Source organism: Kitasatospora sp. NPDC127060, assembly GCF_042724935.1.
Taxonomy (GTDB): domain Bacteria; phylum Actinomycetota; class Actinomycetes; order Streptomycetales; family Streptomycetaceae; genus Kitasatospora.
On record NZ_JBHXEG010000015.1, the window covers coordinates 1 to 55,594 of the forward strand.

Below are 55,594 nucleotides of genomic sequence, written 5' to 3' on the forward strand. Positions count from 1 at the left end.
CCACCGCGTGGTGGCGGGCCGACGCCCGTGCCGTCCGGCCTCCCGGTTGACCGGGCTCAGGGCCCGGCGGCCAGCCAGGCGGCCACGGCGGCGGCGATGACCAGGGCGGCGTTGAGGCCGAGCCGGCGGTCGCCACCGGTCAGGTGGACGGCGACCGCCCCACCCTGCAGCAGCACGAGGCCGATCGCCGCGGCCGGCGCCAACGCGGGCGCGATGCCGGTCAGCAGCGGCAGGAGCAGGCCCGCCGCGCCGAGCACCTCCACCACGCCCAGCGTCCTGACGGCGGCCGGCGGGACGCGGTCCACCCAGGCCATCATCGGCCGGAGCCGATCCGGGCTGCGGACGGTCTTCAGCGTGCCCGCGTAGCCGTAGAAGAGCGCCAGCGGTCCCGCGACGATCCAGTAGGCGAGACTCATTCGGCACCCGGGGCGGCGGTGGTCGCGGGCTCGGTCGCGTAGCGGCTCATCGCCTCGGTGTTCGCACGGGGCGTCAGCGGCCGGCCGGCGGCGAGCACCTCCGCGAGGTCACGGAAGTACTGCACGTACAGGTCGGGGGTGAACGTGCTGAGCAGGACGGCGGGTTGGTCGGTCCGGTTGGCGAAGGTGTGCGGGGCGCCGGGCGGGACGATCACGAGCGTGCCCGCTGCGGCGTCGTGGTCCTGCTCCCCGACGGTGAAGCGCACGGTGCCGGAGAGGACGTAGAAGCCCTCGTCGTGCTGGGCGTGGCGGTGCTGCGGCGGCCCTTCGGTGTGCGGGCCGAGCACGGACTCGGCGATCGCGAGGCGGTGCCCGGTGTGGCTGCCGTCCTCCAGGACGCGCATCCGCGTGGCGCCCAGCACGATCGTCTCGCCCTCGCCGGGGCGTACCAGGACGACGGCGGGGGTTGTGCCGGTTCCGGTGCCGCTCTCGGTGCCGGTTCCGGTGCCGCTCTCGGTGCCGTGTGCCATGTCTTCTGCGAGGTCTTCGGTCATGCCCACCACTCCACCGCCGGCGCCCACCGGGTGTCCAAGACCGGTCCCGCAGCGCCGATACCGGATGGGTATCGTGGCAGTGTGGAGCTACAGACCCTGCGCTATTTCGTCGCCGTCGCCGAGGAACTCCACTTCGGCCGGGCGGCCCACCGCCTGCACATGACCCAGCCGCCGCTGAGCCGGGCGATCAAGCGGCTGGAGACCGAGGTCGGGGCCCTGCTCTTCACCCGCTCCCCCGCCGGTGTCGCGCTCACCCCCGTGGGCGCGGTGCTGCTGGACGAGGCCCGGGGGCTGCTCGACCACGCCGACCGGCTCCGGGCCCGGGTGAGCGCGGCGGCCGGCGCCGCGACCGTCACCGTCGGCATCCTGGGCGACGGCACCGACCCGGGGATCTCCGACCTGGCCGCCGCCTTCCGCCGGCGGCACCCCGGCATCGACATCCGCGTCCGCGACACCGATCTGACCGACCCGACCTGCGGGCTGCGCGCCGGACTGGTCGACGTCGCCCTGACCCGGGCGCCGTTCGACGAGACCGCCCTGACGGTTCGTACGCTCCGGGCCGACCCGGTCGGCGTGGTCCTGCGCGCCGACGATCCGCTGGCCGGCCGCGACCGGCTGCGGCTGGCCGAGATGGACGACCGCCGCTGGTTCCGGTTCCCGCCGGGCACCGACCCCGGCTGGCAGTCCTACTGGCACGGCGGCATCCCGCGCGAGGGCCCGGTGGTGCGGGCCGTCCAGGAATGCCTGCAGGCTGTGCTCTGGAACGGCACCGTCGGCATGATGCCGCTCGGGCACGACCTGCCCGCGCCACTCGCCGTGGTGCCGCTGGCCGACATGGCACCGAGCCGGATGGTGGCGGCGTGGAACGAGGGCGACGGCAACCCGCTGATCCGCTCCCTGGTCGAGCTCGCGACGGCCGTCTACCGCCGCCGAGCAGCGTCGGCCACGGGTTGAACGCAGTTCCGTGACAAGGGAGTCGGGCGAGATCCCGGCCGGGCCCGCCCGCCTTCGCCCCGCCCCGGACCCCGAGGCTCCGATCCGAGCGGGAACACCGTGACACCGTTGCCCCCGACCGGCCGCTCCCAGGAGACTGGACGCCCGTACCGCACGGAGGAGTCGTGATGCAGGTAGCCGTGATCACCTTCGACGGGTTCAACGAACTCGACAGCTTCATCGCCTCGGCATTGATCAACCGCTGCCGCAGGGACGGCCTGGAGGCGTTCATCACCACACCGGCGCCGGTGGTCACCTCCATGAACGGCGTCGAAGTGACCGGGCAGCGCCCGATGGAGTTCGTGGCCGAGGCCGACGTCGTGCTGATCGGCAGCGGCGTGCGCACCCGCGATGTGGTCGCCGACGGCCGGACGCTCTCGCTGCTGCCGCTCGACCCCGCACGGCAGTTGATCGGCTCCCAGTGCTCCGGCGCCCTCGTCCTGGCCCACCTCGGACTGCTGGGCACCATGCCCGTCTGCACGGACCGGACGACCCGCCCCTTCGTCGAGGCCCGCGGACTCACCGTGCTGGACGCGCCGTTCCACGCCGAGGGGAACATCGCCACCGCCGGCGGCTGCCTGGCCTCCCAGTACCTCGCCACCTGGGTGATCACCCGGACCCTCGGGGCGGACGCCGCCCGCGCCGTCCTCGACTACGTGGCCCCGGTGGGCCAGAACCAGGAGACCGTCGACCGCGGCCTCCGGACCGTCGGCGCCACCCACGCCGTCCGCACGGGCGGGCCCGCCCTGCCCTGACCCTGACCCGGCCCTGAACCGGCCCAGACCCCGGCTGCGGAGCTGGTCGCGGAGCCGGTCGCGGGCCGGGGTAGGCGTCGCCCGGCGTGGCGTGAGAGGCTCGCGGCATGGAACAGCGCGTACTCGGCCGCACCGGCCGTCCCGTCTCGGTCGTCGGACTCGGCACCTGGCAGCTCGGCGCGGATTGGGGGGACGTCCGGGAGGAGGACGCCCTTGCTGTGCTGGACGCCTCCGTGGAGGCGGGTGTCACGCTCTTCGATACCGCCGACGTCTACGGCGACGGCCGCAGCGAGCGGCTGATCGGCCGCTACCGGAAGGAGCGCCCGGACGCGGAGGTGTTCGTCGCCACCAAGTTCGGCCGCCGGGTCGAGCAGCGGCCCGAGCACTACCGGCTCGCCAACTTCCGCGCCTGGGCGGACCGTTCACGGGCGAACCTGGGCGTTGAGCGGCTGGACCTGGTCCAGCTGCACTGCCCGCCGACGCCCGTCTACTCCTCCGACGAGGTGTTCGACGCCCTGGACACCCTGGTCGCGGAGGAGCGGATCGCCGCCTACGGGGTGAGCGTGGAGACGTGCGCGGAGGCGCTGACCGCGATCGCGCGCCCGGGCGTCGCGAGCGTGCAGATCATCCTGAACGCGTTCCGGCTCAAGCCGTTGGAGCGGGTGCTGCCCGCCGCCGAGGCGGCCGGGGTCGGGATCCTGGCGCGGGTGCCGCTCGCCTCGGGGCTGCTGTCGGGCCGTTACGGCCAGCAGACCGTCTTCGCCCCGGACGACCACCGCACCTACAACCGCCACGGCGAGGCCTTCGACCAGGGCGAGACCTTCTCCGGGGTGGACTTCGCGACGGGCGTCGAGGCGGCGGCGGAGTTCGCCGCGCTCGCGCCCGAGGGCGCGACGGCCGCCCAGACGGCGCTTCGCTGGATCATCCAGCAGCCGGGCGTGACGACGGTGATCCCCGGGGCCCGCAACGTCGAGCAGGCCCGGGCGAACGCGGCCGCCGCCGCGCTGGCGCCGCTGCCGCCGGCCACCCTCGACGCCGTCCGGGAGCTGTACGACCGCCGGATCCGGCCGCAGGTGCACGACCGCTGGTAGCCCGGGCCCGCCGCGCGGGCGAACGAACGGAGCAGGGGCGGCCCGAACACGGGCCGCCCCTTTTCCGTCACCGCTCCGCTCTCCCGGTCGGGCCGGACGGGCGGACGGGCGGACGGGCGGACGGGCGGACGGGCGGACGGGCGGACGATTTGCTCGCCCGCGGTGGGGCGTTACTGCCAGACGCGGTAGACCGCGTCGCGTGCCTGGCCGAGGTACTGCTGGTAGGTGCCGAGCTTCCAGGCCGCCCAGGAGGCCCACCCCCGGCCGGTGCCGTCGGTGTCGATCCTGAAGGCCTTGCGGGCCGACCAGCCCATGTCCTGCCAGTTCTCGGCGGTGACGACCTCGGCGTCGTGGTAGTGGACCTCGGGGTACCACCGCTCGTTGATCTGCCACGCGCCGAGGTCCTTGGTGCCCGGGTCGGGGTCGGTGGGCTGGTTGGTGTGGACGGCCAGCCGGTCGCAGCCGGACTCGGCCATGGCGATCGCGACGGCGTAGATCGCGTCGTCGTTGCGGCCCTCGCCGGACTTGTCCTTGGCGAAGCCGGCGAGTTGGGCCTCCCGGGCGCAGGCGTCGATGCCGCTCTGGTCCCCGGCGGCATGGGCGGTGAAGGTGGTCGAAGTGAGCGTGAGGGCCAGGGCGACGGCCGAACCGGTCAGCAGTGCGCGGGTTTTGCGGAGCACGAGTGTTCTCCCTTCGGCGCCGGCCCGGGTCGGGCCGGGTTCACGGAGGGACGCTAGGCGGCACGGGAAGACAGACGGTCAACGCGGGCGACGCGCGGTGCGGTCCCGGTACGCCAGAGGGGCCGGCGGGTCCGGCGGGTCCGGCGGGTGGGTGCCCCACGAAGGCCTTGCCCTCGACACTCCGGCTCCATATGCTCGGATCCGAGTGATCGATACCTAGTAGTCCACGCGTCGACCCACGGAGCCCCATGGCCACCCGTCAGCACCCCGCCACCGCCCAGCAGTCCCCGAAACGCCCCGCCAACGCCCTCGCCCTCGCCCTCCTCGGGCTGCTGCTGGAGCAGCCGATGCACCCCCACGCCATGGCCGGCGCACTGCGCGAGCGCGGCATGGAGCGCGCGTTCAAGCTCACCACCGGCTCGCTCTACGACACCGTCCGCGCGCTCGCCCGGGACGGCTGGATCGAGGCGGACGGCACCGAGCAGGTCGGCAACCGCCCGGCCCGCACCGTCTACCGCCACACCCCCGCCGGACGGGCCGGGTTCACCGACTGGCTCGACGAGCTGATCCGGCGGCCCTCCCCCGAGTACCCGCGGTTCCTCTCCGCCGTCGGCTACCTCGGCGCGCTGGGCCGCGACCGGGCGGCGGAGGCGCTGCGCGAGCGGGCCGCCGCCCTGCGGGAGAGCATCGCGCGGGACGCCGAGGGCTACCGCGCGGCCCGCGAGGAGCACGGCGCGCCGCGCCTGTTCGTCATCGAGGCCGAGTACGCCGCCGCCATGGCGCAGTCCGAGCTGGCCTGGGTGGAGCGCACCGCCGAGGAGATCGAGCGCGGGACGCTGACCTGGCCGGACCAGGAGTCCCGGGGCGGCCGGACGGGGGCGGACGATGAGTGACCACGCCACGGAGCCCGAGACCGTCGACGTCCTGGTGGTCGGCGCCGGGCCCGCCGGACTGGCCCTCGCCGGGGAGCTCGGGCGCGCCGGGGTACGGGCGCTGGTCCTGGAGCGGGAGCCCCAACCTCCCGGCCACTGCCGCGGGTTCAACCTCAACGCCCGGAGCCTGGAGCTGCTCGACCGCCGGGGCCTGGCCGACCGCTTCCTCGCCGAGGGACCGACCGTACCGACGACCGTGTTCGTCGGAGCCTCCCGGCTCGACCTCGCCGCCATGCGCGCGAAGCACCGCTACGTCCTGGGCATCCCCCAGACCCGGGTCGAGGAACTGCTCGCCGAGCGGGCCGTCGAATCGGGTGCCCGCCTGGTCCGCAGCCGACGCCTCACCGGGCTGCGGCAGGACGGTGCCGGTGTGACGGTCGAGGTCGACGGCGCGGACGGCCCGTCGACCGTGCGCTGCCGGTGGCTGGTCGGCTGCGACGGGGGCCGCAGCACCGTGCGCAGGGCGGCCGGGATCGGCTTCCCCGGGACGCCCGCCCGGAACTTCAGCCTGCTCGGCGACGTCGTGCTCGCCGACCCTTCGGCCGTCCCGTTCGGCCCCAACACCGGTCCCGGCGGCCGCTCGGTGTTCGCGATCCCGCGCCCCGGCTACGTCCGCCTCCTCACTGCCGACCCGGCGCCGCCCGCGGACCCGCACGAGCCGGTGTCGCTCGACTCCTTCCAGCGCGCGGTCGACGCCGCGCTGGGCCGCCGGGCCGAGATCGCCCAGGCCCAGTGGCTGACCCGGTTCGGCGACGCGGCCCGGCTCGCCGAGCGGTTCCGGGCCGGCCGGGTCCTGCTCGCCGGGGACGCCGCGCACATCCACCCCCCGGCCGGCGCCATCGGCGTCAACGCGGCCCTCGACGACGCCGTCAACCTCGGCTGGAAACTCGCCCTGGTGGCGCGCGGGCAGGCCCCGGACACGCTGCTCGACACCTACCACGACGAACGCCACGCGGCCGGCACCCGGCTGCTCCGCAACACCCGCGCCCAGGCCGTACTCGCCCGGGCGGACGGGAACGACGACGACGACCGGCTGGCGCCAGTCCGCGAACTCCTCGCCGAGCTCGCCGAATCCGCCGACACGGCAGGGCCGCTGGCCGAGGCGATCACCGGTGTCGCCACCCGCTACCCCGCCTCCGGCGACCCCGGACACCCCTGGGCAGGGCGGTTGGTGCCGGACCTCCCCCTCGGCCCGACCGGCCGGGACCGCCTCACCGCACTGCTGACCCGCACGCCCGGCGGCGCCCTGCTGCTCGACGGCACCACCCCGCACTCCGCCGCCCTCGCCACCGCCGCCCACCCCTGGGCGGACCGGGTCACCACCGCCCACACCCGCCCGGACACCCCGCACCGCGCCGACGCGATCCTGGTCCGCCCGGACGGGCACGCGGCCTGGATCGGCACGCCGACCACACCCGCCGACGTGGCGGCCGAGGAGCTACGGGCAAGCCTCACCCACTGGTTCGGGCCACCGGCGGCAACCGGCTGACGCGCGGCGCCGACTGCCGTCAACTACCGCCCCAGAGCGGAGGAACGGGCCGAGACGGCGGGCCGGAAGGATGGGGAAGTCCACCTGACAGCTGCGGTCGGCTCACGATCACCGGCCGGTGGCCACGGACCGGACATCCTCACGCCGACCATCCGCTGCCCGCCGGTCGGCGAGGGCCGCCCGGAGGGCCGCCCGGTCGTCAGCGGCCGGGGGGGCACCTGACCGAGCTGTCGCTCCACAGCAGGGAATCGGGCGGCCCCCGGTTCATCGGATCAGTCCCCCGGTACCTCCTGGGCCGGGGCGGGCCGCCGCACGCCACCGCAACGCCCCATGAGGTCCGGCTCGCTCGAACCGCGCGCCACCGCCGAGCTCTGCGGCGCCTACCGCCCGGGGAACTGGGCTACCCCTGGCGTAATCGGCCCGAGCTGGCGCTGCACACCCACGGCATCGCCCTCGGCCTCGGCCTGGACTGGCAACTGCCCGAGGTCACCAGCTACTACGTGCTCTCCTGGCTCTTCCCCGACGTCCCGGAGGAGCCGGACACCCACCCGGCGGACGTCCTGCCCCGGTGCACCGGGCACGGAGAGCTGAACGGCCGTCCGCGCACGTCCTCGTGGCACTGGCGGCCGGTCGGGCGCGAGTGGCAGGACTAGTCCAGGACTGGGGCGCGTATTCGGTTGTGATCAATTTGCGGGTTCCGTCCTCGCGGTTGCGCCTGATCCGGTAGGTAGACCGTGATGCGTGACCCGCATGCAATTGACGGACAGCGCGTGGGAGTTCATCGAGTCGCACCTGCCGATCGGCGCGTACGGCCCCTGCCCCGAACGGCTGCGCCAGCAGTTCGAGGGCGTCCTCACCCGAGCCGCGACCGGGCGCGTCTACGCCTCCGACCGGACGACGCCGCCGAGTTCGGCCCTGCGAAGCCTGCGGGCCGACTCGGGGGTCGCCCAGCCCCGCAGGGTGGCGTTGATCGTCGCACGGAACGCGGCCTGTCCCGTGGGGGCGTCGAGCGCCCCGGCCAGTTCGAGGGTCACGAGCCCGTGCAGGGCCACCCAGAGGGAGAGGGCGATGGTCGTCGCCCCGCCGTCGAGGACGGACTCGGCGACGCCCCGGTCGAGGCGGAGGCGGTGTCGGCACCTCGCAGGTCCGCCAGTGGGAGACCGCCGTGCTCGACGCCGACCCGGCGATCCAGCGCACCCAGTACATGCCGGGGGTCGGGCACCACCTGTGGAACGGGCTCGACGGCAACGACGAGTGGGTGGCGGCCGTCATCACCGCGTTCCTCCAGGACGCGCCGGCGCCGCTGCCGAACTACCCGACGCGGGAGGAGATCCCCGCTTTCCTGCGCGACCACAAGTGAGGTCTTACTCGGCGGCGCCGAGGGCGAGAACCGGCTTCCGGCCGATGCCGGAGGCCGGGCGGCTTGTGGCTCCACGGCGCGCATTTGGTCGTGATCAAGCGGCTCCAGTGAGGTCCTTGATCCAGATCATCGCGCCAAGGCACCGGACTCCCCGGGCGTCTCACGCCACTGGCTGCCGGTTTTGAAGTGCCAGATCACGCCCTCGAACTGCTGGCGCAGCCGTTCGGGATACGGGCCGTACTCGCCGACCGGCAGGTACGGCTCGATGAACTCCCACTCCGCATCAGATAGTTGCGCTCGCGTCACGAAACACGGTCTACCGGACCAGGTTGTGCCGAGAGGGCAACTTCCCAGAATGATCACCACCGAATACGTGCCCTAGTCCCCTCGAGTCGGTCCCTGGCCCGCCAGGATGTCGGCGAAAACGATCACGGTCGCGCTCTCGCCGTACTTCGCCGACTTCTCCTGCCGGAAATCGCCGCTCCGCACGAGGATCTGGCGGATGTGGATCTGGGTGCCGATGGGGAAGGTCATCTCCTCCTCGGACTGGTTGTTCCTGCCGAGCGCCCTTCCCCGGTGGTCCTCCGGGAGGCCGAACTCCCAGACGATCTCCTTGCCGGCCACGTACGTGTGGGTCAACGGATCGCCGTACGTGGTCGACAGGATGGCCGGCCACTCGATCGTCTGGTCGACCGGGACGTAGCCACCGTCCGGGTGGTTCTCCTGCTGCTTGAGGATGCCGCCGAACGACTCGAACATGTGCTTGCTGTCGCCCCGCATCACGTTGCCTTCCTCGTTCGCGCGGGGCGTCGCGAAGTCGTCCCACACGCCGTTGATCCGGGCGAAGATGTCGAAGGTGTCCGCGAGGTGCTTCTCGTCCCACGCCTCCGTGCTCTGCTCGTCCGCGTACCCCCGTGCCACCGCGATACTGCGCCACACGTCGAGCACCTCCCTCTCCTTCGACTTGTAGGAGAAGCCGGGGGCGGCGATCTCGCCCGGGGCGAAGCCGACCTGCCCGAGGGCCGCGAGGAGCGGGTTGATCCGGCGGTAGTCGGCGCTGAGGTAGTTCTCGCCGAGGTCGAGGTCCTTCTGCTTCTGCTTGGCCGCGAGGACCGCCGGGTCCAACTCCGCGGCGCGAGCCGCTTCGTACTCCGCGCGGGACGCCTCCTGCCCCTCGACCGTCCCCCACGACTTGTCCTTGAGGGACGCCCGGGGCTTCTTGCCGTCCGCGCCCGCGGAGATCAGATAGGACCCGAAGGAGAAACCGAGGATCGAATGCCCCTCGATGTCCTTCTCGTCCGTGTGCTTGACGACCTGGGTCCCCTTCGGGAGGCCGGCCGCGAGGGTGCGCTGCACGGGCTCCTTTGCCGCACCGGCCGTCCCGGTCTCGGGGCCGTCCGACCGCTGCGGGCCGGAGGTCGCCCGGGGGGCCGGACGGCTCATCACCGCGCGGGCGTTGGCCTCGGCCTCGCGCTCGAAGCGGTCGGAGGGGTCGGAGACCTTCAGCCCGTTGCCGTGGTCGGTACCGCTGACCGGTCCCTGGCGCTGCTGGATGACGTGGGTGAGCTCGTGGGCGAGGGTGTGCGCGTCGCCCCCGCCCGCGGCGATGACGACGTGGTTGCCGGAGGTGTAGGCACGTGCGCCGACCTCGGCGGCGGAGGCGTTCGCGGCACTGCCGGTGTGGAGGCGTACGTCGGAGAAGTCGGCGCCGAGGCGGGACTCCATGTCCGTACGGGTGGCCTGGTCCAGGGGCCGGCCGGGGCTGCGCAGGACGTCGTGGACGGAGGAGCGCTGGACGGCGGCAGCCGCAGCACGCGGGACGGCGGGGTCCCTGACGCCCCCGTGGCCGCAGCCGTCCCCGTGCCGGTGCTCCTCCTCGTCCAGTCCGTGCCCTGCCCTGCGAAGCATCTGGACGACCGCCGCGTTGCCCACGGTGCCCTGCAGGGCGAGGAGTCCGGGCCGTGGGCGCCCGGCCGTGGCGGGCGCGTGCCTCGCCTCCCGGCCGGCCTTGGCCCCGGTGGCTTTCTCGTTCTCCCGCTCACGCATCGGGCTCCGCCCCTCCTGGGATCGTCGGCAACGTTCCATTCAACCCAACGGCCGGGGCGCGGCGGAAGGTACTTGAGGGCAGAGCGCGGGTGCCCTGCGACGGTCTCCTGTGGCACTTCCGTGCAGGTGGCCGATGACAGGGTGTGGACGAACCGTTCCGGCGCGGTCGGCTGGAACCACCGCGCCGAGGCATCGCCACCCGCTACGAGAAGACCGCCGCCATCCACCTGGCCGGACTCCACATCGCAGGCACCTTCCTCAGGTCCGCCTGGTGATCCGAACGAAAACGCCTTGGTCCCGTCCGGCCCGCTCAGCCCCTCCCGGCCGCTGCCGCCTGTGCCCGGAGGGCGTCGACGGCGAGGCGGGCGGTGGTTCCGATGGCGGCGTCGGCAGCGGGCAGGGTGATGGTGGTGGCGGCGGCCCGGGTGAAGACGGCGACGGCGTAGCGGCCGCCATCGGGGTACTCGACGACGCCGACCTCGTGGCGCAGCGTGGGGAGGGTGCCGGTCTTGCCGTGGACGCGGACGTCGTCGAAGGGGAAGCCGGAGGCCAGGCGGTGCGGCCAGACCTGGAGGCCGAGGAGGCGTCGCAGGGCGGCGCCGTGCTCGCCGGGGCAGGCGTCGCCGTGCCAGAGGGCGGCGAGCAGGGTGGTCATGTCGCGGGGGGTGCTGTGGTTGGTGAAGGCGGGGTCGAGAACCCTGAGGCGGGCGACCACGGCCGGGTCCACCGGGGAGTCCGGGCCGGTGTCCTCGGCGAGGGCGGCGATGAGGTCGCGGAGCTTGTGGACGGCGAGGGTGCGGCTCAGGCCGAGGTCGGCCATGGTCCGGTTGACGGTGTCGAGACCGATCTCGTCCCACAGGACGTCGGCGGCGGTGTTGTCGCTGACGGCCACGGTGAGGTAGGCGAGGTCGCGCAGGGAGAGGCGGGCGGCGTCGAGCATGGCGGCGAGGCCGGTCCTTCCGGGGGTGCGGCCGGTGGCGGGGACGTCGACCTGCCGGGTCAGGTCGATCCGTCCGGCGGCGGCCTCGCGGTACAGCGTCACGAGCAGGCAGACCTTGTGGACGCTGGCGGTGCTGGCGGCGGTGTCGGCGCCGAGGCCGATCTCGGCGCCGGTGTCGAGGTCGCGCGCGTGCAGCTGGCCGGTGACGCCCGCGTCGGCGAAGGCCGCGGCGATGCGGGTGCGCGCGGCCCGGCTCTGCGGGGTCCGGGCAGCAGCCGTGCGGTCGTTGGCCGTACGGTCGGCAGCCGTGCGGTCGGCTCTCGTGCGGTCGCTGGTCACAGCGGGAACTCCATTGCGGGCCGGGGGTAGAGCGGGCGGTTGGGCGGCTGGGGCAGCAGGCCGCCCGGTCCGGTCAGCGCCGCGTGGGCGGCCTCCGCGAACAGCCTGACGGCGGGCCCGCCCCGCCCGGCCGGCCAGGCCGTGGAGGTCCGCCAGGCCAGCGGGGTGCCGGTGAGCGGACGCCAGACTGTACCCGGCGGTGGCGCGGTGCGCGGCACCAGGGCGACGGCGCTGCCGGTGAGCACGAGCGCGCCCGCGACGTCCGGTCCCGGCGGGTCGACGACGGCCTCGGGGGTGCAGCCGTGCCTGGTCAGCGTGGTGAGCACCTCGTCGTACAGGGCCGGGGCGTTGGCGCGCGGCGGGAGGACCAGGCGCAGGCCGGTCAGTTCGGCCACCGCTAGCTCCGGGCTGTCGGCGTACGGGCTGCGGGCGGCGAGCAGGACGCCGAGCGGCTGGTGCAAGACGGGGCCGAAGGCCAGTCCGTCGGCCGGGCAGGGGTGGCGGACGACGGCGACGTCGACGGTGTGCTGGGCGAGTTCGCGCACCACGGCCGCGACCGGCAACTCCCGCAGTTCGAGCCGGGTGCCCGGGGAGGCGGTCTCGAAGCCGGTGAGCAGCGCGGCCAGGGCGGCCGGCCCGAGCTCGGGCGGGACGGCCGCGCGCAGGGTGCCGGCCCGTCCGGTGCGCAGGTCGGCGGCGGTGGCGAGGAGCCGGGCGGCGCTGTCCAGCGTCTCCTCCGCCTCGGCGAGCAGCACCCGGCCCGCCGGGGTGAGGTCGACCCCGCGCGGGCCGCGGTCGAACAGGGTCACCCCGAGTTCGCGTTCGAGGCGCTGGATCCGCTGGGAGAGCGAGGGCTGGGCGATCCTCAGGCGCTCGGCGGCGCGGCCGAAGTGCCGCTCCTCGGCGACGGCGCGGAAGTGGCGGAGGTGCCCCAGCAGGTCCATGGCCAGCAATCATAGGCGTTTTCTTATCGCCCACTTCACGATTCAGGTCTTGGACTGGGAAGGCGGCGGCCTGTTTAGCTGAGCGCGACGGCGCGACCACGCCGGCACGAACACGACGGCAACGAACAAGACCGCACCGCGTACGACCGCACCGCACACGACGGCACCGACCACCTGGGAGACCACCGATGACGCCCGACCTGCACCGACCCCGCACCGCGCTGCCCGCCGTGGCTCTGCTGGTGGCCGCACTGATCGGCGGGTGCGGCCAAGCGGGGAGCGCCTCGACGGCGCCGGCGACCGCGGCGACCGCGACCGACTCGGCGGACACCTCGGCGGCCACCTCGGCGGACGCCTCCTTCGCGGCACTGGAGCAGCAGTTCGGTGCCCGGCTCGGCGTGTTCGCCGTGGACACCGGTAGCGGCCGGGAGGTCAGCCACCGGGCCGACGAGCGGTTCGCGTTCGCGTCCACGATCAAGTCGCTCGCCGCCGGCCACCTGCTGCGCAAGGCGTCCGACGCGGACCTGGACAAGGTCGTCCCCTATCGCCAGGAGGACGTGCTGGCGTGGGCACCGATCACCTCCCAGCACGTGGCCACCGGCATGACGCTGCGGGACCTGGCCGCCGCCTCCATCCAGTACAGCGACAACACCGCGGCCAACCTGGTCACCGCCCAACTCGGCGGCCCGGCGGCCGTCCAGCAGTCCCTGCGCGACCTGGGCGACTCGACCACCAGCGTCGACCGCACCGAACCCACCCTCAACGAGGCCACCCCGGGCGACACCCGCGACACCAGCACACCGCACGCCCTGGCCGCCGACCTGCGTCGCTACGTGCTCGGCGACGTCCTCGCGGAGAACCGGCGCGGGCTGCTGACGGACTGGCTGGTCGGCAACACGACCGGCGGCCCGTACATCCGCGCGGGTGTGCCCGCCGACTGGAGGATCGGCGACAAGACCGGCAACGCGGGCTACGGCACCCGCAACGACGTCGCCGTGGCGTGGCCCGGCGGCGGGCGCAGCCCGATCGTGATCGTCCTCCTGTCCGACCGCGGCAAGGCGGACGCCAAGTCCGACGACGCCCTGCTCGCCCAGGCCACGAAGACCGTCGTCAAGACCCTCGGCTGAGCCTCCCCGACCGATCAACCGACCGACCGATGACCCGATCAACCGACCGACCGCCGCCCGCCACACGCCGATCGCCGATCGACCAGGAGCCCCGACCGCGATGATCCGCCCCACCCGCCGGTCCGCCACGGACGCCGACTTCACCCGGCGCCGCCTCGCCCAGCTCGCCCTCCTCGGTCTCACCGCCGGAGCCGCGCCGACCGCCCTGGCCGGCCCGGCCTCGGCCGCCGTCCCCGCTTCGGCGAGGACACCGTCCGCCTCCCGCGCCCACTACGACCGCGCCCGCCGCCTCGCCGGTGACGACCCCGTGCTGGGGGCCCTGGTGACGGCGCTGACACCCGGTTCCGACCTACCCCGGCTGCCCGCGCCCGCGCCCGTCAAGCTGTTCGACAACCTCGTGCTGCTGAGCGTGGGCTGGGTCTCGGCGATGGCGGTGCTGACCGACGACGGCATCGTGCTGATCGACGCGCTCACCTCTCCCGCCGATGCCGAGGGCGTCATCGTCCCCGGACTGCGGGCGGTCGGCGCCGACCCGGCGGCGATCCGGCACGTCGTCGTGACCCACGGCCACGCGGACCACTTCGGCGGCGCGCGGACCCTCGCCGACCGCTACGGCGCCCGCGTGCACATGTCCCCGGCCGACTGGGACCTCCTCGCCCGCACCCGCCCCGCCGACGCCCCCGTCCGCGACCTCGACATCGCGGACGGCACGCAGCTCACGCTCGGCGGCACCACGATCGAACTGCACCACACCCCGGGCCACACCCCCGGCACCGTGTCGCCGGTCATCCCGGTCCGGGCGGGCCGCCGACACCACAGCGCGATGCTCTGGGGCGGCCTCAACCCGCCCTCGACGGTGGCGGAACTCCGCACCTTCCTCGCGTCCGTCCACTCCTTCCGGGCCGTCATGCGCCGGGCGAACGTGGAGGTCGAACTCTCCAACCACCCGAACGACCACGGCCTCGAACGAGCCGAACAGCTCCGGCACCAACCGCCGGGCACCGCGAACCCCTTCCTCCTCGGCGGCCCTCGCACCCAGCGGTACATGGCGGTCATGGACGCGATGCTGCGCGGCCGCATCACCGACGCGGAGGCGGCGGAGGCAGCGACGGAAACGGCGGCGGAGGCGGTGGAGGCGGTGGAGGCGGCGGAGGCAGCGGCCAAGGAAGCCGGGACGTCCAAATGCGATTGACGCCGGGTCTACCTGCTGACAAAGTGCTCCCGCCACACGATCGAACATGATCGAAGAGGGGGGAAACCGCATGTCAACCACCGTCAGCGGGCGCCTGGCCGCCACGCTCGGTGCCGCCGCCGTCGTCCTGATGACCATCGGCGCGCCCACGGCCACGGCCGAGAACGGGCAGTCGGCCGTGACCGACCCCAAGGCCGCCCCGAGCCCGCGCTCGCTCGCCGCCGGGGCGTCCACCGACGCCTGCGACGACACCACGACGCCGGGCTGGATCACCACCACCGAGCCCGCGCTCACCGCGCGCACCACCGCGCCCGGGGCGCGCTTCAAGGTGTGGAACGCCGCTGGCGTCAAGGTCTTCGACCAGACCGCGCAGACGGCTGCCGACGGCACCGTCCAGGTCCGGCCCACGGGCCTCGCCGAGGGCGCCGGCTACTCCTGGCAGGTCTGGCCCGACTACGGCCCGGGCGGCGGGAAGCCGACCGCGGCCTGCCACTTCGGGATCGACGCCACAGCCCCGCGGTTCACCGTCGAGTCCGCCGACTTCCCGGCGTCCGCCGGCGGGGCGACCCCGTCGAAGTACGCCGGCCAGACCGGAACCTTCACCCTCAAGGGCACCGACCAGGGCTCGGGCGTGGCCTGCTACCGGTACGTCCTGAACGGCACGCTGAGCGCCGGCGCACCGTGTCAGGGCTCGGGCACCGTGACGGCCGGCGCCGACGGCACCGCGACCTTCCAGCTGAAGCCGACCCAGTGGGGCACCAACGTCCTCACCGTGCAGGCCGTCGACAACGCGGGCAACACCACCCCGCCGGTCGCCTACACCTTCTACGCGCCCTCGAACCCGAACCCGCCGTCCACCCCGGGCGACGTCAACGGCGACGGCGTGCCGGACATCCTGCTGCCCGACGCCGCCGGCAACCTCCAGATCATCAGCGCGGACGCCACCAGCACCGTGCCGACGTCGACGGTCGCCGCCGTCCGCGCGCCGGGCGGCGCGGGGTGGAACGGCGTACAGCTGCTGCACCGCGGCTGGGACCAGGCGCACGCGCCGGTGGACGACCTGATGGCCCACCGGCCGGGCGGTGCGGGCATGTCCCTCTACCGCAACTTCGACATGGGCGCCTTCGCCCGTGGCGTGATCTCGTTCGGGCGGGACGTGGACCCGTTCAACCCGCCGCCGGTCCCGGCGGGCTTCACCCCCGACTGGTCGAAGGCCACTCAGCTGGTGCCCGTGGGCGCGCTCGGAGCGGACCAGCGGACCTCGATCCTCACGGTGGAGGACGGCGACCTCTGGCTCTCCACCGACCCGGCTCCGCTGTACGACTACAACACCTTCGTGCGGATCTCCACCACGGGCGCCTGGGCCGGCTACGACCTGATCGCCCCGGGCAAGGCGGCCGACGGCTCGCTCGCGCTCTGGTCCCGCAACCAGGCCACCGGCGAGCTGCGGACCTACCCGATCGTCAAGGGCGCCGACGGCAAGTACGACTTCACCGCGCTGGCCGACCCTGCGGCGGGCACGGTGATCGGCACCTTCCCGGTCGCCGAGTACCCCACGCTCGGCAGCGTGGGCGACGGCAACGGGGACGGGCGGCCCGACCTGTACGCCGTCACCGCCGACCGGCACCTGCTGACCTTCAACGGCGTCACCGACCCGAAGGACCTGGGCGTCCTGCGCTGATCCCGATGACCGAGGGCCCGTCCGACCGGACGGGCCCTCGGTCTTGCCGTCCTCGCCGTCCTCGCCGTCCCTGTCGCCCCTGTCGCCCCTGTCGCCCCTGTCGCCCCTGTCGCCCCCGGGAACGGGGCCGCCGAACGGTCGGTTCCGGGACCTCGCACACCGACCGTCACGGTGTCACCCGGGGTCACGGGCGCCGGGCTCAGGTGCGCGACCGGGCCCGGGACGATCCCGTCAGGCGGACGGCGGGGTGAGGACGGTGCGGTCGAACGCGCCGCCGTGGGCTGCGGCGTGGGCGACGGCTTCGTTGACGGCGTCGAGGCCGAAGGTCCGGACCCGCTCGGGGCGGAGGTCCAGGGTGCCGGCGGCGACCAGCCGGATGATGCCGACGTTCGCCGTGCGCGGGTACATCCACTGCCCGCGCACGGTGACCGAGTTGCGCATGATCCACGGGTACGGGAGGGCGAGGTCGTCCCCGCCGAGCATGCCGACGCCGCCCATCAGGACGACCCGGCCGCACTCGCGGACGGTCATGGCCGCCGCGCGGGTGGCCGAACTGGGTGCGCTCGGCGGGAGCAGGTCGATGACCAGATCGATCGGGCCGTCGGCCGCGGCCGTCATGGCGGCACGGTCGGCGCGCTCCTCGCCGGTCAGCACGACCGGGCGCACCCGCGGCCCGAACCGGTCGGTGAGGAGGTCGAGGACGGCCCGGTTGCGGCCCGGGGCGACGACGCGGCCGGTCCCCATGGCGAGTGCGACGGCGACCGCGCTGCTGCCGAGGTTGCCGGTGGCCCCGCTGACCAACAGCGTCTCGCCGGCGGCGAGTTCGCCCGCCAGCAGTCCGCCGTGGGAGATGGCGTGCACGGCGAGGGCGGCCCAGCGGGCCGGGTCGTCGGCGGCCGCGGCGGGCAGCGGGTGGACGTTCTCGGTCGGGACCCTCATCAGCTCGGCGAACGATCCGTCGTGCAGGTGCCGGGCGAGCCGCGCGCCGCCCTCGCCGCGTGAACTCCAGCCCTGGAGCGTGATGTCGGGCGTCAGGGCGTCGTCCCGCGCGCGCACCGTCGAATCGCACCACACCAGGTCGCCGGGGCGCAGCCGGGTGGCGTCCGGGCCGACGTGGACGACCCGCCCCACGCCGCCGATCCCGGGGACGACGGGCGGGACCAGGGGGTACTTCCGGGCCCCGCTGAACACCTCGCCCGCGTACGGGGCCACCGCGGCGGCGAGGACCTCGACCAGCACCTCGCCGCCGCCGGCCTCGGGATCGGGCACCTCCCGCACCGTGAGCGGGGCGCCGAACCGCGTCAGAACTGCTGCGCGCACGTGAATGACCTCCAGGTCCGTCGGAATCGTCAGGCATCCCTCGGGAATCGTCGGGATCGCCGGGATCCGGCGGGATCCACCGAGACCCCTCGGGATCGAGGCTAGGAACGCTGAGCGCATGCGGGAAGCGACGATCCCTCATCCCTGGTATGCGTAGGACGCATGGACATCTCCAGCACGGGACTGCGGGTCCTGCGACAGATCGCCGAGTCCGGCAGCTTCACCGCGGCGGCCGGCCGGCTCGGCTACACCCAGTCGGCGATCTCGCGACAGGCCGCCTCCCTCGAACGAAGCGTCGGCACCGCCCTGTTCGAACGGCGCACGGACGGGGTGCGGCTCACCCCCGCGGGCCTGACCCTGCTGCGGCACGCCCACGCGATCCTCGACTCCTTCGCGGCGGCCGAACGCGACCTCACCGGCGCCCGTCCCCGGACGCCACCGGTACGTCTCGGGGTGTTCCTGAGCGCCGGCGCGGCGATCCTGCCCGCCGCGCTCGCCCACCTCGCGGTGGCCGACCCCCGGATCACGGTGACCACCAGCGAGGGCACCACCCCCACCCTGATCCGGAGGCTGCGGGCGGGCTCGCTCGACCTCGCCGTGCTCACCTCCCGGCCGCCCCATCGGCCCCTGGACGGCGAGTCGCCGCGCCTGCACGTCGACACCGTCGCGGACACCGAGCTGGTCATCGCGGCGCCGGTGACCGGACGGTTCGCCGGCCGCACGACGGTGCACGTCGACGAACTCGCCGACGCCGCGTGGATCGCCACCCCGTCATCGGCCGCCGAGCCGCTGCTCGGTGTCTGGCCCGGCCTGCCCGCCCGGCCGCGCATCGCCCACGCGGCCCGGGACTGGCTGACCAAACTCCACCTGGTCGCCGGCGGGTTCGGCGTCACGACCGTCCCGTCCCGGCTGTCGCCGCTGCTGCCGCCCGGGGTGAGCCTGCTGCACGTCGAAGGCGCGCCGCCGGAGATCCGCCGGGTCCTGGTGGCGCGCCTTCCCGGCCGTACCACCCAGGCGGTCGAGGCCGTCACCCGGGCACTCACCTCGGCCGCGTGACCGGCGTTGCCGCACCTGTGCCCCCTGCTCCCCCGACCGCCGGCCACGCCGGCGGCACCGCCCGCGGCCGGGCACTCGTCGGCTCCCGGTGCCCGGGTGCTAGAAATCCCCCGTGGACGATCACCCAGAACCCCCGACCAGGCGCGTCTTCGTGGCCCTGGCTCCGCCCGACGACGCCAAGGACGAACTGGCCCACGCCCTGGGGCCCGCGTACGAGGAGTACCCGAGGCTGCGCTGGAACCGGATCGAGGACTGGCACATCACCCTCGCCTTCCTCGGCGAACAGCCCTCCACGGTGGTGCCGCTGCTTCAGGCGGCGCTGGCCGGTCCGGTCGCATCGCGCCCCGCCCTGCAGCTGAGCCTGCGCGGCGGCGGCCACTTCGACGAGCGGCTGCTGTGGAGCGGCATCGACGGGGACCTGGACGGACTGCAACTGCTCGCCGCCGACGTCCGGGGCCTGGTCAGGTCCTGCGGGATCCAGTTCAGGGACCGGCCGTTGCACCCCCACCTGACGCTGGCACGCTCCCGCCGCGACGACCCCGTCAGCGTGCCGCGGGCCGCGGCCGGGCTCACCGGGTTCACCGGCCGGCCCTGGCGGACCGAGCGCCTGCACCTCGTCGCCAGCAACATCGGCCGTGGCCCCGGGCCGATCCGCTACCGCGACATCGCCTCCTGGCCGCTCGGCGCCGCCCTCACCGAGCCGTAGCCCGCCCGCCCGAACGCCCGCCCGCCCGAACGCCCCACCGACACACGGCCGTTACCCTGGGCCGGACGCGAAAGGGGCGGGCATGGCACAGGTCAGCGTGTGGCGGCTCATGGCGATGTTCCGGGATCTGAACAGGCCGTTCGCCCCGGACCGCCGGAACCCCCAGTACCGGCAGGCCGACCGGACGGACGTGGCCAAGGCCCGGCTGGAGGGCGCGTTCCAGCTGCTGGACCTCCCCGGGCGTCGGCGCGCCTGGCTGCTGCCCCTGGTGCGCGAGCAGTGGCTGAGGGCGGTCGAGGACGATCCGCACGTGGCGCTGCCACCCCTCGCCGAGGCGGCGGCCGACGGACTGGACTTCGCGACCGACGAGTTCGTCCACCAGGCGCTGGAGCGCTGGATCCGCGCCGGCCGGCCGTACCGGCTGGAGCGGCAGGTCTACGACCGGCTGGGCGAGACCCTGGCCACGACCGGCCGGTCCCTGGTCGAGCGGCTGACCGAGGTGTACCGCACCGTCGAGCCCGTCGGCGAGGAGAGCAACCACCGGATCCGGCGGATGCTGATGGACTACCACCCGGAGCAGCCGCCGATGGAACTGCTGGTGGCCATCGGCCCGTTGCGCTCCGCGGCGGACTGGTGGTGCGACCTCGGGTACGACGCCATCATGGTGGGAGACCTGGAGCGGGCCGGACGGCACTTCGCCCGGGCCAATGAGCTCGGCTGCCCGCACGTGCGCGAGCGGGTCGCCTACCTCGCGGTGCTGCGGGTGGCGGAGCACGCCCACCGGGCCCGGGTGCGCGAGGCACTGATGACCGTCCGCGAAGTGCACCCGTCCCTGAACCCGGAGCAGTTGTTCTACCTGGGCTGCCGGGCCATCCTCGCCGGCCTGGAACCGGACCTGCCGGACGGGCGGCCCTTCGCGGGGCTTCCCGTGGACCGACCGGACCTCCTCCAGCTCTGGCTGGCCCAGCTCGCCCTGCGCGCCGGAGCCCGCACCGAGGCCCGCGGCAGGCTGCGCGCGTGCGTGCGCCAGGCCAGGAAGCTGACCGCACTCGCGTCCCGGCCACCGGCCGTCGGACGGGTGGGCGACCCCTCGCCCGCCGACGTCCGCGTCCTGGCCGGGGCCCAACAGACCCGCCTGAAGGGCGAACCCGCACCCCACCGCCCCGGCCACGCCTCCGCCGATCCGGACGAGCGCTTCCTGCCGTCCGTACTCCGCCTGGACCCGGGCTGGCTGCACACGGCACCGCCGAACCCGTGACGCACCCCGCGAACCCGTAGCGCAACCCGCGGCCCAGCCCGCGGTACCCCGGGCGGGCCGGTCAGCAGCGAGACCACGGGCCGATCGGTCGACGGGTCCGGCCGTCGACTGCGATCATGAGCCGCATGCTGTCGCTGACCATGAACGACGCCGCGGCCGAGACGCTGGGGCTGCTCGCCGGTCGGGCCACCCTGATGCCGCCCGGCGGTCTCACCCCCGGCCTGCGGAGTCGGCTTGCGAGCGGGATCACCCGCCGAGGAGAGGTACTGACCTGGGCGGACTCGACGGGCGACGCCGACAACGCTCCCTCGTTCTTCGGCGATCTCACGGGTTGGGAGTGCGCCGACAGCTCCTTCCACCTGGAGGACTGCGTTCCCGTCGATGTTCGGATCGTCGACGACGCTCCGCAGCTCTCGGAGGACGATCAGCGGGTCCTCCTCCTCCACGGGATCGCATTCGCCCTGGAGCTCCGCCGGCTCGTCACGGAGCCGGGCCACCCGGGCCCGGTGCGGTGCATCGTCGGAGCCAATGCGACCAGCGCGACGTTCAGGTTCCACCGGATCCGTGCAGGCGAGTCGTGGCACAACCCGGATCTCGACGGCTACCGCATGGACAAGATGGTCGTGATCGACCTCGACCCGGCCGACGGCTGACTTCCCTTCACCTGTCTCCGGGGCGTTCGATCACTGCTGCGCGGGACGCCTCGAGATCGACCTCGCCGGGCCGGCGACCGTCCATGTGCGGGTGGATGAGCGCGGCGTGGGAGAGCGGGGTGGGAGAGCGGGGTGGTTGGGTCGGTGACGTTCCCCGTTGGTGGTGTGGTCCAGGAGCGTGATGTCGTCCGTGTTCCTGGGCAGCTCGACCAGGTCGGCGGCTCGGCGCTCGGGGATCCGGCGGTAGCCGGACGGCCGTGGGGGCGCGGGAGGGGCCCGGATAGGCTGTAACGGCACGTCAGAGGGCCGGGAGCGGCCGGGGAGGGTCCTGGAGCATGGGGAAGAAGAGCGAGCTGGACGACCTGCGGGCTCGGCTGGCGACCCTGGAGGCGGAGGTCGACCGCCTGCGCGGCGAGGCTGCGGCGGTGGCGGCGGGTACGGCGTCGGCGGTGGCCGCCGGGCAGCCCCAGTCGATGACCCGCATCGCGGACGCCGTCGGGGTGATGGTCTCCGGACGGGCGGAGACCATGACACTGTCCGGGCGGGAGGAGACCGTGATGGTCTCCGGACGGGTGGAGAGCGTGACGCTCTCCGGTCGGGCGGAGGAGGCGACCCAGGTCCTGCGGGCGCGCGCCGGGGCCCCGGAGGGCCGGAGCGCGGAGGCCGCGGAGAGTCGGAGCGTCCCGGTCCCCGTCCCGGAGCACGGCCAGTTCCTGGAGAGCCTCCTGTCGGGTCGGCCGGCCCTCCAGCAGTAGCCGGGCCCGCGCCGGGTCAGCGGGCCGCCGTGAGCGGGGCCGCCTCGGCCGTGCTCCCGGCGGCCCTGCGCGTCGATCGGCAACAGGCGTCGGTCGGCAACCCGCGTCGCCCTCCAGCGCTGCCGTCCGCGGGGGCGGTCCACCGACACCGTCGACGGACCGCCCTCGCGAGCATGACCGACCGGTCAGACGCGGATCTCGTTGGTGCAGTCGGTCCACCACGGGCTCGCGGGGGGAGTCCAGCCGAGCCACTTGGTGCCGCAGATCTTGATGCTGCTGACCTGGACGAACTTGTCCGCGACGGCCTTGCCCCGGTCCGCCTTCAGGCTCTTCTTGTCCCCGTTGCCGGAGCCCTCCGTGATCTCGACGCTGCCCGTGAAATAGGTCCCGCCGCCGGTGTAGATCCAGACCCAGCCACCCGAGCAGTTGTCGACCTGGACCTGAATGTTGTCGAGCTTGTAGTACTTTGTGCAGCCAGCCGTGGCAGAGGTGCTCGCCGTGGCCGGGGAGGCCGACACGGAGGTCAATGCGGCTCCGGCGAGGCCGAGGACGCCCGCCGTCTTCGCCAGTCGGCCCGTCAGCTTCTTCAAAGTGACAACTCCCATGGTGTGATGCCGACATGTCTGCTTGCCGGATGCCTCCACTGTGCGGTCGCGGTCACCCGTGTCGCATCGGTCATTTGACTGCTCGGCACTCCGACAGAGCTCTGCCGCTTGACCCTTTGGGTGACGGCAGTCGGCTGGACTGCCGTCACCCGGCGAGGGACGGTCAGGAGGGCTGCTTCCGGAGGGTGACCAGCCCGGTGGAGGCGGGCGGGTCCGCAGGTGTTCCGGTCTGCCGCACGTCGGTGATCTCCGGCACGGCGAGGTTTCCCTTCGAGGCGACGGTGCACAGCACGTCGCCCTTCACGACCGGGCGGCGCTCGGTCACCGCCACGGCCGGATCGGGACGCCCGGCGGCGATGCGGTGGGTCACACCTCCGCGAATTACTCCATGTTTCCCCTGGTTTGACGTCACATTGACCAGGGGGCCGGAGTGGTCCCCGCTTGATCGGCACGGCGGGCACTCCTATGCTGATGGCGATTTAAATCGTCGCGCCACCGGGGGGTATGCGCACATGCTGAACATGTTCGGCCTGGACCACGTGTCCGAGTCCGTCTACCGGACGATGCTCTGCAGTCCGGAGGGGAGCCTGCAAGAGCTCTGCAGCCGGCTGAGCCTGTCCGGGGAGGCGGTCCGCGAGGCCCTCGACCGGCTCGCGGATCTGCAACTCCTGCGCCCGTCGATGGAGTTGTGCGGCGGTCTGCGACCGGTCAGCCCCGAGGTCGGCCTGGATCTCCTGCTGCGGCGCCAGGAGGAGGAACTGCTGCGCCGCCGGCAGCAGCTCGAACTGAGCAAGGCCGCCGCCGCCCGGGCGATCGCCGAGTACGGCGGCCTGCGGCCGGAAGCCCCGGCCGGGTCCGCCACTGAGCGGCTGACCGGGCTGGACGCCATCCAGTCCAAGTTGGAGATCCTCGCCCGCGAGGTGTCCCAGGAGTGCCTGTCGGTGATGCCCGGCGGCGCCCAGTCGCCGGCCAGCCTCGCCGCCTCCAAGCCGCTGGACGACGCCGCCCTGCGCCGGGGAGTCGCGCTGCTGACGCTCTATCAGGACAGCGCGCGCCACGACTCCGCGACCCTCGGCTACGCCCGCTGGATGACCGGAGCCGGCGGCCTGGTGCGCACCCGTCCGACCCTGCCGCCGCGGATGCTGATCTTCGACCGCAGGATCGCCGTCCTGCCGATCGACCCGGCCGACACCCGGCTCGGCGCGCTGTGCATCCGCGAGCCCGGGATCGTCGCCTCACTGGTGGCGCTGTTCGAACAGACCTGGCACGCGGCCGTGCCGCTCGGCGCCGACCGGTCCAGGGACACCGGCACCGGCCTCAACGCCTCCGAGCAGGAACTGCTGAAGCTGCTCGCGGCCGGCCTCACCGACGAGGTCGCGGGCCGCCGGCTGGGCATCTCGGCCCGCAGCGTGCGCCGCCAGATGGCCGCGCTGATGGACCGCCTGGACGCCTCCAGCCGCTTCGAGGCCGGCCTCAAGGCGGCGCGCCGCGGCTGGCTCGACTGACCGTACGGGCGGAACGGTTCGCGTCCCGCCGGGCGGCGGGAGCGGGAGGCGCCGGCCGGGGCCCGGGCGGGGTGGCGGCACCGCCGAGAACCGGCCGGTACGCCCGGCGGATAATGGCCGGGCCACCGGCCGAACGCGCCCGCGGCACCGATCGAGCGAGAGGCAGTGGACGGATGACCCTGGAGGAAGGCCGGCGCGTCAGGCTGACGGAGGACCTCGGCCTTGGCGACGCCGTCGCCGGGGAGCCCAGGGCCGTGGTCGGGTTCCTGTCGCTGGGCGCCGGGACCGAGGGCACCGTCGAGCGGGTGGACGGCGAACTCCCGGAGAGCGAGGCGGTCCGCGAGTACCAGCGGCTCAAGGCGCTCTTCGAGGACTACGGGCACACCATGCCGACCGCGAGCCGGGAGCGGCTGGAGAGCCGGCTCGCGGCGCTGGAACCGGAGTGGGCCGCCCACCGGGAGCGGGGCCGGCAGGTGACGGTCCGGGTCCGCCTGGACAACGGCTTCGTCCTCGACGGACTGCACCAGGACGTCGTCGCCGCCCTCTGACGGCGGGCGCCGCGCCTCCGCCGACATGCGGCGTTGAGCGGGCGTTCACGGCGCCCGGGCACCGGGGGCCGGCCACGGAGACCAAGCACCCCGAGCAGCTGAGGCGCGGCTGACCTGCGGCGGCCGGCCCCGGCCGCCGCGGTGTCGTGCCGACCCGGTGTCAGCCCGGCGGGAGGTCGCCGCCCCGGGCCCGCTCGGCGAGGAGTTCGGCGAGGAGTTCGGCGAAGGCCACGGTGAGCGGGTCGGGGCGGGTGCGGGTGTACGCGGTGAGAGTGCGCCGGATCGGCGGGTCGGGGCGGAGCAGGATCCCGTCGAAGCGCGGCGGGATGATGTCGGCGGGCACCAGGGCCGGGCCGAGTCCTGCCGCGGCGAGCAGCGGTGCTGCGGAGGTCTGTTCCGCGCGGACGGCCGCCCGGGGGCGGAACCCGGCCCGGGCACAGGCCTGGTCGAGCAGGTCGGCGAGGCCGTTGTCGGGGGCGTAGTGGACCCATGCGCGGTCGGCGAGCTCACCGAGGGCGACCGAGCCGGTGGGGCGGCCGACTCGCAGATCGTCGCCGGCCGCTTCGCCCGCCAGCGGGTCGTCCGCCAGCGCGCCGTCCGCCAGCGGGTCGTCCGCAGGCAGGACGACCGTGAACTCCTCGACTCCCAGCTCCCGGATCGGCCCCTCCCACCCCTCCGGCGCGGGCCCGATGGCGAGATCGGCCCGGCCGGCGGCCATGGCCTCCTGGAGTCGGTCGGCGTGCGGGTACTCGCGCAACCGGATCCGCACGCCGGGGTGCAGACGGCGCCAGGCCCGCAGCACGGGCGGCAGGATGCCGAGGCTGATCGAGTAGACCGCGGCGACCTCCAGCTCCCCAGCGTCCAGGCCGGCCGCGCGCCGGGCCACCGCCTGCAGCCGGTCGGCCTCGGCCAGCGCGGCGCGGGCGTGCGGAAGCACCGCCCGGCCCGTCGGGGTGAGCCGCACCGAGCGCGGCAGGCGTTCCAGCAGCGGGCCGCCGAGCGCCGCCTCCAGGGCCCGGACCTGGTGGGAGAGCGCGGGTTGGGTGACGTGCAGCTGCTCGGCGGCGCGGGTGAACGAGCCGGTGTCGACCACGGTGACCAGGTACTCGAGCTGGCGGAGCGTCGGCGTTGCCATGAAGGGATTCTATGGCTGCGCTAGAAAACAAGCCTTGGACTCATCGCAGGGGGTCGGGAGAAGGTCGTGGTGTGGCCGCCGCCGCGGAGCAGCGGGCGGCCGGATCCCCTGATGACTCGAAGGAGTACTCCCATGTCCATTGGCATCTCCCTGCAGGGACGGCGACTGATCGTGGTGGGCGCGGGTTCGCGCACCGGACGGGCGGTGGCCACCGCCGCCTCCGCGGCCGGTGCCACGGTCGTACTGGCCGGTCCGGACCCGCGCAAGCTGGAGTGGACGGCCGGTGAGCTGGCCGGGCCGTCGGAGGTGGTCGCGGTCGACCTCGCCGACGAGGGCTCGATCGCCGACCTGGCCCGGCGGGCCGGTCGGTTCGACCACCTGGTCTCGACCGCCGCGATGCCGGCCAACGGCCCGCTGCAGGAGCTCGACCTCGCCGCTGTGCGGCTGGCGTTCGCGGCCAAGGTGATCGGCCCGCTGCTGCTGGCCAAGCACCTGTCCGGCCAGGTGTCCGAGCACGGCTCGTTCACCTTCTTCTCCGGCGTGGCCGCCTGGCGCCCGGCGCCCGCCCGTACGGTGATGGCCACCACCAACGGTGCGCTGGCCTTCCTGGTGAAGGCGCTGGCCGTGGAGATCGCCCCGGTCCGGGTCAACGCGGTCTCGCCCGGCATCGTCGACACCGGCTCCTGGGACGGCCTGGGCGGCGACAAGGAGGCGTTCCTGCGCGGCGTGGCCGAACGCAACCCGGCACGGCGCGTGGGCAGCCCGGAGGACCTGGTCAAGGCCGTGTTCTACGCCATCGACAACCCGTACGTCACCGGCACCGTGCTGCACGTCGACGGCGGCGGCCGGCTCGCCTGACCGCCCGCCCCACCCCCTGTCCGTACGTCCCGAGGAGCGACCCCCATGCCCTGGCACACCCTGACCCGTACCGCCGCCGTCGTCGCGACGGTGGTGAGCCTGGCGGCCGGCACCGCCGCGGCCGCCCCGTCCCCTTCGCACCAGGAGGGACGGCACCGGCCCGCACACGGCTGGCCGCAGAACCTGATCGACCGCTCGCCCGACCTGGTCCAGCCGAAGGCGCTCACCGTGGACCGCTCGATCGGCACCCGACGAGCGGCCCAGGAAGTCCGTCTGGCGCAGCAGTTGTACACCTTCTGGAACACCGGGCAGCAGCGCTACCTGGACGCGGCGGTCGACCCGCGGTTCAAGGACGACACGCTGCCGCCCGGCCGCCCCCAGGGCCCGGCCGGCCTGCTGTTCGCCTCCCGGAATTTCCGCGCGGCGGTCCCGGATCTGAGTTGCGAGCTGTCCGACGTACTGGTGACCGGGGATGAGATCACCGCCCGGCTGGTCTTCCGCGGCCACTTCACCGGCACCTTCGAAGGCGTCCGGGGGCAGGGCCGGCGCATCGAATTCAACGCCATCGACATCCAGCACGTCGGCACCGACCGAATCGTCGAGGACTGGCACATCGAGGACAACGAGGCGCTGCTGACCCAGCTCGGCGTCCACGGCTGAGGCCCGGGGCCCGGTCGGAACCTGGCCCGATCGGGCCCTGGCCGAGTCCGCGCCGAGCTGGGACCATGGCCCGATGCGGATACTGATCATGGGCGGCACCCGGTTCGTCGGCCTCCACTTCGCCCGGGCGGCACTCGCCGCCGGCCACGACGTCACCGTGCTGCACCGGGGCCGGTCCGGCGCCCACCTACTGCCCGAGGCCACCCACCTGATCGCCGACCGCGATGCGGACCTGTCCGTGCTGCGCGGCCGCGCCTGGGACGCCACGGTGGACGTCAGCGCCTACTTCCCGCGCCAGGTACGGCAGTTGGCCGCCGCCCTGGACCCCGGCGCCGCCGGGCGGTACCTGCTGGTCTCCTCCATGGCCGTCTACGACACCCCCTCCGCCCCCGGGTTCACCGAGGACTCCCCGCTGCTGCCCGCGGACGGCCCGGAGGCCGAGGAGATCACCGTCGCCTCCTACGGCGTGCTCAAGGTCCAGTGCGAGCGGGCGGCGCGGGAGTGCTTCGGCCCGGACGTGCTGCTGGTGCGTCCCACGTACGTGATCGGCCCCGAGGACTACACCCACCGCTTCGACCACTGGGTGCAGCGGCTCGCCCGGGGCGGCGAGGTGCTGGCGCCGGGCCGTCCGGACGCCCCGCTCCAGGTCGTCGACGCCCGCGACCTCGCCGACTGGATGCTCGCCCTGCTGGCGCCCGGTGCCTCCGGCGCCTTCCACGCCGCGACGCCCCCGCCCTTCACGATGGGCGATCTGCTCGACGCCGTCGCCTCCGCCGTCGCCCCGCCCGGCACCACGCTCACCTGGGTGGACGACGACTTCCTCCGGGCGTCCGGCGTCCAGGACGGCGCGCTGCCGCTGTGGCACGCCGACCCGCAGCGCCGGGCCACCAACACCGCCGACCCCGCCGCCGCCCTCGCCACCGGGCTGCGCCTGCGCCCGGTGAGGGACACCGCCCGCGACATCCGGCCGTTCGAGCCGTTGCCGCGGGCCCTGACGCCGGACCAGGAGTCCGCCCTGCTCGCCGCGTGGCACCAGGGCTGACCCCGGGGGTCAGTCGGTGAGCCCCAGCCGCAGGTGCTCGATGTGGTAGACGGCCTGGTCGAGCAGGGCGGCCACGTGGTTGTCGTAGAGCGCGTACACGACCGAGCGGCCCTCCCGCCGACCGACGACCAGGCCGAGGTTGCGCAGCAGCCGGAGCTGGTGGGAGCAGGCGGACTGCTCCAGGCCGACCTCGGCGGCGAGTTCGGTGGCCGCGCAGGGGCCCTCCCGCAGCCGGGAGAGGATCAGCAGGCGGGACGGGGTGGCCAGGGCCTGCAGGGTGGTGGCCACCCGGGCTGCGCTGGCTTCGTCCAGGCGGGTGTGCGGGACGGCGGTGGCGGGGGCGGCTCCATGACCCATGCGGGCAATAGTACAACTCACACATGAAGGAGCGTTCATATGTTCATGTATGGTGAGTGAGTCACCGGCCCCACCCTGCCCCGAAGGGTCCCGTTCGCATGCCCACCACCCTGACCGAGCGCCCCGCGCACTCCCCCGCGCAGCGCCCCGACGCCACCCCGCGCCGCCGAACCCGGGTGTTCGCCCTGCCCGAGGCCCGCTGGGCCGCCGCCGCGACCGTGCTCTTCCTGGTCGCGCTACCGCTCCAGCTCACCGGCGCCCCGGCCTGGGCCTGGGCCCCGCTGTACGCCCTCGCGTACGCCACCGGCGGCTGGGAGCCCGCCTGGGCCGGATTGCAGGCGCTGCGCGAGAAGACCCTCGACGTCGACCTGCTGATGATCGTCGCCGCCCTCGGCGCCGCCGCCGTCGGCCAGGTGATGGACGGCGCGCTGCTGATCGTCATCTTCGCCACCTCCGGCGCCCTGGAGGCCCTGGCCACCGCCCGTACCGCCGACTCCGTACGCGGACTGCTCGACCTCGCCCCGGCCACCGCCACCCGGCTGCTCCCCGACGGCACCGAGGAGAGCGTGTCGACCGAACACCTGGCCGTCGGCGACACCGTCCTGGTGCGGCCCGGCGAACGGATCGGCGCCGACGGACGGGTGCTGGACGGCGCGAGCGAGGTCGACCAGGCCACCATCACCGGCGAGCCGCTGCCCGTCACCAAGGAGTCCGGCGACGAGGTCTTCGCCGGCACCCTCAACGGCACCGGCGCGCTGCGGGTGCGGGTCGAGCGGGACGCCGCCGACTCGGTGATCGCCCGGATCGTCGCCCTGGTCGAGGAGGCCTCCGAGACCAAGGCCCCGACCCAACTGTTCATCGAGAAGGTCGAACAGCGCTACTCGATCGGCATGGTGGCCGCCACCCTGGCCGTCTTCGCGGTGCCGCTCGCCCTCGGCGCGGCCTTCACCGGCTCGCTGCTGCGCGCCATGACCTTCATGATCGTGGCCTCGCCGTGCGCCGTGGTGCTCGCCACCATGCCCCCGCTGCTGTCCGCCATCGCCAACGCCGGCCGGCACGGGGTGCTGGTGAAGTCCGCGGTGGTGATGGAGCGGCTCGGGCAGGCCGACGCCGTCGCCCTGGACAAGACCGGCACCCTGACCGAGGGCACTCCCCGGGTCACCGACATCCGCCCCCTGCCCGGCTCCGGCCCGGGTGAGGAGGAACTGCTCGCACTGGCGGCCGCGGCCGAGCACCCCAGTGAGCACCCGCTCGCCCGCGCCGTCGTCGACGCCGCCCGCGCCCGCGGCCTGGTGCTCGCCGGCGCCGAGGGCTTCTCCTCGGCCCCCGGCATCGGGGTCACCGCGACCGTCGACGGTCGCACCGTCGCGGTCGGCACCCCGGCCAGGCTGCTGGACCACGCCCACCGGGAAGTCTCCGCCGTCGCCGCCGAGTTGGAGGACGGCGGCCGCACCGCCGTCCTGGTCGTGGTGGACGGCGCCCCGGTCGGCCTGCTCGGCATCGCCGACCGGCTGCGCCCGGACGCCGCCGCCACCGTCACCGCGCTGACCGCCCTGACCGGCTCCGCACCGGTGCTGCTCACCGGCGACAACCCACGCGCCGCCGCCCGGCTGGCCGCCGAGGTCGGCATCACCGACGTCCGCGCCGGGCTGCTCCCCCAGGACAAGGTCAGCGCGGTCAAGGAACGGGAGGCCGCCGGGCGCAAGGTCCTGGTGGTCGGCGACGGCGTCAACGACGCGCCCGCCCTGGCCGCCGCCCACACCGGCATCGCGATGGGCCGGACCGGCTCCGACCTCGCCCTGGAGACCGCCGACGCAGTGATCGTGCGGGACGAACTCGCCACCGTCCCCGCCGTGGTGGCGCTCTCCCGGCGGGCCCGCTCCCTCGTGGTGCAGAACCTGGTGATCGCCTCGGCGTTCATCTCCGTGCTGGTGGTCTGGGACCTGGTCGCCACCCTCCCGCTGCCGCTGGGTGTCCTCGGCCACGAGGGCTCCACCGTCGTCGTCGGCCTCAACGGACTGCGGCTGCTGCGCGAGTCCGCCTGGACGAAGGCCCGGGCCGAAGGCTGAGCCGTCTCCGCCGGAAGGCCGCCGCTCCCGGACCGGGAGCGGCGGCCAGCTGCGCGTCAGGAGTCTCAAGGGGGTGTGACAATCCGCCCGGTGTCGGCGCTGAACAGTCACGACAGGTGCACCACCCCGATCCACCGGGGATCGGCGCACGCCGTCGTGGCAGCACGCGCACCGACAACACCTGGACCCGACACCGTGACCGTCAAGTCGTACGACCCATGGCTCACCGCCGAGCAACAGCCCCACCTCTCGGAGGCACCGCGGCACCCTCCCGGTCCCGCGCAGGGCGAACCGGTCGCCGAGGCCGCGACCGAGCACTTCGCCGTTCCCGCGTACGTCGCCGAGCACTTCGCCGCTCCGATCCACCCCGGCGGGCCCCTGCTCCCCGCCGACCCCCTCCCCGGAGCCGACGAAGCGGATCCGCCCACCGCCGAACTGTCGCCGGTCGCCCCCGCCACGGACCCCCAGCCGGAACCCGCGCCCCCGCCGGTGTTCGTGGACTCCTCCGGCCGCAGGCAGCGCCGGATCCGACGGCTCGGCGCGGTCCTGGCCGTCCCGGCCGGCGGGTACCTGGCCCTGCTGGCCAGCGCCCTGCTCGGCGGCCCCACGGTGAACGCGCCCTTCCTTCCCCTGCCCCAGCCGCCCGCGCCCAGCGCACCCGCTCCGGAGGCCACGCCGGCCGAGGCGCCGTCCGCCGCCCCGCAGGCCGAAGCGCCACCCGCGGCCGCGGGGACGCAGGCGCCCGCCCACCGGGGCAGCGCCACCGCGGTCGGTCTCCAGCGCCCGACGACCGCCGCCACGGCGGCCCCGGCCGGGTCCGTCCCCGTACCCACGGCCGGCAGCTCGCCTGCTCCGGCCACCACCCCGGCACCTCCGGGCACCACACCGACCGGCCCGGCCACCCCCACCCCCGGGCACGGCCGCCCGACCACCGCACCCGGCAAGGGGCCCGGCAAGCCCTGACGCCGACGCCCCTCGAACCGTCCCCGCCCCAGAAAGCAGCACCATGAGCGCCGCCCGCCGCCGACGAACCCCAGCCCCCGACCGCACCCGCCGAGGCCGACGCGGCGTCGTCCGTCAGCGACCGCTACGCACCCACTGGCTCCTGCTGACCGCCCTGCTGCTCACGCTCACCGGTGCCCTGGCGCTCCAGGGTTACGCCCAGCACAGCTTCGACGACCGCCCCGACCAGGCGGCCAAGCCGGCCGCCGCGGACGCGATACCGCCGGCCATCCTCAACGGCGGCCCGGTGATCGACGCCGCCGCCCCGCAGCCGCGCAGCGCCTCCCCCGCGCCCGGCACCATCGCCCTCACCTTCGACGACGGCCCCGACCCGACCTGGACGCCGAAGATCCTGGACGCCCTGCACCGGGCGGGCGTGCACGCGACCTTCTTCGTGGTCGGCACCCAGGCTGCCGCCCACCCCGACCTGATCCGCCGGATCGTCGCCGAGGGGCACCAGCTCGGCATCCACACCTTCACCCACACGGACCTCGGCGCCGCCCCCTCCTGGCGCCGCACGCTGGAACTGCGCGAGGCCCAGCTGACCGTGGCCGGGGCGGCCGGGGTCACCAGCTCGCTGCTGCGCCCGCCGTACTCCTCGACGCCCGAAGCCGTGGACGACCCCGGCTGGTCCGCCATCCAGCAGGCCGGCCGCGAGGGCTACCTGACCGTGCTCACCACCCAGGACAGCGAGGACTGGCGGCGCCCCGGTGTGCCCTCGATCGTCAAGGCGGCGACCGCGGGCGCCGGCGACCAGGGCCAGGTCCTCCTGATGCACGACGCCGGCGGCGACCGCTCGCAGACCGTCGCCGCCCTCGACGGGGTGCTGAGCACGCTGAAGGCCCGCGGCTTCCGGTTCACCACCGTGAGCGACGCCGTCGGCCTGCCCGACCCGGTCCGTCCGGCCGGCGCCGGTGACCACTGGCTCGGCCTGGCCCTGATCTGGCTGCTGACCGGCGGCAACCAGGTGCTCACCGCGCTGGACTGGCTGCTCTGGGCGGCGGGCGCGATCAGCGTGCTGCGCCCGGTCGTCGTGCTGTACGCGGCCCGCCGGCACAAGCGGATGCGCCGCCGCGGCTGGGGTGCGCCGGTCACCGAGCCGGTCAGCGTGATCGTCCCGGCGTACAACGAGATCGCCGGGATCGAGCCCGCCGTCCGCTCACTGCTGGCCTCCGACCACCCGGTGGAGGTGATCGTGGTCGACGACGGTTCCACGGACGGCACCGCCGACCTGGTGGAGTCGCTGAACCTGCCGTACGTCCGGGTGATCCGACAGGAGAACGCCGGCAAGCCGGCCGCCCTCAACACCGGCATCGCCGCGGCCCGCGCCGAACTGCTGGTGATGGTCGACGGCGACACCGTCTTCGAGCCGGACGCCGTCCGGATGCTGGTGCAGCCGTTCGCCGACCCTACCGTGGGAGCCGTCTCCGGCAACGCCAAGGTGGTCAACCGCGGTGGCCTGCTGGGCCGGTGGCAGCACATCGAGTACGTGGTCGGCTTCAACCTGGACCGGCGGCTGTTCGACCTCGCCGAGTGCATGCCCACCGTGCCCGGCGCGGTCGGCGCCTTCCGCCGCTCCGCGCTGCTGGCCGTCGGCGGCGTGGGCGAGGAAACCCTCGCCGAGGACACCGACCTCACCATGGCGATGTGCCGGACCGGCTGGCGGGTGGTGTACGAGGAGCGGGCCAAGGCCTGGACGGAGGCCCCCGCCTCGCTGAGCGCCCTGTGGCGGCAGCGCTACCGCTGGTGCTACGGCACCCTCCAGGCGATGTGGAAGCACCGCGGCGCCCTCGTCCAGGGCGGCCAGGCCGGCAAGCTGGGCCGGCGCGGGCTGCTCTACCTGCTGATGTTCCAGGTGCTGCTGCCCCTGCTCGCCCCGGTCGTGGACGTCTTCGCGCTCTACGGACTGGTCTTCCTCGACCCGGTCCGGATCATCGGCCTGTGGGCGGCATTCCTGCTGGTGCAGATGCTGATGGGCGCGTACGCGTTCCGGCTGGACAAGGAGAAGCTCGGGCCGCTGTGGAGCCTGCCGCTCCAGCAGTTCGTCTACCGGCAGTTGATGTACCTGGTGGTGATCCAGTCGGTCTTCACCGCGCTCGCCGGCTCCCGGCTCCGCTGGCAGCGCATGCAGCGCTACGGCACGCTCCGGGTCCCGGCGGGCGGCTGAGCCGGACGACCGACCGGTGGGCGGGGCCGCACCCACGGCGCGGCCCCGCCCACCGACCCTCAGCTGTGCTTCCAGGTGACCGAGAAGGAACTGCCGCCGCTCAGCCCGGAGGTGGTGGCCTTGGTGGTGCCGCCGGAGGCCATGGTGATGTTGTCCGGGCTGAAGGCGCCCAGGGCCTGCCCGTTGACGGTGGAGCCGCTGAACGAGACCGAGCCGAAGTCGGAGAGCGGGAGCACCCCCGAGGAACTGGAGGGGGCCTCGGCGATCACCTCGGCGGAGGCCAGCGCCGCGCTCTTCAGGGACTTGTTGACGGTGTGGCTCCAACCGGCGGTGGTGTCGGAGAGGGTGAGGGTGAAGGAGCCGCTGCCGCTGGTGGTGACGCTCGCCGTGAAGTGGTCCCCCGGCCGTACGGTGTTGCCGAAGTTGACCGGGTAGGCCGGGTACATCTCGTACCAGGCGGAGTAGACCGGGGAGCCGCCGGAGCAGTCGGCCTCGGTGCCGGTCTGTTCGACGCTGTTGCTGCCGTCGCCGTCCAGGCCGACCCAGAAGCTGGACCAGGTGTTGGTGCCGGTGCAGGACACGGCGGGCTGGACCCAGCTGGCCTTGACGCTGGTGAACCGGCTGCCGGTGGCGGCGTAGCCGGACCAGTTGCCGCTGGTGCTGTTCAGCAGACCGCCGCCGTGGTGGGCGAGCGGGGCCTGGACGAGGGTGGGGGCGGCAGCGGCGACGGCCGGTGCGGTGGTGCCCAGGAGGGTCAGCAGGGCGGCGGACACGGCGAGGGTGCGCCGACGGGCTTCGGACATGACTACTCCCTTGTGGGGGCGTGGAGTTGGCCGAGCGTCGACAAAGGTAGACCCGCCGCAGCAGTGCCGGATGTCACGGGGACATAACGAACCGTCACCCCGTCCGCGGGGAACGCGGCCGGAGTGACGGAGGGAGTGCGCCGGATCGCGGACGGAGGTACGGAGGTACGGAGGTACGGGAGGACGGACGGGACGGGGAGCTGGAGAGCCAGAGGGACGGAGGGAACGGGCCGTTACGGAGGGTCAGCCCGCCCCGGACACGCGACCGCCCTCAGTCGCCTCCCCCGGCCACCGGGGCCGGTGCGTCGTACTCGGCGAGCAGCTCCCGGGAGAAGCCGAAGAAGTAGGTGGCCAGGAAGCCCACCAGGTAGCCGGTCAGCAGCCCGCCACCGTAGACGGCCGCGCTCGCGACCACGCCGTGCGGCCCGGCCAGCAGCGGGAACAGCGCCCAGCCGGACGGGCCGACGGCCGTCGAGCCGACCGCGTGGCCGAGTTGGCCCGCCACCCCGACGAAGGCACCCCCGGCCGCACCACCCACGCAGGCCGTGACGAACGGACGGCCGAGCGGCAGCGTCACCCCGTAGACCAGCGGCTCGCCGACGCCGAGCAGGCCCGCCGGGAGGGCGGAGCGGATGGTCGCCCGGATCGAGGCGCTGCGCCGCAGCCGCAGGTAGACGGCCGCGGCGCAGCCGACCTGCCCGGCGCCGGCCATGGCGAGGATCGGCAGCAGCACGGTGGAGCCCTGCTGCTGGATCAGGGTGGTGTGGATCGGGATCAGCGCCTGGTGCAGGCCGAGCATCACCAGCGGCAGGAAGAGCCCGCCGAGCACCAGCCCGGCGAGCAGTCCGCCGTGGGCGAGCAGCCAGGTGGCGGCACGGCCGATGCCGGTGGAGACCTCCCCCGCGAGGAACATCAGGCCGAACAGCGCGGCCAGCCCGCCGACCAGGACGGTGACCGTCGGGGTGACCAGGACGTCCAGCGCGGCGGGCACCAGCCGCCTGGTCCACCGTTCCACCTGGACGGCGAGCAGCGCGGCGAGCAGCGCCCCGACCACGCCGCCCTGCCCGGGGGTGAGATGGTGACCGAAGGCCTCCACCTTGGCGACCCCGGAGTAGACGATCACGCCCGCGACCGCCCCGCCCAGCACGGGCGTTCCACCGAACTCCTTCGCCGTGTTGTAGCCGACGAAGACGGCGAGCAGCGACATGAACCCGGAGGAGACCGCCGTCAGTGCGGGGACCAGCCCGGTCGCCCAGCCCAGGTTGGCGAGCGCCCCGGAGAGGGCGGCGACGATCCCGCAGCCGATCAGGGCGGGGATCAGCGGGACGAAGATGTCGGCGACCCGGCGCAGCGCCCGTTTCACGGGGGTGGCGTTGCGGACCCGGGCCTCCTCCCGGATCCGGGCACCGCGCCCGGCGAGGTCCTCGGCGCCGGGAGGCGCCGGGGCGGCCGTGGCCCCGTCGGCGGCGGCCAGCAGTCGGCGCAGCTGGGCGGTGACCCCGGCGACGGCGCCGGGGCCGAGGACGATCTGGTAGGTGTCGTCCTCGACCGTGCCCAGGACGGCCGGCAGCGCCCCGAGCGCCTCCCGGTCGACCAGGGAGAGGTCCGCCAGGCCCAGCCGCAGCCGGGTCATGCAGTGGGCGACCGAGCGGATGTTGGCGGCGCCGCCGACCAGCGGGAGGATCGCCTCGGCCACGGTGCGGTGCTTCTCGTCGGACATGCCAGGGGAGGTACCCGGGCGGGCCCGGCCCTCAACCCGGCCGACGCTCAACCCGGTGAACGGCCAAGCCGGGGCACGACCAAGCCGGGGCACGACCAAGCCGGGGCACGACGACCAAGCCGGGGAACGTTCAAGCCGGGGAACGTTCAAGCCGGCCGGGACTCACCCCCAGGGGTGCTCCGGACGGCCTACCACCGGAACGACCGTCGGACTATCGTTAGTTGGCGGAAGCTATCGAAATCCACACTCGATCCGGCGGCCGCCCCCGGCCCGGCCGGCCGGCGGGAGGCAGCGGTGGCGACAAGACTCTCCGGCAGCGGCAGGACCGGGCGGCAGCGCCCGGCCCGTACCGGAGTGGACCCGGGCCACCCCCGGTACAAGTGGGTGGCCCTGTCCAACACCACGCTCGGCACCCTGCTCGCCACCGTCAACGCCTCGATCGTGCTGATCTCGCTGCCGGCGATCTTCAACGGGATCGGCCTGGACCCGCTGCAGCCCGGCAACGTCAGCTACCTGCTGTGGATGCTGATGGGCTACATGCTGGTCACCGCCGTCCTGGTGGTCACCCTCGGCAGGCTGGGCGACATCCACGGCCGGGTCCGGATCTACAACGCCGGGTTCCTGATCTTCACCCTCACCTCGGTGGCCCTCTCCCTCGATCCGCTGCACGGCGGCCCGGGCGCGCTGTGGCTGATCGGCTGGCGGGTGGTGCAGGCGGTCGGCGGCTCGATGCTGATGGCCAACTCGGCCGCGATCATCACCGACGCGTTCCCGGCCCGCCAGCGCGGTACGGCCCTCGGGGTCAACATCGTCGCGGGCATCGCCGGGTCGTTCGTCGGACTGGTGCTGGGCGGGCTGCTGGCCGAGTGGAACTGGCGGTCGATCTTCTGGGTGAACGTGCCGATCGGCGTGCTCGGCACGGTCTGGGCCTACCGCTCGCTGCGCGAGACCGGGGTGCGCAGGCCCGCCCGGATCGACTGGTGGGGCAACATCACCTTCGGCGTCGGCCTGACCGCCCTGCTCGCCGGGATCACCTACGGCATCCAGCCCTACGGCGGCCACACCATGGGCTGGACCAACCCCTGGGTGCTGGCCGGGCTGTTCGGCGGGGTGGCGCTGCTCGCCGTGTTCTGCCTGGTCGAGGCCAGGACGGCGGAGCCGATGTTCCCGCTCTCGCTGTTCCGCGACCCGGTGTTCACCGGCGGCAACGCGGCCACCCTGCTGGGCTCGATCGCGCGCGGCGGGCTGCAGTTCATGCTGATCATCTGGCTCCAGGGCATCTGGCTGCCGCTGCACGGCTACGACTACGCCGACACCCCGCTGTGGGCGGGCATCTACCTCGTCCCGCTGACCGTCGGATTCCTCGCCGCCGGGCCGATCTCGGGCTACCTCTCGGACCGCGCCGGCGCCCGGCTGTTCGCCGCCGGCGGGCTGGTGGTGATGGCGTTCTCGTTCGCCGGGCTGCTCCTGCTGCCCACCGACTTCGGCTACCCCTGGTTCGCCCTGCTGGTGTTCCTCAACGGCCTGGGCGGCGGCCTGTTCGCGGCCCCGAACACCTCGCTGATCATGTCCAGCGTGCCGGCCGCGGCCCGCGGCGCCGCCTCCGGCATGCGGGCCACCTTCCAGAACGCCGGCATGGTGCTGTCGATCGGGGTGTTCTTCTCCCTGATGGTGGCCGGCCTGGCCGGCTCGCTGCCGCACACCCTCACCACCGGGCTGACCGCCCAGGGCGTGCCCGCCGCCGACGCCCACGCCATCGCCTCGCTGCCGCCGGTGGGCACGCTGTTCGCCGCGTTCCTCGGCTACAACCCCGTCCAGCAGCTGCTGGGCCCGCACGTGCTGAGCCGGCTCCCGCCGGACAGCGCCCGGACGCTCACCGGCCGGGAGTTCTTCCCCCAGCTGATCTCGGGTCCGTTCCACGACGGGCTGGTGGTGGTGTTCTGGCTGGCGATCGCGATGTCGCTGGTCGCCGCCGCGGCCTCGCTGATCCGCGAGCGGTCGCGGCCCGCCGCCGGACCGCGGCACCCGGAGGACGGCCGGTGAGCCCGGACGGCGGCGGGCTGTCCGCCGAGGCGGTGGTCCGGCTCCGGCTGGCGATCGGCCGGCTCAACCGCCAGTTGGTCCGCGCCTCCGGCGACCAGGACCTCACCGCCGCCCAGCTCTCCGCCCTGGCCCGGGTGGACCAGTACGGCCCGCTGCGGCTCGGCGAACTCGCCGCACGCGAGGGCGTGGCCGTCCCGTCCATGGTCCGTACGGTGGCGCCGCTGGTCGCCGACGGCCTGATCACCAAGAGTCCCGACCCGCAGGACGGCCGCTCCCAGCTCCTCGCCCCCACCCCGCACGGGCGGGACACCCTCGCCCGGATCCGCCGCGAGCGCACCGCCCTGCTGGCCCGCCGCGGCGCCCACCTGACCCCGGAGCAGTGCCGCGCACTGGAGGCGGCCCTGCCCGTACTGGAACTGCTCCTGGAGGAGCCCGACACGCCCGGGCCCAGCTGACGGGCGGAACGAATCCCCCGTAGTGGCACGGGCATTGACGAAGCGATGGTCCGAAAGCTGCCCATCCGCCCCGGCACCCGAATGATAATGGACATGTCGAGAACGCTCGAACCCCCCGGCCCGGGCCGGGGTCGAGCGGCGGGCCCACTGAGGTCGGGAAGGGAACGGGCATGGCGTTTCTCCGGGACGGGCAGGGCCGGGAGTCCGGCCAACGGGGCGTGGACCGGCTGGAGTCCGGCCAACCGGGCGTCGAACGGCTGGAGTTGAGTCGGCGCGGGCTCATCGGCGCGGCGGCGCTGGCGGGCGCGAGCGCCGCGCTCGGGCCGATCGCCACGGCCACCGCAGCCCCTGCGGCCCCCGCCGAAGGGGCGCAGGATCCGGCCCACCGTCCCACCCGGGTGCTGGAGTTCACTGCCGGCACCAACGCCGGTGTCGCCGTCTCCCCGGACGGCGGGCGGCTGGTCGTCGAAGTCCAGGGCGTGCTGTGGGGCCTGCCCCGGCAGGGCGGACCGGCGACCGCGCTGACCGCCCCCGGACTGGAGCCGACCCGCCCGGTGTGGTCACCGGACGGATCGACGGTCGCGTTCTGCGCCTACCGGGACGGCGGGTTCCACCTGTGGGCGATGGCCCCGGACGGATCGGACCTGCGCCGGCTGACCACCGGGCCCTGGGACGACCGCGGGGTGTCCTGGTCGCCGGACGGACGCCGACTGGCCTTCTCCTCCGAGCGCGCGGGCGACGCGGTGGCCGGCGGCTCGTACGACATCTGGACGGTGGAGCTCGCCACCGGCCGGCTCACCCGCCTCACCGACCGGCCCGGGGTCGAGGACTACGACCCGTCCTGGCACCCGGACGGCGACCGGGTGGTCTTCGTCCGGGCGGACGCCTCCGGCGGCCGGACCGTCGCCTGCGTTCCGGCCGCCGGCGGGCCGGTGAGTGTCCTGCGCACCGTGGACAGCGGCACGGTGGTCGGCCCGGTGGTCTCCCGGGACGGCCGACTGGCCTACGTGCTGGTCGGCGACGCCTCCGCCGCCTCCTCCTACCAGTCAGCCACCGCCTCCCTCGCCGTCGACGGCACCGTGGTCTCCGGCGACGAGGACGTCTCACCGCTGCCGCCGTGCTGGACGCCCGACGGCGGGATCGTCTACTTCGCGGACGGCCGGATCACCGACCGCTCCCCCGCCCTGGACAGCGCGCGGGAAGTCCCGTTCCGCGCACGGCTGGAGGTGCCGCGCACCGAGTACCGGCGCAAGGTGCGCGACCTCGACTCCACCGCCGAGCGCGAGGTGCGGGGGATCCACCTGCCCGCGCTCTCCCCGGACGGCCGCTCCGTCGCCTTCTGCTCGCTCAACGCGCTGTGGCTGCTGCCGATCGGCGGGCAGCCGCGCAAGCTCCGCCAGGCCGACCCCGCCCACTACGTGCAGATGCCCTCCTGGAGCCGGGACGGGCGCAGCATCCTGTACGTCCACGACGGGAACGAAGGCGGGAACGAGGGCGCGAACGGAGGCGGGAACGGCGATCTGGACGGCGATCGGGACGGCCTGGGCGCCGTCCACCGCCTGACCCTGGACGACGGCACCGACACCGTCCTCGCCCGGGGCGGTCGGTTCAACCCGGCGCTATCCCCCGACGGGACCACGCTGGCCTGCCAGGACGTCCTGGGCAACCTCCTCCTGGTCGACCCCGCCACCGGCGCGGAGCACCGGCTCGCGACCCCGCTCGGCGGCAACGGCCTGCCGGGACGGCCGAGTTGGTCCCCGGACGGCCGCTACCTCGCCTACTGCGACCGCAACCGCCTCAACCACCGCTTCCGTGAGGGCTACAACGTGATCCGGGTGGTCGACACCCGGGACGGCTCCGCGAGGTCCTACCTGCCGCTGCCGGACGCCTCGGTGGCCGACCGCTGCGACAGCGGCCCGGTCTGGTCGCCCGACGGCAAGTGGATGGCACTCGTCGTGGAGTCCGCGCTCTGGGTGCTGCCGGTCGCCCCGGACGGCACGCCCACGGGCGAGGCCCGGCGGATCACCGAGGACTCCGCCGACCACCCGTCCTGGTCCGGCGACTCCGCCCGGCTGCTCCACCTCTCCGACGGGCGGCTGCGGCTGATCGGCCGCGACGGCGGCGACCCGCGTACCGTCGCCGTCCCGCTGCGCACCTCCCGCGCCCTGCCGCCGCGCTCCGACGTCACCCGCATCCACGCCGCCCGGCTGTGGGACGGCACCGCGGAGAACGTCCGCGAGGACGTCGACATCGTGGTCACCGGCAACCGCGTCTCCGCCGTCGAACCGCACCGCTCGGGCGCGCGCCGCGCCGGAGAGCGGCTGGTCGACGCCACCGGCTGCACCGTCCTGCCGGGCCTGTGGGACGCCCACACCCACCCGTACCAGAACACCTACGGCGGCCGGCAGACCCGCACCATGCTGGCCTACGGCATCACCGGCACCGCCTCGCTGGGCGGCTTCGCGTACGAGCAGGCCCGGATCCGCGAGTCGGTCGACGCCGGGGTGCTGGCCGGGCCCCGCTTCCTGACCACCGGAGAACTGCTCGACGGCAGCCGGGTGGCGTACAGCATGGGCCGCGCCCACCGGACCGCCGACGGCCTGCGGCGCAGCCTGGACCGCCTGGTGGCGCTGGACTGCGACTTCGTCAAGACCTATGTGCGGGCGCCCGGTTGGATCATGGCGGAGGCCGCGCGGACGGCCCACGAGCGCCTCGGGGTGCCGGCCGGCAGCCACCTGCTGACGCCCGGGGTGCAGCTCGGGCAGGACCTCACCACCCACCTGTCGGCCACCCAGCGGCAGGAGTACGGCCGGGCGTCCTCACCCACCGGGCGCGCCTACCAGGACGTCCACGAGATCTACCGGGGCGGGGAGTTCGCGATCGTCATCACCCCGTTCTCGGCGTTCTACCTGCTCGGGGACGATCCGTCGCTGGCCGACGACACCCGGGTGACCGCCCTGATGCCGCCGTGGGACGCGGCCGGCGTGCAGGCCCAGGCCCGGACGGCCGTCACCGCCGAGCAGCGGCGCGCCGTCCGGCGGGAGATGGAGGTCTACCGGACGATCATCGCGGACGGCGGCGCACTGGCCCTCGGCACGGACGCCCCGCTCACCCCGGTCGGCCTCCAGGTGCACCTCGGCCTGCGCGCGCTGCACCAGTACGCGGGCCTGTCCCCCGCCCAGGCGCTGCGCACGGCCACGGCGGCGCCGGCCCGGCTGTTCGGGCTGGCGGACGAGCTCGGGACGGTGGAACCGGGCAAGCTCGCCGACCTGACGGTGGTCGAGGGGAACCCGTTCCACGACTTCGCGGACCTGGCGCGGACGTCCTGGGTGATGCGCGACGGCATCGTGTTCCGGCGCGCCGACCTGGTGGGCGCGGGCGCCCCGACCCCGACGGCCGCCCGCCCGTCCGCTCCGGAGCAGCAGTCCGGTCCGGAGCAGGACTGGCTCGCGATCGGCCAGGCGCTGCGGAGCGACGGCTGCTGCGCGCCGTGACACCTGCCGGACCGCCGCCGGCGGCGGTGCGGGCCTGGGCGGAGCAGTACATCAACGACATCGAGTCCGCCCGGCTGCGCTACGACACCGGCACCGGCACCGGCACCGAGGACGGAGGGCTGAGGGCTGAGGGCTGAGGGCTGAGGGCTGAGGGCTGAGCCAGTCCGGGTTCCGGTTCAGTCCAGGTCGCGGGCCGAGCGCAGCCGGGCCGACAGGGTGTCGGGGGCGATCAGCGGCTCCGGGTAGTCGGGGGCGAGCAGCCAGGGGCGGTGCACGGCCGGGCCCGGCAGGTGGGCCAACTCCGGTACCCAGCGCCGTACGTAGTCCCCGGCGGGGTCGTAGCGGTCGGCCTGGCGCAGCGGGTTGAGCACCCGGTTGGGCCGGGTGTCGGTGCCGGTCCCGGCCACCCACTGCCAGTTGAGCTGGTTGTTCGCCACGTCGCCGTCCACCAGCAGGGACAGGAAGTGGGCGGCGCCGATCCGCCAGTCCAGGTGGAGCGACTTGGCGAGGAAGCTCGCCGTCAGCAGTCGGGCCCGGTTGTGCATCCAGCCCTCGTGGGCGAGTTGGCGCATCCCGGCGTCGACGATCGGGTAGCCGGTGCGGCCCTGCCGCCAGGCCTCGGCCTCCCGCTCGTCCCGGTGCCAGTGGTCGTCCCGGGTGCGGTAGTCGCGGTGCGCGGCGTCGGGCCGGGCGGCGAGGACCTGGTGGTGGAAGTCGCGCCAGGCGAGCTGGCGGACGAAGGCCTCGGCGCCGGGGCCACCGCGCTGGAGGGCGCGGGCGGTCAGCTCGGTGGGCGACAGACAGCCGAAGTGCAGGTAGGGGGAGAGCCGGGAGGTGTCGTCGGCCGCCAGGTCGTCGTGGACGTCGGCGTAGGAGTCGACGTCCCAGCGCCTCCACCGTTCCCGGGCAGCGGTCTCGCCGCCGACCGGCAGGCCCGGCGAGATCTGGCCTGTGACCACGAGGTTCTCGCTGCCGATGCCGCCCGGCGTGCGGATCACCCGGGGCGCGTCCAGCACGGTGCGGTGCGGCACCTGCTGCCAGGCGCGGTGGTACGGGGTGAAGACGGCGTAGTGGTCGCGGCCGGCCGGGGTGATCCGCCCGGCCGGGACGACGGTCACCGAGCCGTCGTGGACGTGCAGCCGGTCGCCGAACCGGGCGAGCAGTCGGGCCTCGCGCCGCCGGGCGAAGGCGCTGACCCCGGCGGCGAGGTGCACCGTCCCGGCGCCGGCCTCGGCGGCCACCCGGGCCGTCTGCTCGTCGGTCGCGCCCCGGCGCACGATCAGCCGGGAGCCGGTGCGGCGCAGCGAGGCGTCCAGGTCGGTGAGGCAGTCGGCCAGGAAGGCCAGCCGGTTGGGGGCGGCGAAGCCGGCCGCCTCGACGGCGGGGTCGAGGACGAACAGCGGCACCACCTGCTCGGCGGCGGCGCGGGCGGCGTGCAGCACGGGGTTGTCGTGCAGGCGGAGGTCCTGGGTGAACAGGGCGATCGAGACGGTCATCGGCGGGGCCTCGGAGCGGGTGCGGGTGCGATTGGCTTTTTTGCGATTGGCTTTTTCGGGGGTGCGAGGAGGGTCAGGGGTGCGGCCCGGCCCGGCGGGCGCGTTCGGTGATGTTGCGCGCCATCGCGTCGAACACCAGGGAGTGGAACGGCGCCACCGACCACCAGTAGGCGTGGCCGGCCAGTCCGTGCGGGTGGAACAGCGCGCGCTGGCGGTAGAGCGCCCCGCCCGCGCCGTCCGGGTCGACCCGCAGCTCCAGCCAGGCCAGACCGGGAAGGCGCATCTCGGCCCGCAGCCGCAGCAGGCGTCCGGGCTCGATCTCCTCGACCCGCCAGAAGTCGAGGGCGTCACCGACCCGCAGGCGGTCCGGGTCGCGCCGGCCGCGGCGCAGTCCGACGCCGCCGGCCAGCCGGTCGACGGTGCCGCGCAGCGCCCAGGCGAACGGGACGGAGTACCAGCCGTTCTCGCCACCGACGCCTTCCACGACCCGCCACAGGGCGGCCGGGTCGGCAGCCACCCGCCGTTCCCGCAAATCCTGGTAGAGGCTGCCGCCGGCCCAGTCGGGGTCGGTGGGCAACGGGTCGCTGGGGGCGCCTGGGAGCGAGGCGGAGGACCAGCGGGTGGTGACCCCGGCCTCGCGGATGCGGCGCAGCGCGAGTTCCACGGCGCGGTCGAAGCCGGTGAGGCCCTGCGGGGGGTCGGGGATCCAGCGGGCGATGTCGTGCTCGTGGCAGACCACCTCGTGCCGCAGCGACTCCACCAGCGGGCGGGCAAGCGGGCCGGGCACCGGGGTGACCAGGCCGACCCAGAGGCTGGAGAGCGCCGGGGTCAGCACCGGCACCGGCACGATCAGCCGGGGCGGCAGGCCGGCGGCCCGGGCGTAGCGCTGCATCATCAGCCGGTAGGTGAGCACCTCCGGCCCGCCGATGTCGAAGGCCCGGTCCACCTCCGGCGGCAGGCCGGCGGCGGCCACCAGGTAGCGCAGCACGTCCCGGACGGCGATGGGCTGGATCCGGGTGTTGACCCAGCGCGGGGTGACCATCGCGGGCAGCCGTTCGGTCAGGTAGCGGAGCATCTCGAAGGAGGCCGAGCCGGAGCCGATGATGACGGCGGCCCGCAGTTCGGCGGTGGGCACCCCGGCGGACCGCAGCACCCGGCCGACCTCGGCGCGCGAGCGCAGGTGCGGGGACAGCCCGGCCTCCGGCACCCCGGCGGGCAGCAGCCCGCTGAGGTAGACGATCCGGCCCACTCCGGCCCGGGCGGCCGCGTGGGCGAAGGCGCGGGCGGCGCGCCGGTCGGTGGCCTCGAAGTCCGATCCGGTGCCGAGCGAGTGGACGAGGTAGTAGGCGACCTCGACGCCGTCGAAGGCGCCGTCCAGGGTCTCGGGCCGGGTGACGTCGCCGGTGGCCACCTCGACCTGGTCGCGCCACGGCTGGTCGCGCAGCCGTCCGGGGTCGCGGGCCAGGCAGCGCACCCGGTGGCCGGCCGCGAGCAGCTGGGGCACGAGCCGCCCGCCGATGTAGCCGGTGGCGCCGGTGACCAGGCAGTGACGTCCGGTCGGGATTGGCTGGTCCACCGTCCGCTCCTTCCGTTCTCTTCGTTCCGTCCGTGGTACGCCTACCCGGCCCCGGTCAGCGCAGCAGGCCCTCCAGCAGGTCGAGAGCGGCGGTGAGGTCGCGGGGCCGCAGGGTGCCCGGCGGGCGGCGGGGGCCGGTCCAGCCGGGGCCGGCGACCAGCACCACCGGTCGGGTGCGCGCGCCCTGCGGGCCCCAGGTCGTCCGGACCACCCGCTCCACCAGGGCCCGGTCGGCGGTGCGGGTGACCTGGGACCACAGCAGGACGGCCGGCGGACCGGTCCGCCGCACCGCCTCCAGCAGCGCCTCGGGCGGCAGGGCGGGGCCGAACATCCGGAACGGCAGGCCGCGCTCGGCCAGGGCGGCGGCGAGCGCCTCCAGCGCGAGGGCGTGCAGCTCGGTGGGCATCCCCGCGAGCAGCGCGGCCGGTCCCGGGGGCGACTCGGCCAGGCCGGGAAGCGACTCGGCCCGGTCGGCGGCCCGGCGCAGGGCGGCGGAGACGTGCCAGGACAGCAGGTGCTCCACCTCGACGTAGCGCTCGCCCTCGGTGGCCCACTTGCGCCCGACCGCCCGCAGCGCGGGGGTCATCACCTCCGTCCAGGCGGTGACCGGGCCGAGCGCGTCCACGCTGCGGCGCAGGATCAACGCCATCTCGAGGGCGTCCAGCCGTACGGCGGCACGGGCCAGGCCCCGGCACTCGGGGCGTACGGTGCCCACGGGCAGGGTGTTGCCGCCGGAGGCCGTACCGGTCCCCGGCTCCGGCGGGGCGGGGGCGGCGCCCGCCAGGGCGACCCGGGCGGCCTCGGCGGGGTTGACGCCCCGGGCGGTGAGCCGGCACATCTCCTCCAGCACGGCCACGTCGTCCGGCTCCCACCGCCGGTGCCGCCCGGGCGCGCGGTGGGCCGGGCCGATGCCGTAGCGGCGCTCCCAGGAGCGGATGGTGGTGGGCGAGACGCCGAGCCGTCGGGCGAGTGCCCCGGTGGTCAGTCCGGCCGGGGCGGGAGCGGGCGGGGCGGTCACGGCCGCGAGCCTACGTCGGGGCGCCGGAGCCCGCTCGGCCGACGCGCGGTCGGTGTCTGCGGCGCCGGTGGACGGCCGGTCGGTGATTGCCTGCACCCTCCGAGCGTCGCGCGGTCGCGAGCCGCCCGGGTAGTCGCAGCGTTTTCGCAGCGTTCCGGTGGGCCGCGCGCGCCGAACTCGCCCGCGCGCGGCGCGGGCGTCGGTGGCCGTGGGGGCCCGGCGGGCGGGCCCCCTCAGCCGCCGGTCGTCAGCCGACGGTGACGGTGAACGGGCCGGCCAGGACGGAGTAGCCGTCGTTGGCCAGGAGGTAGGCGTCGTAGCGGCCCGGGCCACCGAGCTTGCCGGTGGCGAAGGTGAGGGCGCCGCTCTGGTTCGGGGCGTAGGACCAGGTCAGCGAGGAGCGGGAGCCCGGGGTGACGCCCGCCGGGTAGAAGCCGACCCAGTTCTTGGCGCCGGCCTGGGCGGCGGTCGGCAGGGCGTAGCGCAGGGTGAGGTTGCCGCCGTTGGCCACCGCGCCGAGGTCGCCGGTCAGGGTCGGGCCGGTCGCGGTTGACGGCGCGAAGGCGGCGTTCAGCGGCGTGGCGTAGGTGTCGTTGGCGGTGAGGCCGGGCAGTCCGAGGGCGGACTCGATGGTACGGCCGATGCCGTAGTGGTCGTAGTGCAGCGGGCTGCTGGTGCCGGCCGGGACGGTGCCCTGGGAGCCGACGGCGATGGTGGCGAGGTGGTTGTAGGCCTCGCCGGAGCTCTCGTCCCAGGTCAGCAGGAGCAGGGAGCGGTCCTGGGTCCAGGCGGGCGAGGACAGCACCGGGGCGAGGGTCTGCTGCAGCCAGCCGTCCTGGGTCTTGAGGCTGGTGGCGTTGCCGTTGCCGGAGGCCTCGCCGTCGTAGTAGTCGTCGGCGGCGATCCAGGAGAAGTTCGGGGTGGTGGCGGCCGACCTGAGGTCGGTGGTCAGCTGGGTGGTGTCGAACAGGTGGGCCGCGCAGCGGGCCGGGTTGCCGCTGATGTCGGTGTAGTTGATGAACGGCGCGTCGTCGGGCTCGTACTTGGCGTCGTACTGGGTGGTGGTGTTGCAGGGCGTGCCCATGCCCTGCTCGTAGGCCTTCCAGGTCTTGCCGGCGCCCTCGATGGTGTCGCCGAGGTTGCGCTGCGGGGAGTTGATGTTGGGCCAGTAGGTGGCGCCCTTGGTGTAGGTGTCGCCGCCCGCGATGGCCAGGTAGTTCTCGTCGCTGGGGTGGTAGACGCCGTGCGAGTCGGTGAGGGTGGCGCCCTGGGCCATCAGGCCGTGGATGAACGGGGTGTCCGCCGGGTCGTTCATGATCTGGGCGTAGTCGGTGTTCTCCATCATGACGGTGAACACGTGGTCGTAGCCCGGCACCCGGGAGGCCGGCGGGGCGACCGGCGCGGGCGCGGCGACCGGGGTGTCGAGGGTGAGCGAGAGGTTGTCCAGGTAGCCGGTCTCGTTCGTGGTGGAGAGGAACTGCACCTCGACCTGGATCGAGCGGGTGCCGGCCGGGACGGCTCCGGTGGCGCTGCGGGAGAGGAACTTGGTGCCCAGGCCCCGGTCGGTGGCGGAGACGGTGGGCAGCTTGGCGGTCGCGCCGCGCGGGCTGCCGTCGGCGCCCTGGAAGTGCAGGCTCACCGCGGCGTAGCCGCCGTAGGTGGTCCAACCGCCCAGCCAGCCCGCGAGGTCGTAGTGCACGCCGCCGCCGTCGATCGCGCCGGCCGCCGAGGAGACGTCGACGGTCTGGCTCATCGAGCCGTCCCCGAAGTTGCCCGGCCCGAAGAAGGCCTTGCCGGGAGCCTGTCCGTCGGTCGGCAGGCCGAAGGAGCCGACCGTGGAGCACATCACGTCGACGCCGCCGGCCTGGACGGTCCAGCCGGGGACGGTGGTGGCCGCGCTCCAGTCGTTGGTGCAGTAACCGCCGGCCTCCGCGTCGCCGTTGACGATCAGGTTGCCGCTGCCGCCAGCCGCCTGGGCGGTGCCGGGGGCGGCGACGACCAGGGCGCCGACGAGCGGGAGGGTGGCGAGCAGTCCGCCGATGGGGCTCCAGCGCAGTCGCATGGGGTACCTCGTCCCGTTGGTTGCATGAGGGTGGGTGCCGTGGCGGTGCACCACGGGCGGGACATAGGTACCGGTTCCACGCCGCCCGGGGAAGGGCGCGCGGGCGAACACAGGCCGAACTTGGTCAGACAAGTTTGCGCGGAGGGCGCCCCACCACCCGTCGGACGCCCGCCGAACGGGGCGACGCCGCAGCTCCGGGGGCGGTGGAGCGACCTCCGCTCCGCGCGGGGCGGTCAGGAGCCGGCGGGCACGTTCGGGTACGGCGCGAATCCGGAGTTGGACTTGCAGCCGAGGTTCTCGAAGATGCTGATCTTGGTGTTCGGGTCGGTGGAGAGCAGGTGGTACTTGCAGGCGCCCTTGATGTACCGGCCCTCGACCCCGCCGGGGAAGTCGATCTCCTTGTTCCAGAGGTACGGCGACTGGTAGCCGTTCAGCCGGGCGGTGGCGTTGACGTCGATCCCTCCGGGGGCGTACATCTCGTACACCCAGCCGGTCTTGGTGTCCCCGTAGGTGGCGAACTTCTGGGCCACCCACTGCGTGCAACTGGTGCTCAGGTGTGCGCTGTTCTGCCCGCCGCCCTTGACGATGTACTCGGCGAGCGGGGTCACCTGCTCGCCGCGCGGCGTGAAGCCGCCGCGGAAGATGTCCTCGACGTTCTCCCGGGTGTCGCCGCGCCAGAGCGTGTTGACGTCGTTGCGCCACTGCCAGCGCTCCGCCGTCGCCTGGCCCGCGACGGTCTGGGCGATCTGCGGCTCGGTCGTGGTGCTCCACCAGTCCGAGGCCCGGTAGTCGCGGACCGGCCCGCAGGGGGTGGTCAGGTCGTCGTCGTCGGCCGCGCGCGGGGCGGGAACGGACGGCCCGGCCGGGGCGGCGACGGCCGGGGCGACGGCGACGGTGCACAGGGCGGAGGCGAGGGAGACGGCGGTGAGCACCCGCATAGCTGCCTGCAACATGGTGAGAACCCATCAGTCGATCAACATGACCGGCCCTTTATAGGCGTGCCGACCGGAGCGCAGCGGGAGCACTACGCCGACGCCACTCGCGCGGGTGGATTATTCGTATAGATACTGACGGAGCGCCGGCCCCGCGGCGGGGGGGTGACCCTGCGGCGGGGGGTGACCCTGCGGCGGGGGCCGGCCCCGAGGCGGAGCGCCGGCCCCGGGGTGGGGCCGGCGCTCGCAGCGTCCGGGTCAGCCGCGGGTGAAGGTTCCCAGGCCGTCCACGTCGAGCTGCTCGACCACCACCTTCCCGGCCCTCCCGTCCGCCCCCACGCTGAAGGTCACCCCGGACAGGCCGACCGCGTTCTCCCCCTTGCTCAGGAAGCTGAACACATCGCCGTCGAAGTGCTGGAGCGGGTACTGGAGCTTGGCCGGCCCCACCGTCATCACCAGGCCGCCGTCCTGCTCGGTCACGGTCAACGGCCCGTAGTAGCCGCTGGCGTACGTCCCGGTGTACGCGGAGTTCGGCTTGGCCGGGGCGGCGCTCGCCGGCGGCTTGCCGTAGTCGGTCTTCGAGACCGGGCTCGCCGCGGCGGCGGGCACCACCGTGCCGAAGAAGCCCAGCCAGTCCACCGTCTCCCGGCCCTCCTGGGCGACGTCGAAGAACTCCTCGGCCACCGCCTCCGGGAGGCCGGTCGGCTGGCCGTTGGTGAGCACCACGATCCCCAGCTGCTCGGAGGGCAGCAGGGTCACCGTGGTCGCCGCGCCCAGCTCGAAGCCGCCCGAGTGGTTCAGCCGCAGCCGGCCCTGGGGGTCGGTGCCGACGTTCCAGCCCAGGCCGTAGAACCCGGCGGTGCCGGCGGCCGCCCTCGGCGGGCTGTTGACGTACTGCGGGGTGCGGGTCTCGTTCAGGGCGGCCGGGTCGATCACCGACCGGCCCTCGAACTTCCCGTCGGAGAGCTGCAGCCGCATCCACCGGGCGAGGTCCTGCACCGTGGAGCTCACCCCGCCGGCCGGCGACTGGGAGTCGGCGTTCTCGGTGGTACTGACCTGCCAGCCGGCGGCCGTCTTGACGTGCGCCGCCGCCTTGTCCGTCGCGTTGTCGTAGTCGGAGCGGCGCGAGCTGGTCGAGTTCATCCCCAGCGGCCGGTAGAGGAGGTCCGCCGCGAGGTCCTCCCAGGCCACCCCCTTGGCCTTGGCGACGGCCGCGGCCGCCTCGGTCAGGCCGTAGTTGGTGTAGGCGTAGCTCGCCCGGAACGGGCCGAGCGGCTGGTCGCGCAGGTGCTGGACGATGTAGTCGCGCTGGTAGCCGAGGTCCTCCAGCAGGTCCCCGGCGTGGTCCGGCAGGCCGCTGCGGTGCGAGAACAGGTCGGCGATCGTCACATGGCTCGTCACGTACGGGTCGGCCAGGGCGAAGCCCGGGTCATGGACGGTGACCGGGTCGTCCCACTTCGCGACCTTCTGGCCCACCGCCCCGGCGACCACCGTCGAGGAGATCGGTTTGGAGACCGACGCCAGCTGGAACACGGTGTCCGGATCCACCTGGTCCGGCTTGCCCAGCTCACGGACCCCGAAGCCCTTCGCGTGGATCACCTTGTCCTGATACACCACCGCGATCGCCACCCCGGGGACACCGGTCTTGGCCATCGCGTCCTGCACGTAGCCGTCGATCCGGCCCACGGAGGCGTTCACCTGCTGCTCCGTCAGCTGCGGCGCCGGCTGGGCGGGCGGCGCGGTCGCCGGGGCGGAGGAGGGGTTCGGGGTGGGGGCGGCCTCGGGGTCGGTGGCGGCCGCGGAGGTGCATCCGGCGAGCAGCGGGCCGCTCAGCAGCAGGCCCGCCAGCGCGGGCGCGGCGACGGCCCGGCCGGGGCCGTGGGCGGTGCGACTGGCTGCGCCGTGACGATGCATCGAGGTCCTCCCTCGTCCGGGCGGCGCGGCCCCGGTTCCTCGGTGCCGCCGTCCGCCGTACGGCGGGAGTGTGAACGGCGGGGCGCGCCCCAGGCCGCCGCCGCGCGCCGTCAGCCACGCAATCCACCCGTCCGGCGGCCGGTCAGCGGGGCGGCGGGGCGGCGGCCGGTCGGCGGGGACGGCGGCCAGGCGGCCGGTCAGCGGAACGGCGGCCGGTCGGCGGGGACGGAGGCCAGGCGGGCCGGAGTGTTCACCAGCTGATGCCGGCCGCGACCGGCAGGTGGTCGCTGCCGGTGTCCGGCAGGACCCGGGAGCTCGTCGCCGTCACGCCGCGGACCAGGATCTGGTCGATCCCCACCACCGGGAAGGACGCCGGATAGCTGAAGCCGAAGCCGTCCCCGGCCGTCTCCTGGGCCGAGCGCATCCGTGCGGTGAGGCCGGCGAACGCGCGGTCGTCCAGGCTGCCGTTCAGGTCGCCGAGCAGCAGTGTCCGCTCGCTCGGGTCGGCGGCCAGGGCCCTGCCGAGCGCCTGCACGCCGATGTCGCGCGAGGCCGTCGCGAAGCCCGCCCCGGGGTACACCCGGACGGATCCCAGGTGTGCCACGTACACCGCCAGCGGCCCGCGCTCGGTGACCACCGTGGTGCGCAGCGCCCGGTTCCCGGCCGTCTTGTCGTTCGCCGGCTTGCGGTCGGCCAGCGGCCCGTAGTTCACGACGTCGATCGTCTGGACCTCGCCCAGCGGCAGCCTGCTCCAGAGGCCGACGGTGCCCCGCACCACGTGGTAGGGGTACCCCGCCGCCAACCCCGTCTCGTACGTGCCCACGGCCTGCGGGGCCAGCTCCACCAGGGCCAGCAGGTCAGCGCCGGAGCCGGCCAGGTGGCGGGCGGTGCCGGCCGGGTCGGGGTTGTCGGCGTTCACGTTCTGCTCGACCACGGTGAGGTCACCGCCGGGGCGGGACTTGTCGGTGAGCAGGCCACCGAACAGGTTGAGCCACGCCACGACGGGCAGCAGCAGCGCCAGCACCGCGGCGGCGGAGCGGCGCCAGAGCGCGGCGGCCAGCAGCAGCGGGACGAACAGGCCGAACCACGGCAGGAAGGTCTCCACCAGACTGCCGAGGTGCCAGCCGGCGTTCGGGATCTCCGCGTGCAGCAGCAGGACCAGGCCGAGCAGCAGCGCGAGCGCCGTGAGGAGCGGCCCGCGCCGCCACGGCTCGGGCCGGGAGAGGGCGCGGACCGCCCGGCGCAGCGCCGCGCGCCGGCCGCTCCCCCGAGCACCGCCCGGCTCCCCCGTTCCCGTCCCCGCCCCTGTTCCCGCCCCCGATCCAGCCCCCGTCATCGGCGCCGGGCGCTCCCCCGCGGTCATCGTCGCGTCCTGCTCGTGGTTCATGCCGCCAGTCAACGCGGCACGGTGTTGCCGGGCCGTATGCGATTTCCGATACGCGGACGATAGGCACCGGCTCATAGCATCGGGGGATGCGCGTGTTGATCGTCGAGGACGAGTTCTACCTGGCCGAGGCCATCCGGGACGGCCTGCGACTGGAGGCGATCGCGGCCGACATCGCCGGTGACGGGGACACCGCGCTGGAACTGCTCGCCGTCAACACCTACGACATCGCCGTCCTCGACCGCGACGTCCCCGGGCCGTCCGGTGACGAGATCGCCAGGCGCATCGTCGCCTCCGGCAGCGGCCTGCCGATCCTCATGCTCACCGCGGCCGACCGCCTCGACGACAAGGCCTCCGGGTTCGAACTCGGCGCCGACGACTACCTCACCAAGCCCTTCGAGCTCCGTGAACTCGCCCTCAGACTCAGGGCGTTGGACCGCAGACGCGGCCACAGCCGGCCCCCGGTACGGGAACTCGCGGGCCTGCGGGTGGATCCGTTCCGACGCGAGGTCTACCGGGACGGCCGCTTCGTCGCGCTGACCAGGAAGCAGTTCGCCGTGCTCGACGTCCTCGTCGCCGCGGAGGGCGGCGTGGTCAGCGCCGAGGAACTGCTGGAACGGGCCTGGGACGAGAACGCCGACCCGTTGACGAACGCCGTGCGGATCACCGTCTCGGCGCTGCGCAAGCGCCTCGGTGAACCCTGGATCATCGCCACCGTGCCGGGCGTCGGCTACCGCATCGACACGGCGCCGGACGGGCCGGGGGCGGCATCCGGGTCGACGTCAGGCGAAGGCGGGCGGCGTGGCTAGGTCCTGTCCGGAGCCCCGGTCACCAGGGCCGAGCGTCCGGCTGAAACTCGCCCTCAGCTACGCCGGGTTCCTGATGGTCGCCGCCGTCCTGCTGCTCGCCGCGGTGTGGCTGTTCCTGCTGCGCTACGTCCCCGACCGGGCGTTCCTGATCGCCGGCGCCACCGACACCCCGACCCACGGGGTGTTCCCCGTCCGGTCGAACCTCCTGCGCGTCTTCGCCCCCAGGGCGGCCGTGGTGCTGGCGTTCCTGCTGGTGTTCGGCCTGGTCGGCGGGTGGGTCCTGGCCGGCCGGGTGCTGGCCCCGCTGACCCGCATCACCGAGGCCACCCGGCAGGCCTCCACCGGGTCGCTCGCGCACCGGATCCGACTACCCGGCCGCGCGGACGAGTTCCGGGAACTCGCCGATGCCTTCGACACGATGCTGGCCCGGCTCGAAGCGCACGTCGGCGAACAGCAGCGGTTCGCCGCCAATGCCTCGCACGAGCTGCGCACCCCGCTGGCCACCTCCAAGGCACTCCTCGACGTCGCCCGCACCGATCCCGACCGGGACGCCCGCGAGATCATCGACCGCCTCCACGTCGTCAACACCCGGGCGATCGAACTCACCGAGGCGCTGCTCCTGCTCAGCCGGGCCGACCGGCGCTCCTTCGCCCGGGAGCGCGTCGACCTGTCCCTGCTGGCGGAGGAGGCCACCGAGACCCTCCTGCCGCTCGCGGAACGGCACGGCGTCACCCTGGAGACCTCCGGCACCGTCGCCCCCACGACCGGATCGCCGGCGCTCCTGCTCCAGCTCACCGTGAACCTCGTGCACAACGCGATCGTCCACAACCTGCCCGCGGGCGGCACGGTACGGGTCGACACCCGGGTCCGCCCCGGGGCCGCGCTGCTGACCGTCGACAACACGGGCGAGCCGCTCGCCCCGGAACTGGTCGCGACGCTCACCGAACCGTTCCAGCGCGGCACCGGCCGGATCCGCACCGACCACGCGGGCGTCGGGCTCGGCCTGGCGATCGTCCGCTCCATCACCCGGGCGCACGACGGGACCCTCACCCTCGCCCCACGGCCCGGCGGCGGCCTGCGCGTCACGGTGGAACTGCCCGCACCACCCCCCTGACCGCGCCCGCCCGGCCGTCACCTGAGCGCGGGTACCCGGTCGTCGGTGCCGAAGGTGCGGCGGTAGGAGGCGGGTGAGACGCCGAACGAGGCCCGCATGTGGGCGCGCAGGGAGTTCGCGGTGCCGAAGCCGGCCCGGTGGGCGACCAGGTCGACGGACAGGTCCGTGGTCTCCAGGAGCTGTTTGGCCAGTTCGAGCCGCTGGGCGGTGAGCCACTGGACCGGGGTCATGCCGACCTCGTCGCGGAAGCGCCGGGTGAAGGAGCGCAGGCTCATCCGGGCGTGCTCGGCGAGCCGGGTGAGGGGCAGCGGTTCGCCGAGGTGGTCGAGGGCCCAGGCCCGGGTGGCGGTGGTGTCGGCGACGGTGGGGTCCGGGACGGGACGGTCGATGTACTGGGCCTGCCCGCCGTCCCGCCACGGCGGCACGACGCACATCCGGGCGGCCCGGTTGGCGATGGCCGCGCCGTGGTCGCGGCGGATGATGTGCAGGCAGAGGTCGACGCCCGCGGCCACTCCCGCGGAGGTGAGCACGTCGCCGTC

The 55,594-nt window shown here is 74.3% G+C and carries 51 protein-coding genes and 2 pseudogenes (1 of these 53 cut by a window edge); 30 read left to right on the forward strand and 23 right to left on the reverse strand.

Translation table 11 applies throughout. From position 1 onward, the window contains the following. Positions 1-56: 56 nt before the first annotated feature. Both ACFWIS_RS11510 and ACFWIS_RS11515 read right to left on the reverse strand, forming a co-directional pair. Positions 57-416 (reverse strand): DoxX family protein, encoded by a 360-nt coding sequence (locus tag ACFWIS_RS11510; protein ID WP_380454063.1) that lies wholly within the window; start codon positions 414-416, stop codon positions 57-59. Continuing rightward, on the reverse strand, positions 413-946 hold the full coding sequence (locus ACFWIS_RS11515) for a cupin domain-containing protein (RefSeq protein WP_380454069.1): 534 nt from the start codon (positions 944-946) through the stop codon (positions 413-415). The genes ACFWIS_RS11510 and ACFWIS_RS11515 overlap by 4 nt, the downstream gene beginning before the upstream one ends. A gap of 105 nt (positions 947-1,051) precedes the next feature. Between ACFWIS_RS11515 and ACFWIS_RS11520 the strand changes: the two genes are divergently transcribed. From ACFWIS_RS11520 to ACFWIS_RS11530, 3 genes are all read left to right on the forward strand, one after another. Next, the gene (locus tag ACFWIS_RS11520) at positions 1,052-1,924 is read left to right on the forward strand and encodes a LysR family transcriptional regulator (protein ID WP_380454061.1); all 873 of its coding nucleotides are present in this window, start codon (positions 1,052-1,054) and stop codon (positions 1,922-1,924) included. A gap of 167 nt (positions 1,925-2,091) precedes the next feature. Then, positions 2,092-2,718 carry an AraC family transcriptional regulator gene (locus tag ACFWIS_RS11525; RefSeq protein ID WP_380454059.1) on the forward strand — a complete coding sequence of 209 codons (627 nt, stop codon included), beginning with the start codon at positions 2,092-2,094 and terminating at the stop codon, positions 2,716-2,718. 107 nt (positions 2,719-2,825) lie between these two features. Further along, complete coding sequence (locus ACFWIS_RS11530) at positions 2,826-3,809, forward strand: aldo/keto reductase (protein WP_380454057.1); 984 nt, start codon at positions 2,826-2,828, stop codon at positions 3,807-3,809. 170 nt (positions 3,810-3,979) lie between these two features. On the opposite strand, the gene ACFWIS_RS11535 is transcribed toward ACFWIS_RS11530, so the two are convergent. Then, a complete protein-coding gene (locus tag ACFWIS_RS11535; RefSeq protein WP_380454055.1) occupies positions 3,980-4,489 on the reverse strand; it encodes a hypothetical protein in 510 nt (169 codons plus the stop codon). 248 nt (positions 4,490-4,737) lie between these two features. Between ACFWIS_RS11535 and ACFWIS_RS11540 the strand changes: the two genes are divergently transcribed. From ACFWIS_RS11540 to ACFWIS_RS11550, 3 genes are all read left to right on the forward strand, one after another. Beyond that, a complete protein-coding gene (locus tag ACFWIS_RS11540) occupies positions 4,738-5,382 on the forward strand; it encodes a PadR family transcriptional regulator (RefSeq protein WP_380454053.1) in 645 nt (214 codons plus the stop codon). Then, entirely contained in the window at positions 5,375-6,910 is a 1,536-nt protein-coding gene (locus ACFWIS_RS11545) for an FAD-dependent monooxygenase (protein WP_380454051.1), read from the forward strand. Before ACFWIS_RS11540 ends, ACFWIS_RS11545 begins: the two co-directional genes overlap by 8 nt. A gap of 500 nt (positions 6,911-7,410) precedes the next feature. Beyond that, the gene (locus ACFWIS_RS11550) at positions 7,411-7,563 is read left to right on the forward strand and encodes a hypothetical protein (protein ID WP_380454050.1); all 153 of its coding nucleotides are present in this window, start codon (positions 7,411-7,413) and stop codon (positions 7,561-7,563) included. 225 nt (positions 7,564-7,788) lie between these two features. On the opposite strand, the pseudogene ACFWIS_RS11555 reads toward ACFWIS_RS11550, so the two are convergent. Next, positions 7,789-8,001 (reverse strand): annotated as a pseudogene (locus tag ACFWIS_RS11555) (WHG domain-containing protein); the annotation flags it as partial. 74 nt (positions 8,002-8,075) lie between these two features. On the opposite strand from ACFWIS_RS11555, the gene ACFWIS_RS11560 reads away from it, so the two are divergent. Then, complete coding sequence (locus tag ACFWIS_RS11560) at positions 8,076-8,270, forward strand: hypothetical protein (RefSeq protein WP_380454048.1); 195 nt, start codon at positions 8,076-8,078, stop codon at positions 8,268-8,270. Between the two features lie 132 nt (positions 8,271-8,402). Here the strand turns inward: ACFWIS_RS11560 and ACFWIS_RS11565 are convergent. Both ACFWIS_RS11565 and ACFWIS_RS11570 read right to left on the reverse strand, forming a co-directional pair. Next, positions 8,403-8,576, reverse strand: a pseudogene (locus ACFWIS_RS11565) (transposase); the annotation flags it as partial. 72 nt (positions 8,577-8,648) lie between these two features. Then, positions 8,649-10,316: a DUF4157 domain-containing protein gene (locus tag ACFWIS_RS11570; protein WP_380454046.1), complete on the reverse strand. Its 1,668-nt coding sequence runs from the start codon at positions 10,314-10,316 to the stop codon at positions 8,649-8,651. Positions 10,317-10,459: 143 nt separating this feature from the next. On the opposite strand from ACFWIS_RS11570, the gene ACFWIS_RS11575 reads away from it, so the two are divergent. Then, positions 10,460-10,591: a hypothetical protein gene (locus ACFWIS_RS11575; protein WP_380454044.1), complete on the forward strand. Its 132-nt coding sequence runs from the start codon at positions 10,460-10,462 to the stop codon at positions 10,589-10,591. Positions 10,592-10,626: 35 nt separating this feature from the next. Here the strand turns inward: ACFWIS_RS11575 and ACFWIS_RS11580 are convergent, their stop codons facing one another. Together ACFWIS_RS11580 and ACFWIS_RS11585 are read right to left on the reverse strand one after the other, a co-directional pair. Then, entirely contained in the window at positions 10,627-11,490 is an 864-nt protein-coding gene (locus ACFWIS_RS11580) for a serine hydrolase (protein ID WP_380454067.1), read from the reverse strand. Positions 11,491-11,591: 101 nt separating this feature from the next. Further along, entirely contained in the window at positions 11,592-12,539 is a 948-nt protein-coding gene (locus ACFWIS_RS11585) for a LysR family transcriptional regulator (RefSeq protein WP_380454042.1), read from the reverse strand. 188 nt (positions 12,540-12,727) lie between these two features. On the opposite strand from ACFWIS_RS11585, the gene bla reads away from it, so the two are divergent. From bla to ACFWIS_RS11600, 3 genes are all read left to right on the forward strand, one after another. After that, a complete protein-coding gene (gene bla / locus ACFWIS_RS11590; protein WP_380454040.1) occupies positions 12,728-13,666 on the forward strand; it encodes a class A beta-lactamase in 939 nt (312 codons plus the stop codon). Positions 13,667-13,766: 100 nt separating this feature from the next. Beyond that, positions 13,767-14,858, forward strand: a complete 1,092-nt coding sequence (locus ACFWIS_RS11595) for an MBL fold metallo-hydrolase (protein WP_380454038.1) — start codon at positions 13,767-13,769, stop codon at positions 14,856-14,858. A 70-nt stretch (positions 14,859-14,928) separates the two neighbouring features. Further along, positions 14,929-16,539, forward strand: coding sequence for a hypothetical protein (locus tag ACFWIS_RS11600; protein WP_380454037.1), 1,611 nt, complete (start codon positions 14,929-14,931; stop codon positions 16,537-16,539). A 231-nt stretch (positions 16,540-16,770) separates the two neighbouring features. Here ACFWIS_RS11600 and ACFWIS_RS11605 read toward each other — a convergent pair whose 3' ends face one another. Further along, complete coding sequence (locus tag ACFWIS_RS11605) at positions 16,771-17,859, reverse strand: alcohol dehydrogenase catalytic domain-containing protein (protein ID WP_380454035.1); 1,089 nt, start codon at positions 17,857-17,859, stop codon at positions 16,771-16,773. Between the two features lie 162 nt (positions 17,860-18,021). Between ACFWIS_RS11605 and ACFWIS_RS11610 the strand changes: the two genes are divergently transcribed. The 5 genes from ACFWIS_RS11610 (at position 18,022) to ACFWIS_RS11630 (ending at position 22,287) form a co-directional block, all read left to right on the forward strand. Further along, positions 18,022-18,915 carry a LysR family transcriptional regulator gene (locus ACFWIS_RS11610; protein ID WP_380454033.1) on the forward strand — a complete coding sequence of 298 codons (894 nt, stop codon included), beginning with the start codon at positions 18,022-18,024 and terminating at the stop codon, positions 18,913-18,915. A 112-nt stretch (positions 18,916-19,027) separates the two neighbouring features. Continuing rightward, entirely contained in the window at positions 19,028-19,621 is a 594-nt protein-coding gene (gene thpR, locus ACFWIS_RS11615) for an RNA 2',3'-cyclic phosphodiesterase (RefSeq protein ID WP_380454031.1), read from the forward strand. An 82-nt stretch (positions 19,622-19,703) separates the two neighbouring features. Next, positions 19,704-20,879 carry a hypothetical protein gene (locus ACFWIS_RS11620; RefSeq protein WP_380454029.1) on the forward strand — a complete coding sequence of 392 codons (1,176 nt, stop codon included), beginning with the start codon at positions 19,704-19,706 and terminating at the stop codon, positions 20,877-20,879. A 116-nt stretch (positions 20,880-20,995) separates the two neighbouring features. Next, positions 20,996-21,532 carry a hypothetical protein gene (locus tag ACFWIS_RS11625; protein ID WP_380454027.1) on the forward strand — a complete coding sequence of 179 codons (537 nt, stop codon included), beginning with the start codon at positions 20,996-20,998 and terminating at the stop codon, positions 21,530-21,532. Positions 21,533-21,867: 335 nt separating this feature from the next. Then, positions 21,868-22,287 carry a hypothetical protein gene (locus ACFWIS_RS11630; protein WP_380454026.1) on the forward strand — a complete coding sequence of 140 codons (420 nt, stop codon included), beginning with the start codon at positions 21,868-21,870 and terminating at the stop codon, positions 22,285-22,287. 185 nt (positions 22,288-22,472) lie between these two features. Here ACFWIS_RS11630 and ACFWIS_RS11635 read toward each other — a convergent pair whose 3' ends face one another. Together ACFWIS_RS11635 and ACFWIS_RS11640 are read right to left on the reverse strand one after the other, a co-directional pair. Continuing rightward, positions 22,473-22,877 (reverse strand): hypothetical protein, encoded by a 405-nt coding sequence (locus tag ACFWIS_RS11635; protein WP_380454024.1) that lies wholly within the window; start codon positions 22,875-22,877, stop codon positions 22,473-22,475. A 178-nt stretch (positions 22,878-23,055) separates the two neighbouring features. Next, positions 23,056-23,262 carry a hypothetical protein gene (locus ACFWIS_RS11640; RefSeq protein WP_380454023.1) on the reverse strand — a complete coding sequence of 69 codons (207 nt, stop codon included), beginning with the start codon at positions 23,260-23,262 and terminating at the stop codon, positions 23,056-23,058. Between the two features lie 142 nt (positions 23,263-23,404). Here ACFWIS_RS11640 and ACFWIS_RS11645 point away from each other — a divergent pair, with 142 nt between their 5' ends. Together ACFWIS_RS11645 and ACFWIS_RS11650 are read left to right on the forward strand one after the other, a co-directional pair. Beyond that, entirely contained in the window at positions 23,405-24,397 is a 993-nt protein-coding gene (locus ACFWIS_RS11645) for a helix-turn-helix transcriptional regulator (RefSeq protein WP_380454021.1), read from the forward strand. Between the two features lie 173 nt (positions 24,398-24,570). Next, the gene (locus ACFWIS_RS11650; protein ID WP_380454019.1) at positions 24,571-24,945 is read left to right on the forward strand and encodes a hypothetical protein; all 375 of its coding nucleotides are present in this window, start codon (positions 24,571-24,573) and stop codon (positions 24,943-24,945) included. Between the two features lie 160 nt (positions 24,946-25,105). On the opposite strand, the gene ACFWIS_RS11655 is transcribed toward ACFWIS_RS11650, so the two are convergent. Then, positions 25,106-26,080 carry a LysR substrate-binding domain-containing protein gene (locus ACFWIS_RS11655; RefSeq protein WP_380454017.1) on the reverse strand — a complete coding sequence of 325 codons (975 nt, stop codon included), beginning with the start codon at positions 26,078-26,080 and terminating at the stop codon, positions 25,106-25,108. 132 nt (positions 26,081-26,212) lie between these two features. Here ACFWIS_RS11655 and ACFWIS_RS11660 point away from each other — a divergent pair, with 132 nt between their 5' ends. The 3 genes from ACFWIS_RS11660 (at position 26,213) to ACFWIS_RS11670 (ending at position 28,640) form a co-directional block, all read left to right on the forward strand. Then, entirely contained in the window at positions 26,213-26,938 is a 726-nt protein-coding gene (locus tag ACFWIS_RS11660) for an SDR family oxidoreductase (protein ID WP_380454015.1), read from the forward strand. Between the two features lie 45 nt (positions 26,939-26,983). Next, positions 26,984-27,598 carry an ester cyclase gene (locus ACFWIS_RS11665; RefSeq protein ID WP_380454013.1) on the forward strand — a complete coding sequence of 205 codons (615 nt, stop codon included), beginning with the start codon at positions 26,984-26,986 and terminating at the stop codon, positions 27,596-27,598. Between the two features lie 73 nt (positions 27,599-27,671). After that, a complete protein-coding gene (locus ACFWIS_RS11670; protein WP_380454011.1) occupies positions 27,672-28,640 on the forward strand; it encodes an NAD-dependent epimerase/dehydratase family protein in 969 nt (322 codons plus the stop codon). 9 nt (positions 28,641-28,649) lie between these two features. On the opposite strand, the gene ACFWIS_RS11675 is transcribed toward ACFWIS_RS11670, so the two are convergent. Then, positions 28,650-28,997, reverse strand: coding sequence for an ArsR/SmtB family transcription factor (locus ACFWIS_RS11675; protein WP_380454009.1), 348 nt, complete (start codon positions 28,995-28,997; stop codon positions 28,650-28,652). Between the two features lie 98 nt (positions 28,998-29,095). On the opposite strand from ACFWIS_RS11675, the gene ACFWIS_RS11680 reads away from it, so the two are divergent. From ACFWIS_RS11680 to ACFWIS_RS11690, 3 genes are all read left to right on the forward strand, one after another. Then, positions 29,096-31,066, forward strand: coding sequence for a heavy metal translocating P-type ATPase (locus tag ACFWIS_RS11680; protein WP_380454007.1), 1,971 nt, complete (start codon positions 29,096-29,098; stop codon positions 31,064-31,066). A gap of 195 nt (positions 31,067-31,261) precedes the next feature. Continuing rightward, the gene (locus ACFWIS_RS11685) at positions 31,262-32,029 is read left to right on the forward strand and encodes a hypothetical protein (protein ID WP_380454005.1); all 768 of its coding nucleotides are present in this window, start codon (positions 31,262-31,264) and stop codon (positions 32,027-32,029) included. Positions 32,030-32,072: 43 nt separating this feature from the next. Then, positions 32,073-34,235: a bifunctional polysaccharide deacetylase/glycosyltransferase family 2 protein gene (locus ACFWIS_RS11690; protein WP_380454003.1), complete on the forward strand. Its 2,163-nt coding sequence runs from the start codon at positions 32,073-32,075 to the stop codon at positions 34,233-34,235. Positions 34,236-34,294: 59 nt separating this feature from the next. Here the strand turns inward: ACFWIS_RS11690 and ACFWIS_RS11695 are convergent, their stop codons facing one another. Next, positions 34,295-35,038: a G1 family glutamic endopeptidase gene (locus ACFWIS_RS11695; RefSeq protein WP_380454001.1), complete on the reverse strand. Its 744-nt coding sequence runs from the start codon at positions 35,036-35,038 to the stop codon at positions 34,295-34,297. A gap of 271 nt (positions 35,039-35,309) precedes the next feature. Further along, positions 35,310-36,758, reverse strand: a complete 1,449-nt coding sequence (locus ACFWIS_RS11700) for a PTS transporter subunit EIIC (protein WP_380453999.1) — start codon at positions 36,756-36,758, stop codon at positions 35,310-35,312. Between the two features lie 294 nt (positions 36,759-37,052). Between ACFWIS_RS11700 and ACFWIS_RS11705 the strand changes: the two genes are divergently transcribed. The 4 genes from ACFWIS_RS11705 (at position 37,053) to ACFWIS_RS11720 (ending at position 42,887) form a co-directional block, all read left to right on the forward strand. Then, positions 37,053-38,801, forward strand: a complete 1,749-nt coding sequence (locus ACFWIS_RS11705; RefSeq protein WP_380453997.1) for an MFS transporter — start codon at positions 37,053-37,055, stop codon at positions 38,799-38,801. Next, entirely contained in the window at positions 38,798-39,256 is a 459-nt protein-coding gene (locus ACFWIS_RS11710; protein WP_380453995.1) for a MarR family winged helix-turn-helix transcriptional regulator, read from the forward strand. Before ACFWIS_RS11705 ends, ACFWIS_RS11710 begins: the two co-directional genes overlap by 4 nt. Positions 39,257-39,426: 170 nt before the next feature. Then, positions 39,427-42,750, forward strand: a complete 3,324-nt coding sequence (locus tag ACFWIS_RS11715; protein ID WP_380523829.1) for an amidohydrolase family protein — start codon at positions 39,427-39,429, stop codon at positions 42,748-42,750. Next, positions 42,747-42,887, forward strand: a complete 141-nt coding sequence (locus ACFWIS_RS11720; RefSeq protein WP_380453992.1) for a hypothetical protein — start codon at positions 42,747-42,749, stop codon at positions 42,885-42,887. The genes ACFWIS_RS11715 and ACFWIS_RS11720 overlap by 4 nt, the downstream gene beginning before the upstream one ends. A gap of 39 nt (positions 42,888-42,926) precedes the next feature. Here the strand turns inward: ACFWIS_RS11720 and ACFWIS_RS11725 are convergent, their stop codons facing one another. The 7 genes from ACFWIS_RS11725 to ACFWIS_RS11755 form a co-directional block, all read right to left on the reverse strand. Next, entirely contained in the window at positions 42,927-44,246 is a 1,320-nt protein-coding gene (locus ACFWIS_RS11725) for a cryptochrome/photolyase family protein (RefSeq protein WP_380453990.1), read from the reverse strand. Positions 44,247-44,319: 73 nt separating this feature from the next. Next, complete coding sequence (locus tag ACFWIS_RS11730) at positions 44,320-45,822, reverse strand: SDR family oxidoreductase (protein WP_380453988.1); 1,503 nt, start codon at positions 45,820-45,822, stop codon at positions 44,320-44,322. A gap of 55 nt (positions 45,823-45,877) precedes the next feature. After that, positions 45,878-46,840, reverse strand: a complete 963-nt coding sequence (locus ACFWIS_RS11735; RefSeq protein WP_380453986.1) for a MerR family transcriptional regulator — start codon at positions 46,838-46,840, stop codon at positions 45,878-45,880. 247 nt (positions 46,841-47,087) lie between these two features. Then, positions 47,088-48,902: an alkaline phosphatase family protein gene (locus ACFWIS_RS11740; protein ID WP_380453984.1), complete on the reverse strand. Its 1,815-nt coding sequence runs from the start codon at positions 48,900-48,902 to the stop codon at positions 47,088-47,090. A gap of 233 nt (positions 48,903-49,135) precedes the next feature. Next, positions 49,136-49,855 carry a hypothetical protein gene (locus ACFWIS_RS11745; protein ID WP_380453982.1) on the reverse strand — a complete coding sequence of 240 codons (720 nt, stop codon included), beginning with the start codon at positions 49,853-49,855 and terminating at the stop codon, positions 49,136-49,138. A 237-nt stretch (positions 49,856-50,092) separates the two neighbouring features. Beyond that, positions 50,093-51,748, reverse strand: coding sequence for a serine hydrolase (locus ACFWIS_RS11750; protein ID WP_380453980.1), 1,656 nt, complete (start codon positions 51,746-51,748; stop codon positions 50,093-50,095). A 250-nt stretch (positions 51,749-51,998) separates the two neighbouring features. Next, positions 51,999-53,135, reverse strand: a complete 1,137-nt coding sequence (locus ACFWIS_RS11755) for an endonuclease/exonuclease/phosphatase family protein (protein ID WP_380453978.1) — start codon at positions 53,133-53,135, stop codon at positions 51,999-52,001. Positions 53,136-53,221: 86 nt separating this feature from the next. Between ACFWIS_RS11755 and ACFWIS_RS11760 the strand changes: the two genes are divergently transcribed. After that, complete coding sequence (locus ACFWIS_RS11760; RefSeq protein WP_380453976.1) at positions 53,222-53,941, forward strand: response regulator transcription factor; 720 nt, start codon at positions 53,222-53,224, stop codon at positions 53,939-53,941. A 73-nt stretch (positions 53,942-54,014) separates the two neighbouring features. Beyond that, a complete protein-coding gene (locus tag ACFWIS_RS11765; RefSeq protein ID WP_380454065.1) occupies positions 54,015-55,055 on the forward strand; it encodes a sensor histidine kinase in 1,041 nt (346 codons plus the stop codon). A gap of 17 nt (positions 55,056-55,072) precedes the next feature. Here ACFWIS_RS11765 and ACFWIS_RS11770 read toward each other — a convergent pair whose 3' ends face one another. Continuing rightward, positions 55,073-55,594, reverse strand: the 3' end of a protein-coding gene (locus ACFWIS_RS11770) for a GlxA family transcriptional regulator (protein ID WP_380453974.1). It continues 522 nt past the right edge of the window; only the last 522 of its 1,044 coding nucleotides appear in the window; the start codon falls outside the window, past its right edge; the stop codon is at positions 55,073-55,075.

What these genes read in the sequence shown, in the direction of transcription:
- ACFWIS_RS11510 (WP_380454063.1), bottom strand. Translation starts at nt 416, where the DNA reads ATGAGTCTCGCCTACTGGATCGTCGCGGGACCGCTGGCGCTCTTCTAC.
- ACFWIS_RS11515 (WP_380454069.1), bottom strand. Translation starts at nt 946, where the DNA reads ATGGCACACGGCACCGAGAGCGGCACCGGAACCGGCACCGAGAGCGGC.
- ACFWIS_RS11525 (WP_380454059.1), top strand. Translation starts at nt 2,092, where the DNA reads ATGCAGGTAGCCGTGATCACCTTCGACGGGTTCAACGAACTCGACAGC.
- ACFWIS_RS11530 (WP_380454057.1), top strand. Translation starts at nt 2,826, where the DNA reads ATGGAACAGCGCGTACTCGGCCGCACCGGCCGTCCCGTCTCGGTCGTC.
- ACFWIS_RS11540 (WP_380454053.1), top strand. Translation starts at nt 4,738, where the DNA reads ATGGCCACCCGTCAGCACCCCGCCACCGCCCAGCAGTCCCCGAAACGC.
- ACFWIS_RS11545 (WP_380454051.1), top strand. Translation starts at nt 5,375, where the DNA reads ATGAGTGACCACGCCACGGAGCCCGAGACCGTCGACGTCCTGGTGGTC.
- ACFWIS_RS11570 (WP_380454046.1), bottom strand. Translation starts at nt 10,316, where the DNA reads ATGCGTGAGCGGGAGAACGAGAAAGCCACCGGGGCCAAGGCCGGCCGG.
- ACFWIS_RS11585 (WP_380454042.1), bottom strand. Translation starts at nt 12,539, where the DNA reads ATGGACCTGCTGGGGCACCTCCGCCACTTCCGCGCCGTCGCCGAGGAG.
- bla (WP_380454040.1), top strand. Translation starts at nt 12,728, where the DNA reads ATGACGCCCGACCTGCACCGACCCCGCACCGCGCTGCCCGCCGTGGCT.
- ACFWIS_RS11595 (WP_380454038.1), top strand. Translation starts at nt 13,767, where the DNA reads ATGATCCGCCCCACCCGCCGGTCCGCCACGGACGCCGACTTCACCCGG.
- ACFWIS_RS11600 (WP_380454037.1), top strand. Translation starts at nt 14,929, where the DNA reads ATGTCAACCACCGTCAGCGGGCGCCTGGCCGCCACGCTCGGTGCCGCC.
- ACFWIS_RS11610 (WP_380454033.1), top strand. Translation starts at nt 18,022, where the DNA reads ATGGACATCTCCAGCACGGGACTGCGGGTCCTGCGACAGATCGCCGAG.
- ACFWIS_RS11620 (WP_380454029.1), top strand. Translation starts at nt 19,704, where the DNA reads ATGGCACAGGTCAGCGTGTGGCGGCTCATGGCGATGTTCCGGGATCTG.
- ACFWIS_RS11625 (WP_380454027.1), top strand. Translation starts at nt 20,996, where the DNA reads ATGAGCCGCATGCTGTCGCTGACCATGAACGACGCCGCGGCCGAGACG.
- ACFWIS_RS11630 (WP_380454026.1), top strand. Translation starts at nt 21,868, where the DNA reads ATGGGGAAGAAGAGCGAGCTGGACGACCTGCGGGCTCGGCTGGCGACC.
- ACFWIS_RS11645 (WP_380454021.1), top strand. Translation starts at nt 23,405, where the DNA reads ATGCTGAACATGTTCGGCCTGGACCACGTGTCCGAGTCCGTCTACCGG.
- ACFWIS_RS11650 (WP_380454019.1), top strand. Translation starts at nt 24,571, where the DNA reads ATGACCCTGGAGGAAGGCCGGCGCGTCAGGCTGACGGAGGACCTCGGC.
- ACFWIS_RS11655 (WP_380454017.1), bottom strand. Translation starts at nt 26,080, where the DNA reads ATGGCAACGCCGACGCTCCGCCAGCTCGAGTACCTGGTCACCGTGGTC.
- ACFWIS_RS11660 (WP_380454015.1), top strand. Translation starts at nt 26,213, where the DNA reads ATGTCCATTGGCATCTCCCTGCAGGGACGGCGACTGATCGTGGTGGGC.
- ACFWIS_RS11665 (WP_380454013.1), top strand. Translation starts at nt 26,984, where the DNA reads ATGCCCTGGCACACCCTGACCCGTACCGCCGCCGTCGTCGCGACGGTG.
- ACFWIS_RS11670 (WP_380454011.1), top strand. Translation starts at nt 27,672, where the DNA reads ATGCGGATACTGATCATGGGCGGCACCCGGTTCGTCGGCCTCCACTTC.
- ACFWIS_RS11675 (WP_380454009.1), bottom strand. Translation starts at nt 28,997, where the DNA reads ATGGGTCATGGAGCCGCCCCCGCCACCGCCGTCCCGCACACCCGCCTG.
- ACFWIS_RS11680 (WP_380454007.1), top strand. Translation starts at nt 29,096, where the DNA reads ATGCCCACCACCCTGACCGAGCGCCCCGCGCACTCCCCCGCGCAGCGC.
- ACFWIS_RS11690 (WP_380454003.1), top strand. Translation starts at nt 32,073, where the DNA reads ATGAGCGCCGCCCGCCGCCGACGAACCCCAGCCCCCGACCGCACCCGC.
- ACFWIS_RS11695 (WP_380454001.1), bottom strand. Translation starts at nt 35,038, where the DNA reads ATGTCCGAAGCCCGTCGGCGCACCCTCGCCGTGTCCGCCGCCCTGCTG.
- ACFWIS_RS11700 (WP_380453999.1), bottom strand. Translation starts at nt 36,758, where the DNA reads ATGTCCGACGAGAAGCACCGCACCGTGGCCGAGGCGATCCTCCCGCTG.
- ACFWIS_RS11715 (WP_380523829.1), top strand. Translation starts at nt 39,427, where the DNA reads ATGGCGTTTCTCCGGGACGGGCAGGGCCGGGAGTCCGGCCAACGGGGC.
- ACFWIS_RS11725 (WP_380453990.1), bottom strand. Translation starts at nt 44,246, where the DNA reads ATGACCGTCTCGATCGCCCTGTTCACCCAGGACCTCCGCCTGCACGAC.
- ACFWIS_RS11740 (WP_380453984.1), bottom strand. Translation starts at nt 48,902, where the DNA reads ATGCGACTGCGCTGGAGCCCCATCGGCGGACTGCTCGCCACCCTCCCG.
- ACFWIS_RS11745 (WP_380453982.1), bottom strand. Translation starts at nt 49,855, where the DNA reads ATGTTGCAGGCAGCTATGCGGGTGCTCACCGCCGTCTCCCTCGCCTCC.
- ACFWIS_RS11750 (WP_380453980.1), bottom strand. Translation starts at nt 51,748, where the DNA reads ATGCATCGTCACGGCGCAGCCAGTCGCACCGCCCACGGCCCCGGCCGG.
- ACFWIS_RS11755 (WP_380453978.1), bottom strand. Translation starts at nt 53,135, where the DNA reads ATGAACCACGAGCAGGACGCGACGATGACCGCGGGGGAGCGCCCGGCG.
- ACFWIS_RS11760 (WP_380453976.1), top strand. Translation starts at nt 53,222, where the DNA reads ATGCGCGTGTTGATCGTCGAGGACGAGTTCTACCTGGCCGAGGCCATC.
- ACFWIS_RS11765 (WP_380454065.1), top strand. Translation starts at nt 54,015, where the DNA reads ATGGTCGCCGCCGTCCTGCTGCTCGCCGCGGTGTGGCTGTTCCTGCTG.